Genomic DNA, 57,671 nt, shown 5'->3' with positions numbered 1-57,671 from the left:
ACTGGAGCCTGTGCTACGTCCTGTGGGAGCTGGCCCGGCACGAGGAGGCGCTGGAGCACAGCGCCCGCGCCGACGAGCTGTTCGCGCGGGCCGGAGAGCCCGTGGAGCGGGCGGGCGCGGTGCTCGGGCTCGCCGCGTCGCACCGCGAGCGGGGCGCCCTGGAGCAGGCCGTCCGCGACGCCGAACGGGCCCTGGCCCTCTACCGCGAGGGCACGCAGCCCGCCGGGGAGGCCTGGGCCCTGTTCCTGCTCGGCCGCGCCCGGCTCGACCAGGGGCACCTGGAGGCGGCCCACCGGCACTTCGACGAGGCCGGGGCGTGCGCCGAGGCCTCCGGGGACCAGCACACCGTGATGCTGTCGCTGTGGGGCCGCGCGACCGTGCAGCACGCGCTCGGCGCTCTGGAGGAGGCCCAGCGCCTGCTCACCCGGGCGCTCGCGGTGGACGGCAGACTCCTGGCCACGTATGCGGCGGAGGGGTCCCTCAACGCCCTCGCGGTGGTCTGCCGCGACCTCGGCGACCCGCGGCTCGCGCTCAAGTACGCCGTCGACGCGCTCGGCGTCACCCACCGCACCCGCCGCCGCCTGATCGAGCCGGACGCCCTCAACACGATCGGCACGGTGCTGCTGCGCCTCGACGACGTGCCCGGCGCCCTCGACCACCACCGGCGCGCCCTGGACGCGGCCCGCGCGGCGTGCTGCCGCGGCGCCGAGGCCGCGGCGTGCCTCGGTCTCGCCGCCGTGCACCGGCAGCTGGACGAGGGCCGCGAGGCCCTGGCGTGCACCAGGCGGGCCCTGAGCACGGCCCGGCAGGCGGGGCTCACGCTCGCCGAGGGCGCGGCCCTGACCGAGCTGGCACGTGTCCACCTGGCCCTCGGCCAGCCCGCGAAGGCGGCCCGTGCCGTGGAGCGGTCCGTGCGCCTGCACCGGGCCACCGGCCACCGGCCGGGCCTCGACGCGGCCCTGGAGGTCGCGGCGGCCGTGGAGCGCGCCGGGGCCGCGGCGGCCGCGCGCCCGGAGGCCGGTGCCGGCTGAGCGCGGCGGCCCCCGGTCACGGCGGGCGTCAGCCGAGCGCGCGTACGCCCGCCGTGACCGCCGCGGCCACCAGGACGACGAGCGGTACGGGGGCCTTGAGCCGCCAGGCCACCAGGGCCCCGGCGAAGCCGGCGAGGCGCGCGTCGAAGGTCATGCCGTGCGCGCCCGCCGAGCCCACGAGCTGGGTGACGACCAGGACGGCGAGCAGCGCGGGCGTCAGGTACTCCACGAACCGCGGGAACCAGCCGGGCAGTTCGCGGTCGCCCATCACCAGGGACCCGGCTCCCTTGATGAGGAACGTGGTCACCACCAGGGCGCCGACGACGATCCACGGGTCGTTGCTCATGGTTTCCTCCCGGCCCACCAGGTCCAGGCGACGGCGACGGCGCAGGCCACGGCGATGGCGGAGTCGGGCACCGCGACGGCGGTGAGGACGGCGGCGGCCACCGCCGACGTCGCGGCCGCCGACCGCTTGCGGGCGGTGCCCAGATGCGGGGCGAGCAGCAGGAAGAACAGCACCGGGGACACCGCGTCCAGGCCGTAGTTGAGGATGTCCACCGCCCGGAAGGGTCCGACGGCCCCGGCCAGGGTGCCGAGCACCCAGCCGAGCCAGAGCACCACGCCGGAGGAGAGCAGCCGCACCCGGTCGAACCGCCCGTCGGCGTCGCTCGCGATGGCCCAGGACTCCTCGATCACCAGCTGCGACTCGACGGCGCGGCGCGCCCGGCCGCCGCGCAGGGCGGGCAGGATGGCGAAGCCCATCACCAGGTAGCGCAGGTTCAGGAGCGTCCCCGCGACGGCGGCGGCCGCCCAGCCGCCGCCGTTGACGATCACGGAGACCGCGGCGAACTGCGAGGAGCCCACGAAGACCAGGCCGGACATCGAGGTCGCGGCGAGCGCGGTGAAGCCCGCGCCCTTGGCGAGGACGCCGAAGGACACGCCGAAGGCGAAGATCGCGACGGTGAAGGGCACCGCCGCCCGCGCCCCCTCGGCCCAGGCGGCCCGCTGCCCGCCGGCCGGGGCGGGGCGGGGGCCGGTCCCGCGAGACCCGGACGCCCCGGAAGACCCGGTCGGCCCGGTCGGCCCGGTCGGCCCGGAGGCCCCGGTACCGGTCATCCGGTGTCGCTCGCCGCGGCCGCCGGGGCCGGATGACCCGACGGGGCCGCGCCCCCGGCCCGTACGGCGTGCGCGTACGCCTCCGCGAGGGCCGCGCCGACCTCACCGAGCGGGAAGCTCCTGCCGTCGACGCCGGTGACCGGCTGGACCTCGTACGCCGTGCCGGTCAGGAACACCTCGGTGGCGCGGTCGAGTTCGGCCGGGGCGAGGTGGCGCTCGACGACCGGGAGGCCGAGGCCCCGCGCGAGGCCGATGACGGTGCGCCGGGTGATCCCGTCCAGGACGCACTCGGGCGGCGGGGTGTGCAGCTCCCCGCCGATCACCAGGAAGAGGTTGGCGCCCGTGGCCTCGGCTAGGCGGCCCCGGTGGTCCAGGAGCAGCGCGTCGTCGAAGCCCGCCTCCTCGGCCTCCTGCCCGGCGAGGGCGCCGATGGCGTACAGGGCGGCCGCCTTGGCGCGGATCGGGGCGGTGTCGGGCGCGGGGCGCCGCCAGCGCGAGGTGCGAAGGCGGATGCCGCGCGGCCCGTCGGTGAAGATCCGCGGCCAGGGCCAGGCGGCGACGGCGAGGTGGACGCGGCTCTCGGGTGCCACCAGGCGCAGGGTGTCGCCGCCCCGCCAGGCGACGGGGCGCACATAGCCGTCGGAGAGGCCCGCAGCGGCGACGACGTCGCGCGTGACGGCGTCGAGCTCGTCGGCCGTCCACGGCAGCGCGTAGCCCATGTGGCGGGCCGAGGCGACGAGCCGCGCGCTGTGCTCATGGAGCGCGAAGACCCGTCCTTCGTAGACCCGTTCGCCCTCGAAGACGCTGCCGCCGTAGTGCAGGCCGTGGCTGAGGACGTGGAGGCGGGCCGTGCGCCAGGGCACGAAGGAGCCGTCGACCCAGATGACGCCGTCCCGGTCGTCGAGCGGGGGCACGGGCGGGGCGGCGCCGGTCATGTGGCGAACCCCCGGTCGGCGTAGGGGAACCCTTCCAGTTCGTTCGCGGCGCGGGTGTCGTCGCGCTGGGAGGCGTAGTAGATGCGGACCTCGTCGATCAGGCCCGCGTCGTCGAAGCGGTAGACCTCCGCGCCGCGCAGGACCTTGCCGAGGCGGGGTTTGAAGGCGGTCCACTCGCAGACGGCGGTGCGGGTGTGCTCGTCGGTGTAGACGGCGTCGACGGCCCAGTGGGAGTCGTTGGCCCGCACGTCGGCGCCCCAGCGCCGGACGATCGGGTCGATGCCGTGCACGGGCCCGGACATGCCGTGGGCCAGGTAGTGCACGACGTCTTCGGACACGCACGCGGCGAACAGGTCGCGGTCGACCTTGTTGCACGCCTCGAAGTACTGCCGCACCGCGGCCTCCATCGCGGCCCGGTCCAGGTTCCCCATGGCTGTACGCCCTTTCGTGGCTCGGCTCGTCCCGTTCACAGCTCGGCCGGTGCGAAGCTCAGCGGCGGCATCGCGGCGAGCCGCTCCCGCGCCCGGACGAGCGCCCGCTGGTCGTCGGTGAAGGCGTACCGGTCGCCCTCGGCGCCCTCGCGCAGCTGGGTCCGTACGAGCGCCTTGGCGGCCGCGCGGTACTCCGCGGGAGTGCTGACGGCCGCTTCCATACCCTCGATGGCGGCGACCAACTCCCGCAGCCCGTCGATCACCCGGTCGGGGTCGAGGCGCAGCAGCCCGGCCCGGTCGGTGGCGAGGGCGCGGCGCTCGCGCAGCCAGGAGTAGAGGAACACGCCGGTGCCCGCGTCGAAGTTGCGCACGGCGTGGGCGTCCAGCGGGTACCGGAACATCCGCTCCAGGAGGATCATGGCGATCTGCTCGTCGGCGTACGGCACCGCGGGGTCGAGGTGGCAGGCGAGCGCGGTCCTGGCGTCGACCTTCAGCTCCTCCAGGAGGCCGATGAACCAGTTCATCTTGAGCTTGATGTGCCGGTCGAGCGGCCACCGCCCCTGGTGGTGGAAGTAGTCGTGCAGATATCCCCAGACGGCGCGGGCCTGGTAGCAGACTTCCGGGTCCATTCCGGTGGAGGCGCGGGGCACGGACCCGGGGGTGAGGACGGCGCGCGCGGACGGCACCGCGTACGTTTCGTGGATCCGGCGGAATTTGCTGAAGAAGAAGATCGCGTAGGCCTGTTCGGCGACCTTGTCGTGGGCGGCGACGTTCTCCGGGAAGAAGACGATGCAGTTGCCGTCGGCCAGTCCGTCGCTGCCCGCGATGAGGACGGTGGCCTGGCAGTTGTTCTTCGGATGCGGATAGTGCTCGGCGAGGGCGGGCAGCGCGTCGGGCTCTTTGCGGCGGACGAGGAAGAACTCCAGGCGCTTGCCGACGGGCGGCACGCTGTTGGTGGTCTGGACGGGGGCGAGGAACGCCGCCCAGTCGCCGTCGGCCGGGGCGGTCAGCGCGTCGCGGCTGCGGGCGAAGTGCGGCGGCGTGTCGAGTCCCGCGGCCAGCCAGCCCTCGACGTCGGCGGCCAGCGCGTCGGCCTGCGCGGCCCTGCCGTGCCCGGCGAACCAGCGGGTGGCCTCGTCCTTGACGGCGAGCAGGGCGCGGCGGTCGGCGTCGTCCGGGGCGGGCACGGTGCCGTCGTCGCGCTGGCGGCCGCGGAAGGCGTTGACGCGCGGCAGGAGGCCTCGGCCGAGCCGCTCGGCCTCGTCGAGCAGGTCGTCGTGGAGGCGGTGGGTGCCGCTCGCCGGGCCGAGGACGCCGCCTGCCGTGCCGCTCACCGGGCGGTCTCCCGCATCTGGTGGACGGTGTAGACCATCGGGACCTCGCCGAAGCTGCGGACGATCCGCAGGCCCTGGGCCCGTGCCGCGACGACGGTGGTGACGCAGCCCTCGGCCTTGCCGTCGGCGCAGTCGATGGCCGCCTGCGCGTTGCTGGTCACCAACTGCCGTGCGCTGGTGGGCGCCACGAGCCCGGCCGGGGCGGGGTGGGTGGCCACGGTGCGCGGCTCCCCGGGCGTGCCGGGCGCGGCGGCGAGCACCATTTCGTAGGTGGGCCACAGGAAGCAGTCGACCATGCGGCAGGTGAGGAGGTTGCCGAAGACGAGCGTGTGCAGCTCGGGATAGACCGCGCAGGCCACCAGGGCGTGGGCGCCGGTCCTCGGCACGCTCGCCATGGCGTCCTCCAGGGACGTGTGCAGGACGACGTGGCCCTCGTCCTCAAGTCCGCGCCGCTGGAACCAGAGATGGGCCGCCGACTCCAGATTGGTGCCGGTCGGGCCGAGGGTGTGCAGATAGCGAATGTCGCCTGTCGACGCTGCCGAAAGCGTGTCGACGCATGTTTGTTCCCCCGTCATCATTCCACTCTCCAGAGTTTCCTGAATTCCCCTGTGCAGGCCGGTGAATTCCCCTGCGCAGGCCGGTCGCGCATACCGGTCGCGCATATGTGTGGCGTCGCCATTCCCCGATGACGCCCGGCGCGGCACGCGGTGCGCGTGCCGCGCCACTGGGCCCGCGTCGGCGATCCTAGGCAGCCCCGGCCCGCGGCGGCCAGCACGTCAATGACGCACCGACGGGATTTCCACACCCTGGCTGTTTCAGCTCGTTCAGCTTTCCGGAAATCCGGCGACAAACAGCGCTGTTGGGGGTGACACGTGCCCCGCTTTCATCGACGCGGCGGCGTTCCGGCGCATGCATCGCGTCATGCGGGAGCACGTCGGCGGCCCGGTGGCCGCCCGGCCGCTCCCCCGGTCGCGCCGAGTCTCCGCGCCGTCCGCGATGAGTTTCGCCGGGCCCGGCGGTCTGATGGGTGAGAACGGCCGCGCCGGCCGAAGAGACCCGAGGAGACACCATGACCACGAAGCTCGACACCCACACCCTGGACACGTCCGGTGCCACGCTCACGTACGACGTCCGGGGCGAGGCGGGGACCGCGGGCGCGGACCACCCCGTGCTGCTGCTGATCGGTTCGCCGATGGACGCCGTCGGATTCACGACGCTCGCCTCGCACTTCACCGACCGGGTCGTCGTCACCTACGACCCGCGCGGCACCGGGCGCAGCGTCCGGACCGACGGCAAGGGCGAGTTGACGCCGGAGGTGCACGCCGATGACCTGCGGCAGCTGATCGAGGCGCTCGGCGTCGGGGCGGTGGACGTGTTCGCCAGCAGCGGCGGGGCGGTGAACGGCCTCGCGCTCGTCGCGCGCCACCCCGGCCTGGTGCGCACGCTCGTCGCGCACGAGCCGCCCGCGGTGCGGACCGTGCCGGACCACGAGCAGGCGTGGGCGGCCGTCGAGGACATCCACCGGACGTACCGGCGCGACGGCATGGGGCCCGCGATGGCCAAGTTCATCGCGCTGACGATGCAGAAGGGCCCGCTGCCGGACGGTTACGCGGACGCGCCGGCGCCCGACCCGGTCGCCTTCGGCCTTCCGGCCGAGGACGACGGCTCCCGCGACGACGCGCTGCTCGGGCAGAACCTCCGCGGCTGCTGCGGCTACCGGCCCGACTTCGACGCCCTGGCCGCCGCGCCGACGCGGATCGTCGTCGCGGTGGGCACGGAGTCGGAGGGCGAGCTGGCGGCCCGCGCGGGCGTCGCGGTCGCCGAACGCCTCGGCCTCTCGCCCGAGGTCTTCCCCAGCCATCACGGGGGCTTCCTGGGCGGCGAGTACGGCCAGCACGGCGAACCGGAACCCTTCGCGGCCAAGCTGCGCGAGGTACTCGCCACCACCTGAGGCCGAGCCGTCAGCGCAACCATCAAGCCCGCCCGGCACTTGAAGACGAACGCGCAGCACAACCATCAAGCCCGCCCGGCACTTGAAGACGAACGCGCAGCACAAGGATCAAGCCCGTCCGGCGCTTGAGGACGAGCGCGCAGCGCGATCATCAAGCCCGTCCGGCGCTTGAGGACGAGGCCGAAGGCCGATCGCCCGCACCCCCACCGTGGCGGACCCGCGGTGGCTCGAAGCCGACCGTGGTCCGCGAGCCGTCCGTCCAGCGCACCAGCACCTCGTCCGCGGACAGGACGGCCTCGCGGACCGCTCCGGCGAGCGGCGCGCCCGGCCCGGCCGCCCCCAGTGCGGCCAGCGCCACGTACACCCCGGTGCCCTCGGCTGCGGCCGAGAGCCGGGGCAGCCGCACCCACGGTTCGTACGCCGTGCCCTCGGGGGCCCGCACCTCGTCCGGCTGGTCCCAGCCGTACAGGCCGACGAGCTCCGAGCGGAGCGCCCGCGTGGCCCAGCCGGTGAGGGTCACCCGCGCGCCGGGCGGGGCGCCCACGACGCGGTGGACCCGCAGCTCGTAGGGGCCGCGCGCGACGGTGACGCTCTCGACGCGCAGTCCCGGCACCATCGGCGGCCCGGAGCCGAACACCGGCCGGTGCCAGGAGGCGGCCCAGCCCCAGCCGTCGCCGTGCCCCGCGCCGAGGGGGCGGATGCGGCGCCGGACGCTCGCGACGCCTTCGACCACCACCGCCAGGTGGTTGTCCGCGGCGTTGGCGAGCGAGGTGGGGCCGGTGTGCGTGGAGTAGGCGAGCCGTCCGTAGTGCGGGTCGTCCTGGGCGGCGGACTCGCCCTCGTGCGGCCGGACGTGGTCGCTGCCGTGGTTGTGAAGCCGTACGATCCCGTCCGCCTGGGTCGCCTGGACGAGAAGGCCGGGCGCGGGCAGCGCGAGCACCCGGTCCCCCGTCTCGCTCGGCGCGGACTCCCACCGCCGTCCACAGCGGGTCGGTCGCGGGGGCCAGCAGCGCCACGAAGGCCTTCGCCGCCCAGTAGGGGGACGCCGGGCCCGAGTAGGACTGGAGCGTGGCGGCGTGCGGCCCGTGCCAGCCGAGGCTCAGCAGCCCGTCGGCGGTGAGCGCGCCGCGGTCGAGGAAGTGGCGCAGAGCCCCGCTGGCGATGCGGCGCGAGGCGCCGGGCGGCAGCGGGGTGTGGCCGGTGACCGCTCCTGCGCCGACGGCCGCGGTGGCCGCGAAGCGGTAGGTGAGCGAGCGCCCGAAGTGGACCGGCGCGCCGTCCCCGCCGAAGAACAGCGCGTAGCCCTCCAGGTGGGCGCGCAGCCGCGGCCCGAGCCGGGCCGCGAGGGCCGCGTCGCCCGTGAGGTGCGCGTGCAGCAGCGGATACAGGTGCAGGGCCCAGCCGTTGTAGTGGTCGAAGGCCCGCCCGTCGCCGTCGGCGTACCAGCCGTCGCCCCGGTACCAGGTGTCCAGGAGGGCGAGCGCGCGCTCCATGGCGCGTGCCGTCGCCGCGTCGCCGCGGCCGACGGACTCCAGGAAGGACGCCACCATGAAGGGGAACAGGTACCAGTTGTTGGGTGCGGGGACGTGGGTGAGCGCGCCGCGCAGCCAGCTCTCCGCGCGGTCCCGCACGGCGTCGTCGAGGCGGTCCCACAGCCACGGCCGGGTCAGCGCGAGGCCGAGCGCGACGGACGCCGACTCGACCATCGGCTGGCCCTGTACGTGGTGGTCGAGGATCAGCGGCCACGACTCGGTGTCGTCGCGGCCGGGCGCGCGGGTGCCCGCCGCGAGGCCGCGCGCGTACCGCTCCAGCCAGCCGTGCGGGTCGGCGCCGCCCGCGCCCGCGACGCGGAAGCCCGCCGCGAGGAACGTACGGGCGTAGCCTTCGAGCCCGTCCGAGCGGACCCCGGACGCGGAGGGGCGGCCGGGCAGGTCGAGCAGGGCGCACCCGGGGGTGGACCAGCGCCACGCGGCGCCGAGCAGGCCGTCGGCGACGGCTTCCCAGTGCGCGCGGGTGTATCCGGTGTGCGGGCTCAGGTCCCGGTCCGCCGCGGGCAGCTCGAAGGGGAGGGTCATGCCAGGTACGCCAGCCTTTCGCGTCGTACGGGATGGGCGAGGCCCTCGCCCGCGGCCCAGCGGGCCACCTCGCCGACGGCCGTGTCGGCGAGGCGCTGCCACTCGCTGCCCTGGGAGCCCGCGAGGTGCGGGGTGATCAGGGCGTTCGGGCAGTCCCACAACGGGTGGCCTGCGGGCAGGACTTCGGGGTCCGTCACGTCGAGCACCGCCCTGATCCGGCCCGCGCGCACCACGTCGGTGAGGGCGTCCTGGTCGACGACGGCGCCGCGCGAGGTGTTGATCAGGGTGGCTCCGGGCCGCATGGAGGCGAGCAGGTCCCGGCCGACCAGGCCGCGGGTCGCGGGCAGCAGCGGCGTGTGCACGCTCACCAGGTCGCCGCGCGTGAAGAGGCCGGGCAGGCTCACCCGCTCCGCGCCGAGTGCGGCGGCCTCGGCCGCGCCGACGTACGGGTCGTGAAGGAGCACCTCGAAGTCGAAGGGGCGCAGCAGCTCGATGACCCGGCGGCCGATGAGCGAGGCGGAGAGGATGCCCACGGTGCGGCGGTAGTTGCCGACCTCGTGGGGGGTGCGCAGCCAGTCGTCGCGCTCGCGGGCGCGCCGGTAGTCGCGGGCCCGCTCCAGGACGTGCTTGCCGTGCAGCAGGATCATCGCGAGGGTGTACTCGGCGACGGGGAGCGCGTTGGCCGCGGCGGCCGACGACACCGCGATGCCCCGCTCCCAGCAGGCGTCGGTGACGTGTCCGCGCACCGATCCTGCCGCGTGCACCACGGCCCGGAGGCGGGGCGCCGCCGCGAGCACGCCGACGTCGAGCGGCGGGCAGCCCCAGCCCGTCACGAGGACCTCGACGTCGGCGAGCACTTCCTTGGCGCGGCCGGTCGTCAGGTCGTCGAGCGCGGGCGGCGGCGCCAGGTCGCACACCTCGGCGAGCGCGGCGAGCGAGCGCGGCGCGAAGACGGCTGCCGCGGCCCGCGGCGACATGGCGAGCGCGGCGCGGGGCGGGGTCACTTGACCGCTCCCGCCGTGAGGCCCGAGCGCCAGAACCGCTGCAGGAGGACGAAGGCGAGTATCAGCGGGACGACCGCGAGCAGCGAGCCGGTGATGACCACCGGGTAGTACTCGGGCGAGACCGTCGCCTGGCTGTTCCACTGGTACAGGCCGAGGCTCACCGGGTACAGGTCCTGGTCCGACAGCATCACCATCGGCAGGAAGAAGTTGTTCCAGATCGCGGTGAGCTGGAAGAGGAACACCGTGATCAGACCGGGGCCGAGCATGCGCAGGGAGACGCGGACGTACGTCGTGAGCTCGCCCGCGCCGTCGACGCGGGCGGCCTCCAGGACCTCGTCGGGCACGTAGCCCTGGCTGAAGATCCGGCCCAGGTAGACGCCGAAGGGGTTGAAGAGGACCGGGACGAAGACCGCCCAGAAGGTGTTCACCAGACCGGCTTCGGAGGCCAGCAGGTACAGCGGAAGGGCGAGGACCGTCTGGGGCACCATGACCGCGGCGAGCACCAGGCCGAACAGCTTCTCCTTGTGCCGGAAGCGGTACTTGTCGAAGGCGTAGCCGCAGGCGACGCTGATCAGCGCGCCGAGGGCCGCGCCCAGGACGGCGTAGAGCAGGCTGTTGCCGTACCAGCGGCCGTACAGGCCGCCGTCCATGGCGAACACGTCCTTGACGTTCTGGACCAGGGAGAAGTCGCCGAAGGACAGCAGGCTGCTGCTGAACAGGGCGTCGCGGGTCTTCGTCGCGGCGAGCACCAGCCAGAGGACCGGAAGCAGCGTGTAGAGGACGAAGAGCGCGACGACGGCGTTGACCGTGGCCCGGCCGAGCAGGCGCGGGCGCGTCGGAGTGGAGTCGTGCGCGTTCATCGGGCGGCCTCCACGGTCCGGTCGGCGCGGCCGGTCCAGCGGGTGACGGCGTAGGACACGGCGACGGTGAGGGCGAGGAGGATCACCGAGGCGGCGGCGGCCAGCGAGTAGTTGTTGCGGGTGAAGGCGGCGTCGTAGATGTACATGCTGGGCGAGAACCGGGAGTTGATCATCTGTGAGGACTGGCTGAGCAGCATCGGTTCGGTGAACAGCTGGAGCGCCCAGATCAGGGTGAACATGGCGACCACCACGATCGAGGAGCGCACGAGCGGCGTCTTCACCTGGAGCGCGGTGCGCACGGGCCCCGCCCCGTCCACGACCGCCGCCTCGACGACCTCGCGCGGGACCGCCTGGAGGGCGGCGTAGAAGACGACCATGTTGTAGCCGAGGTTGCTCCACAGGGCGATGTTCACGATCGACGGCAGCGTGGTGTGCAGGCCGAGGAAGTCCACCGTGACGTCGGCCTTGTTGAGGGCGTCGATGACCGGGCTGATGCCGGGTGTGTAGAGGTAGAGCCAGATCAGGGCGGCGATGATGCCGGGCACCGCGTGCGGCAGGAACAGGCCCAGCTGGGCCCAGGCGCGCAGCCGTACGACGCCGGAGTCGAGGAGCAGCGCGAGGGCGAGGGAGCCGAGCACCATCAGGGGGATGTAGAGCAGGCAGTACAGCGCGACCGTGCCGAGCCCGGACAGGAACGTGGGGTCGGTGAGCACGGCGGCGTAGGAGCGCACGCCCACGAAGACGGTGCGCTCGGGGCCGAAGCCGAGGCCCGGCTGGTCGTCGCTGAAGAGGCTCAGCCACACGGCAGTCCCGACGGGGACGAGGAAGACGACGGTGAGGAGGAGGAAGAACGGGGCCATCAGGACGCCCGCCGCGGTGCGTCTGCGGCGCTCGGCCACGCGCTTGGCCTTGCGCCCGGGCACGTCGGCGGCCCGCTGCGGGGCGGGGGCCGCGGGGGCGTGGGCTGTCGCGGTCATGGGGGGGGCACCTGCCTTTCGGGGTGCGGGCGTTCACGTGGTGTGCTGGGTGGTGGCCAGGCCGAGCGCCTTGAGGTCGGGCATCGTGCCGTCCTGCGCGGCGCGCACGGCGGACAGGACGGTGCCGGAGCCGCCTCCGGCGCGGGCGAAGGCGTCCTGCATGACCTTGCTGGTGGCGGTCATCCGGGGGCCCCACATCCAGCCGTCGCGGATCTTGCGGGCCTCGTCGTCGAAGAGCGCGTAGACGTCCTGGCCGCCGTAGTAGTCGCGGTCGAAGGCCGCCCGGCCGACCGCCACGAGTGCGGACGCGGCCGGGTACTGGCTGCTCGCGCCGCTGGAGAGGCGGGCCTTGAGGGCGTCGGGGTGGGAGACCTGCCACTCGATGAACTCCATGGCGGCCTCCGGGTGCCTGCTGTCCTTGGTCACGGCGAAGGTGGAGCCGCCGTGCGTGCCGACGACGGGCCGGTCCGGGTCCCACTGGGGCAGCGGCGCGATCCGCCACCGGCCCTTCTGGCCGGGCCGCGCGTTCATCTGCGCGCCCGCCTCCCAGGCGCCGCTGAACCGGGTCAGGACCAGGCCGTTCCCGATCTGGGCGTCGAACAGACGGCTCTCGACGGCGTTGACGTGGACGAGGTCCTCGTCGATCAGTCGCTGCCAGTACGCCGCCACGCGCCGGGTCGGAGCGTCCGCGAGGGACACGTTCCAGGCGCCGCCGGAGGTGTCGAACCACTGGGCGCCCGCCTGCCAGGCCCAGGCGGCGAAGTGCATCGCGCCGTCCGTGGGGAAGACCGCCGCCCTGCGGCCCTCACCGCGGCCCGGCACCTTCCGGGCGAGCTCGGCGAACTCGTCCCACGTGGCGGGGACCTCGAAGCCGTACGTCTCGAAGAGGTCCGCGCGGTAGTGCAGCACCATCGGCTCGACGTCGAGCGGCACGCTGTAGGTGCGCTTCTCGAACGTGGTCAGGCCGAGCGCCTGAGGCAGCAGCTTGGCCCGCAGCCCGTCGCCGAGCAGCGGCGTGAGGTCACGGGCCACGCCGTCTATCGCGAAGCCCGGCACCTGGGGGTACTCGATCGTGGCGACGTCGGGGGCGTTGCCCGCGCGCGCCGCGTTGCTCAGCTTCGCGTAGCCGCCGTGGTTGCCGGACGGCACCTGCTCGAAGTCGACCTGGATGTGGTCGTGCGTCCGGTTGAAGGCGTCCACGACCTCCCGGCTGCCGCGCAGCGCGGACCAGAAGGTGAGGGTGGTGACGCCGTTGGCACGTCTGCCGCCCGCGGCGGACGCGCCGCCGCCCCCGCCGCAGGCGCCGAGGGCGCCCGTGAGCGGCAGGGCGGTGAGCGCGGCGAGCACTCCCCGGCGGCTGGGGCGGCTGTGTCGAGCAGGCATGGGCGCCTCCCGCGGCTCCTGCGTGTCCGAGTCACGGGAATACTGATCGCCTGAGCGAACCTGGTCAATAGACCGATCAGAAGAAGATGAACCGATCAAACGCTCATCGTGGCACGGAAGTTGCGCCCGCGGCGCCCCGGCCCTGCCCCTCGGCCTCCGCCCCGCTCTGCCCCTCGTCCTCCGCCCCGCTCTGCCCCTGGGCCTCCGCCCCGCGCGGAGCCGACGTCGAGCCGCGGACCTTCAGCTCGGGCAGCAACTCCACGCGCCGCACCGGCTCCGCCGCGCCGCCGTCCGCCACCCGCCCGAGACGGCGCAGGAGCAGCTCGGCCGCCGCCCTGCCGATGTCCGCCTTGGGCGGGGACACGGCCGTCAGGGGGGTGCTGCCGAGCGCCGCGACCACGTCGTCGTACGCGATCACGGAGCAGTCCTCGGGGACCCGGATCCCGGCGTCGCGCAACGCCTGCACCAGCATCAGCGCGTCCACGTCACCGTGCAGGACGGCGGCCGTCGCACCCGATTCGCCGAGCAGCGAGGGCAGATCGACCGGCTGCTCGGCGGTCGGCGCCGCCGGGTCCGGGACCGCTCCGGGAGAGCTGAGGGCGACCGCCCACGCGTCGACGTGGGGGTGGTCCGCCGCGATCTCGGCGAACGCCGCGCGCAGGGTGCGCGCCGTCGGGCTGTCGTCGCGCGCGGCGAGCACGACGCGCCGGTGCCCGAGGCCCGTGAGGTGCTCGACGGCGAGGTGGACGCCGTACCAGTGGTCCGTGCACACCGCGTCGACGGCGTGCAGCGCGCTGCCGCGCCGGGGCCTGCGCTCCATCACGACCGTGGGCACCCCGACGCGCGCCAGCCAGGCGTAGTCGGCCTCCTCGGTGGCCCGGCTGCGCCAGCGCGGCGCGATCAGCAGGCCCCGCGCACCGTCCGCCAACGCCCGCTCCACCAGCGGCTGTTCGGCGCCGGGTGCGGCCGGGGCGATGTGCAGCGCGATGCGCACGCCCGCCTCCTCGAAGGCGGAGCGGGCGCCGTGCAGCGTCTCGTACAGATAGGAGTGGCGCTCGGGCACCACGACCGCGACGGGGCCTTCGTCCGCCGTGGGGTCGGGAGCGGGGGCCGTCCGCCGCCCGGGCTCGGGCAGGACCGGCCGGGCCACCCCGTGGCCGCGGCGCAGCTTGCCCTCGCGGGCGAGCTCCTCCACGTCGCGCCTGAGGGTCACCACCGACACCGCGAGCTCCGCCGCGAGGTCGCTGACCCGGGTCGCGCCGCGCGACCGCACCACGGCGAGGATCCGCTGCCGCCTGAGGTCCACCGGTTCGCGCATGCTGCTGCCCCCTCGCCCACCGCTGTTCGTTTGAGCGCTTCCCTGAGCGCTTCGCACGGCGGCAGCATAGCCAGCGGTCGCGGAACGACCGAGGGGCCGTTTCAGATCTCTCTGAAACGGCCCCTCGACTCGCGACTTCGCAAAGTCGGGACGACAGGATTTGAACCTGCGACCCCTTGACCCCCAGTCAAGTGCGCTACCAAGCTGCGCCACGTCCCGGTGCGTTCCTCGCGGTGTGTGTTCCGCGTGATCACGCAGGTAGAACTCTACCCCACGTGCGGGGGTGGTCCCGGCCGTCCCCTTCGCAGGTCACCGCCCGGAGGCGGGGTGCGGGGCGGGGGCGGGAGAATCGCCGCATGACGAGCGCACTTGGACCAGGCGACCGGGACCGGGACACGGCGGGCCGGGCGCGCAGCGCGCGACCGCGCGACGGCCTCGGGCGGCCGCTGCCGTACGGGGCCGAAGGCGTCGAGCGGCAGCCGGAGGGCGTGCCCCGCACCCCGGCGGAGACCCTCGCCGAGGCGCAGGCGCTCCTCGACGCCGGGCGGCCCTTCCACGCGCACGAGGTCTTCGAGGACGCCTGGAAGGCGGGTCCTGACGAGGAGCGCGGCCTGTGGCAGGGGCTCGCGCAGCTCGCCGTGGGCCTGACGCACGCGGCGCGCGGCAACGCGAAGGGCGGGGCGCGGCTGCTGCTCAGGGGCGCGGGCGCCGTCGCGGCGTGGAGCGCGGCGGAGCCGGGCCGGGAGCGGCCGTACGGGATCGGCGTACCGGAACTGCTCGCGTGGGCGCGGGGGTTGGCGGCGCGGGTGGAGCGGGGCGAGGTGCCCATCGACGCGGCGGCGGCCGCGCCGACGCTGGCCCCCGGCGCGGCGCGCGGGGACGGGTGACACACTCCTGACGTGCGAAGGATTCATGTCATCGGGATCGGCGCGGGCGACCCGGACCAGCTGACCCTGCAGGCGGTCAAGGCGATGAGGGACACCGACGTGTTCTTCGTCCTCGACAAGGGCGAGGAGAAGGCGGACCTCGTCGCGCTGCGCCGGGGGATGCTCGACGCCCACCGCCCGGACGGGGCGTACCGCGTCGTCGAGGCCCGCGACCCGCGGCGCGACCAGGAGGCGGACCGGGTCGCCTACGCCGGCGCGGTCGACGACTGGCGCGGCCGCCGCGCCGACATCTACGAGCGGCTGATCGCCGACGAGCTGGGCCCGGAGGGCACCGGTGCCTTCCTGGTGTGGGGCGACCCGGCGCTTTACGACAGCACGATCGCGATCCTGGAGGACGTCGTCGGGCGCGGCGCCGTCGCCTTCGCGTACGACGTCGTGCCCGGGGTCAGCAGCGTGTCCGCGCTCGCCGCCCGGCACCGGGTGGGCCTGAACCGCGTCGGGCGCCCCTTCCAGGTCACCACCGGGCGCCGGCTGAGCGACGAGGGCTTCCCCGAGGGCGTGGACGACGTGGTGGTGATGCTGGACGCGCGGCAGGCCTTCCAGCGGTACGCCGACCGGGACGACCTCGACATCTACTGGGGCGCCTACATCGGCACGCCCGACGAGATCCTCGTCTCCGGGGCGCTGCCCGAGGCGGCCGGGCGCATCGGGCGGCTGCGGGCCGAGGCCCGGGAGCGCAAGGGCTGGATCATGGACACGTATCTGCTGCGGCGGCGCCCGCGGGACTGAGCCGGGGGCCGGGCCCGCCCGTCACCGGACCGGACGGCCCGGCATGCACACGCCCGGTACCGGTGTGAGGGTGTGCCTGTGACCGTCACCGAGCACGCCGAGGCCGCGCGGGCGCCGGAGCAGGGCCCGCCGGTCCTGGACCGGCGCCGCCGCAATGTCGTCTTCGTCACGATCATGCTGGGCGTCCTGCTCGCCGCGCTCGACCAGACGATCGTCGGCACCGCCCTGCCGACGATCGTGTCGGACCTGGGCGGCGCCGCGCACATGTCGTGGGTGGTGACGTCGTACCTGCTCGCGGAGACCGTCGCGACGGTCCTCGTCGGCAAGTTCGGTGACCTGTTCGGCCGCAAGGTCGTCTTCCAGGTGTCGGCGGTCGTCTTCATCACCGGCTCGTTCCTGTGCGGCCTGGCCACGAACATGTCGCTGCTGATCGCCTGGCGGGCGATGCAGGGCATCGGCGCGGGCGGTCTGATGGTCACGTCGATGGCGCTGATCGCCGATGTGATCCCGCTGCGGGAGCGCGGCAAGTACCAGGGCGCGATCGGCGCCGTCTTCGGCGTGTCCACGGTCATCGGACCGCTGCTCGGCGGCCTGTTCACCGACCATCTGAGCTGGCGCTGGGCGTTCTACGTCAACGTGCCCATCGCGATCCTGGTCGTCGTGGCCGCCGCCCGCACCATCCCGTCGGTGAAGTCGGCGGCGCGGCCCGTCATCGACTACCTGGGCATCGCGCTCGTCGCGATCGGCTCCAGCGCGCTGATCCTGGCGACGAGCTGGGGCGGCAACGAGTACGCGTGGGGCTCGGGCGTCATCATCGCCCTGTTCGCGGGCGGGCTCGCCGCGCTCGCGGGCTTCTGCTGGGCGGAGACGCGCGCGGCGGAGCCGATGCTGCCCATGCGCCTGTTCGCGAACCCCGTGTTCACGGTGTGCTCGGTCCTCAGCTTCATCGTGGGCTTCGCGATGCTCGGCGCGATGACGTTCCTGCCGACGTACCTCCAGTACGTCGACGGGGACTCGGCGACGATCTCCGGGGTGCGCACCCTGCCGATGGTCGTCGGCCTGCTCATCGCGTCGATCTTCAGCGGCAACGTGGTCAGCAGGACGGGCACGTACCGGATCTTCCCGATCGTGGGCGCCCTGGTGATGGCGGTCGGTCTCTATCTGATGTCCCTGATGGGCAGCGCGACCAGCGCGTGGCTGGAGTCGCTGTACATGTTCGTGCTCGGCGTCGGCATCGGCCTGTGCATGCAGGTCCTCACGATCGCCGTGCAGAACACCGTCGCGTACGCGGACCTGGGCACCGCGACGTCCGGCGTCACGTTCTTCCGCACCCTCGGCAGCTCCTTCGGCACGGCCGTGTTCGGCACGATCTACGCCAACACGCTGGCCCCGAACCTGCGGGACGGGGTCGCCGACGCGGCGCGGACGGGCACCGCGCCCGAGGACGCGATCGCGAAGGCCTCGCAGAGCCCGGAGGGCCTGCACGAGCTGCCGGACGCGGCGGCGGCGCCGCTCGTCGAGGCGTACGCGGACACGCTCCAGACGGTGTTCCTGTGGACGGTGCCGGTGGCCCTGGTGGGGTTCGTGGTGGCGCTGTTCCTCAAGCAGGTGGAGCTGCGCGACAGCGCGCGGATGAGCTCCAGCGACATGGGCGAGGGCTTCGCCTCGCCGTCGTCGGCGGGCGACTCGGCCCGGCTCCTGGAGCTGGCCGTCGGCAACATCCTGCGCCGCAAGGGCCCCGGCACCGCGCGCAGCGTGATCCACCGGTCCGACACGCGCCTGGACCCGGCGGGCGCCTGGGCGGTGATGCAGGTGGCGCTCTTCACCCGCCTGGTCGGCCACGCCAACCTGAACCTCATCGCGGCCCGGCGGCAGCTGCCGCCGGAGGTCCTGGTGCCGGTGTTCGACCGCATGGTCGAGGAGGGCTACCTCAGCCGCAGCGGCACCCTGTTCCAGCACACCGCGGCGGGCGAGCGGGAGGCCGAGGTCATCGGCAAGGAGTGGGCGCGCTGGCTCAGCGAGGAGCTGGCGAAGGACGGCCGGCCCGAGGGCGGGACCGTCCAGGACGACGCCGCGCTGACGGCGGCGGTCGACACGATCGCCAAGCGGCTGCTCGCGGAGGACCTGAGCACCCCGTAGGGGCCGCGGACGACCGAAGAACCCTCCCCGCGCGTCGGTCGTGCCAAACGTTTCCGTGCGCCGGGTCCGCCGTATCCGTGGAACTCGGGCGGGCAGGTTGACCCCGCCGTGGCCCGGCCGCGGGCCGGGGCGTTGGGTGGGCATGGAGACCGACGGCGCAATCCACCAGGTACACGCCCGGCTCGTCGGGGCGTACTGGCTCGACTCCCCCTACCTCAAGCACCCGGGGTGCTGCTGTTGCGCACCGGCCAGGCCCGCCCGGCCGTGGGGCGTGACAGCGGTGGGGCTCGCCTGTCTGGCCCTGGCGCTCGCCGTGGCCGTCACGCTCACCTAGCCGGGCGCGCGGCCGGGCGTCAGTCGCGCTCGACGAGCAGGGCGCTGCCCTGCCCCACGCCGACGCACATCGTGGCGAGGCCGCGGCCGGCACCGGTGCGCCGCATGCGGTGCAGGAGCGTGGTGAGGATCCGGGCGCCGGAGCAGCCCAGGGGGTGGCCCAGGGCGATGGCGCCGCCGTCCGGGTTGACCAGGTCGGGGTCGATGCCGAGCGTGTCCACGCAGGCGATCGCCTGGGCCGCGAAGGCCTCGTTGAACTCGGCCTCCTGCACGTCCGCGACGGACCAGCCGACCCGGGCGAGGGCCTTGCGCGTCGCGGGCACGGGCCCGATGCCCATCACGTCCGGGTGGACGCCCGCGCTGGCCCCTGCCACGTACCGGCCGAGGGACACCAGGCCGAACTCGCGCAGCGCCTCCTCGCTGACGAGCAGCAGGCCCGCGGCGCCGTCGTTCATCGGCGACGCGTTGCCCGCGGTGACGCTGCCGCCGTCGCGGAAGACCGGGCGCAGCTTGCTGAGCTTCTCGTACGAGGTGTCCTCGCGGATGGCCTCGTCGGCGTCGACGACCGTGCCGTCCGGGGTGCTGACGGGCAGCAGCTCGGCGTCGAAGTGGCCGTTCTTGCGGGCGGCGGCGGCGCGCTGGTGGCTGCGCAGCGCGAAGGCGTCCTGGCGCTCGCGGGAGACGCCGTGGCGCTCGGCCACCTCCTCCGCGGTCTGCCCCATGGACAGGAGCCCGTGCAGTTCCTTCATCCGCGGGTTGACCAGGCGCCAGCCGAGGCGGGTGTCGGCGGTCTCCATGCGGTGCGGCAGCGCCTCGTCGGGGCGCGGCAGCACGAAGGGCGCGCGGCTCATGGACTCCGAGCCGCCCGCGACGACGACGTCGGCCTCGCCGGAGGCGATGGCGCGGGCCGCCGTGGTGACGGCCTCAAGGCCTGAGGCGCACAGCCGGTTCACGGTGGCTCCGGGCACGGACTCCGGCAGGCCGGCGAGCAGCGCGGCCATGCGGGCCACGTTGCGGTTGTCCTCGCCCGCCTGGTTGGCGGCGCCCCAGTAGACGTCGTCGACGCGGGCCGGGTCGAGGTCCGGCGCGCCGTCGAGCAGCCCGCGCACGACGGTGGCGGCGAGGTCGTCGGGGCGGACGGAGGACAGGGCCCCGCGGAGCCGCCCGATGGGGGTGCGGCGGGCGGCGGCGAAGTGAACGGTGCGCACGGCGACTCCGGAGCGTGAACGGCCGACAAGCGGTTAATTAGCGCTGCTAGTTTCGGAGTGTACGTGGCGCCCGGGTCCGGGGGGAAGCACGAAGGTCGTCCCGGCCCGGCCGCTCCCCCGGGGCCGCCCGCGCGCGGCCCCGGGAAGCCGGCCCGGCCCGGCGGCCTCAGGAGGGCGTCCAGCCGCGGAAGATGCCGACGCACCCCCGCACGGTCAGGTCGTGGCGGTCGAAGTGCTGGTCGAGCTGCGCGCGCAGGTCCTCCAGGTGGTCGTCGTCGTTGTGGAAGGCGCCCCGCTTGTTCAGCATCCGCAGGGCCCGGCGGGCGGAGCGGGACACCGGGACGCCGCCCGTGAGGACCGTGGTGCCGAAGACGACGCCGCCGGGGCGGACGACGGCCGCGGCGTGCGCGAGCGCGACGCCCTTCTCGCGCAGGCTCCCGGGGACGCAGTGCAGCAGGTAGCTCATGCCGACCGAGTCGTGCGACTCCTTCGGCACGGGCAGGGGCTCCAGGATGTTGGCGCGGACCGTGGCGACCTCGTAGCGCCGCAGCCGGTGGGCCGTGTGCGCCAGGGAGTTGGGGTTGAGGTCGACCAGGGTGATCCGGGGGTCGGACACGGGGAACCGGGCGTGGTGCAGCAGATAGCCGCTGCCCACGCCGATGTCCATGTGGCGCGCGCCGACCTCGTTGTCGTACAGCGTCCGGGAGACGGCGGGCGGGCACCCCCACAGGAGGGGGGCGGTGCCGCGGTAGACGGTGAGGTCGTAGAGGTTGAGGAACGGCTTCGAGTACCCCGACTGCCCGTCGATGACGGCCTGGTCGAGGTGGCCGACGGGCTTGCTGCCGCTGGTGCCGTTGGACGTCATCATGCTCCTAGGGTGGTCGGGTGCCGTGGCCTCAGTGCAGACCGCCGAGCCAGTCCCGCACCGCGCGCAGGGCGGGCTCGCTGTGCTCGCGGACGATCGAGAAGTGGGTGCCCGCCGTGTCGACGGCGGTGTGCGGCAGGTGCCAGCGCGGCCGCCAGTCGTCGGGTGCCCCGCCGGAGTCCGGTTCACCTGTGGCCGGTTCGCCTATGGCCGGTTCGCCCGTGGCCGGTTCGTCGAAGGCCGGTTCCGCGGCGCGGACGAGCAGGGTGGGCGCGCCGATGGCGTGCGGGCGCCACGTCTCGAACAGCTGTGAGTAGTGCGCGAGGGCGGTGAGGTACGCGTCGTCCCCGGCCTCCTCCGTCCACAGCACGTCCGGCGAACCGGCGGCGCGGGCCCGTTCGATCCGGGCGTGCAGCCGCGGGATCGTCGCGCTGCCGGGCCAGTGGCTGTCCAGGAGGACCACGGCGGCGGGGCCCGCCCCGCGCTCTTCGAGTACGGCCGCGGTGGCGTGGGCGATCCAGCCGCCCGCCGAGTAGCCGAGCAGCACGGCGGGTCCGGCGTCGGCGCGGGTCTCGACCCCGTCGGCCAGGAGGCGCGCGAGCGCGTCCACGGACGCGGGCAGCGGCTCCTGCCAGCTGAACCCCGGGACGGGCTGGGCCCACACGTCGTGCTCGCCGTCGGCCGCGGCGGCCAGGCGCGCGTACTGGGGCGCGCCCGCGCCGACGGCGAACGTCGGGAAGCAGACCAGGTCGGGGCCCGCGCCCGCGGAGCCGCGCGCGAGACGGACGCGCGGCGGGCGCAGCCGCTCGTCGGGCGCGTCGAAGGTGGGGCGGAACCGGGCGACGCCGCGGACCAGTTCGTGGAACTCCTCGGTGCGCCCGAGCTCGCCCGCGCGGGCGAGCAGCGGCCCCAGGGTGAACCGCTCCCCCGGCTCGGGCGCCGCGTCGGCCGTGCCCTCGGGGCCCGAGGTCTCCCACCGGTCCGCGAGGAACCGGGCCACGTCGGTGACGGTCGGGTGCTGGAAGACGAGGGCCGGCGGCAGGCGGAGTCCGGTGGCCGCGCCGAGCCGGTTGCGCAGGTCCACCGCGGTCAGCGAGTCGAACCCCAGCTCCGGCAGGTTCCTGTCATCGGCGACCGCGGCCGCGTCGGCCAGCTTGAGCACGGCCGCGACCTCGGCGCGGACGAGGGCGGTGACGAGCTCACGCCGCTCGTCCGGTCCGGCCGCGGCGGCCAGACGGGCGCGGAACTCCCGCCCCCGCTCGGCGCGCGCGGAGCCGCCTCCGCTCCCGGCCCGTGAGCCGCCGAGCGGCGAGCCGGTCGCCTCGGGCCAGTAGCGTTCGCGCTGGAACGCGTACGTGGGCAGCTCCACCAGGCGGGCGCCGGCGTCGGCGAGCGGCGTGTCCCAGTCCACGGCCGCGCCGCCGACGTGCAGGCGGGCCAGGGCGGTCAGGAGGGCGCGGACCGTGGCGCCGTCGCGGTCCGGATCCAGGTGCTCGTGCGCCCCTTGGCCGTCGGGCCACCGCGGCGCCTCGTCGGGCGTGCCGGTCTCGCGGGCGAGGCGGGACCAGTGCTCCGGGGCGGAGAGTTCCTCGTACGACACCGGGCCGCCGGTCCGGCCGGAGACGAGGGGGATCACCGGCGGGCGGAACGTCAGCTCCTTGGCGGCGCGGTGGACGCCGTCGGCCTCGCCGTCGAGGGCGGAGGCGAGCGCCACCGCGTCCGCCAGGGACAGGGCGCCCGCGCAGTGCGCCGCCGTCACCTCACCGACGCCGTGGCCGACGAGGTGGTCGGGGGTGACGCCCCAGTGCTCCAGGAGCCGGAACAGCGCGACGTCCGCGGCGAACCGGGCCAGGGCGCCGGTCACGACGGGCTCGTCCGGATGCGCGGCGCACGCGGCGGCGACCTCCTCCAGGGCGGCCGCGTGGACCTGGAGCCGCGCGTACGCCGGGTCGGTGCGGGCGGCGGGGTCCCCGCCGGTGAGGCGGAGCGCCACCCTGCCGCGTGCGCGGGCCGCGCCCCGCAGGACGTGCGGGGCGCTGCTCCCCTGCCCGCCCTGTCCGTCCTGCCCGCCCTGCCTGCTCTCTCCGCCCTCTCCGCCTTCTCCGTCCTCTCCGCCCTCCGCGATCAGTGCGAGGCCCGCGAGGAGCGTCTCCCGGTCCTCGCCGATGACGACGGCCCGGTGCTCGAGGGCGGCCCGGGTGCCCGCCAGCGACCGCGCGACGTCGGCCGGGGCGAGGTCGGGGCGCTCCGCGGCGAACTGCCGCAGGCGCGCGGCCTGTTGGCGTACGGCCTGCTCGGTCTTGCCGGAGAGCGGCCAGGGCACGGCGGGCAGCGGCGACCGCTCGGGGGGCTCGCTCGGCTGCGGCTCGGCTGCGGGATCGAGGGGCTCGGCGGGCGCCTGCTCCAGGATCACGTGCGCGTTCGTGCCGCTGATCCCGAACGACGAGACGCCCGCACGCCGCGCCCGGCCGGTGTCCGGCCACGGCCTGGCCTCGGTCAGCAGCTCCACGGCGCCCGACGACCAGTCCACGTGCCGGGTGGGGTCGTCCACGTGCAGGGTGGGCGGCAGGACGCCCTGCCGCAGCGCGAGCACCGTCTTGATGACGCCGCCCACGCCGGCCGCGCCCGCCGTGTGGCCGATGTTGGACTTCAGGGACCCCAGCCACAGGGGCGACCGGGCGGGCCTCCCCTGGCCGTACGTGGCCAGGAGCGCCTCCGCCTCGATGGGGTCGCCGAGGGTGGTGCCGGTCCCGTGCGCCTCGACGGCGTCGACGTCCCGGGGGTCGAGTCCGGCGTGGGCCAGGGCCTGCCGGATCACCCGCTGCTGGGCGAGGCCGTTGGGCGCGGACAGGCCGTTGCTGGCCCCGTCCTGGTTGATCGCGGAGCCGCGGATCACGGCGAGGACCTCGTGGCCCTCGCGCCGGGCCTTCGACAGCGGCTCCACCAGGAGCACGCCGACGCCCTCGCCCCAGCCGGTGCCGTCGGCCGCCGCGGCGAACGCCTTGCACCGGCCGTCGGGGGCCAGGGCGCCCTGCGCGCTGAACTCCACGAAGGCGCCCGGCGTCGACAGGACCGTGACGCCCGCCACCAGGGCGGCCGTGCAGTCGCCCTGCCGCAGGGCCTGCACCGCGAGGTGGAGGGCGACCAGGGACGACGAGCAGGCGGTGTCCACGGTCACGGCGGGGCCTTCGAGGCCGAAGGCGTAGGCGAGCCGCCCCGAGGCGACGCTCGTCGACGTGCCGGTCATCAGATGCCCGGCGCTCTCGTCGGGGTCCGCGGTGAGCAGCGGCAGGTAGTCCTGGCCGCTGAGGCCGACGAACACGCCGGTGCTGCTGCCGCGCACCGCGTCGGGCGCCAGCTTCGCCCGCTCGAACGTCTCCCACGCCACCTCCAGGAGGAGGCGCTGCTGCGGGTCCATGGCCAGGGCCTCGCGGGGGCTGATGCCGAACAGGAGCGGGTCGAACCGGTCGGCGTCGTGCAGGAATCCGCCGCGGCGGACGTAGGTGCGCCCCGGGGTGCCCGGCGTCGGGTCGTACAGGTCCGTGACGTCCCAGCCGCGGTTGGCGGGGAACGACGAGGTCGCGTCGCGGCCCGACGCCACCAGGTCCCACAGCTGCTCCGGCGACGCCACGTCGCCGGGGAACCGGCAGCCCATCGCGACGATCGCGACCGGCTCGTCGGCGACGGACGCCGTCACCACCGGTGCGGCGGCCACTTCTTGACTGCCCGTCAGGAGGGTGCGGAGGTGGGCGGCGAGGCGCTCGGCCGTGGGGTGGTCGAAGACGGCAGCGGGGGAGACGCGGACGCCGGTCGTGGTGGCGAGCCGGTTGCGCAGCTCCATCGCCGTCATCGAGACGAAGCCGAGGTCGGTGAAGGCCTGGGTGGCGTCGAGGTCGGCGGGATCGCGGTGGAGCACGGCGGCGGCGTGCTCGCACACCGTCTCCAGGACCAGGCGCTCCCCCGCGCTCTCGGGCAGTTCCGCGAGGCGCTGGCGGAACCGGGCGGCCGCGCTGTCGTCGCCCTCCCGGGCCTGCACGGCGGCCAGGGCTCCGTCCGGCCAGTAGCGGCGGCGCTGGAAGGCGTGGGTCGGCAGGTCCACCAGACGGGCCCGCGGCCCGATGCGGCCCGACCAGTCCACGCGTACGCCCTGGACGTGCGCCTCCGCGAGGGAGGTGGCCACGCGCCGGGCGTCGCCCTCGCCGCGCCGCAGCGAGGTGAGGACGGTGCCTTCGGCGGCGGCGCCGTCGAGGATCTCGTGCACGGACACCGCGAGCACCGGGTGCGGGCTCACCTCGACGTACGTGCGGTGCCCCGCGGTGAGCAGGGCACGCACGGTGGGGTCGAAGCGGACCGTCCGGCGCAGGTTGCGGTACCAGTAGGCGGCGTCGAGCCCCTCGGTGTCGAGGAGGCCGCCGGTGACCGTCGAGTGGAACGGGATCTCGGCCGGGCGGGGTGCGATGTCGGCGAGCACGGCGAGGAGTTCGGCCTCAAGGGGCTCGACCTGGGCCGAGTGCGAGGCGTAGTCCACGGCGACGCGTATCGCCCGGACGCCTTCCCGCTCGGCGGCCGCGAGGAGTTCGTCGAGGGCCTCGGCGTCGCCGGACACCACGACGGAGGAGGGGCTGTTGGCCGCGGCCACGGACAGGCGCGCACCCCACTCGGCGAGCCGCTCGCCCGCTTGGTCGAGCGGCAGCGCGAGGAACGCCATGCCCCCGCTGCCCGCCAGTCGTTCGGCGACGAGGCGGGAGCGCAGCGCGACGATCCGGGCCCCGTCCTGGAGGGACAGCGCGCCCGCCACGCACGCGGCGGCGATCTCGCCCTGCGAGTGGCCGACCACGGCGCCCGGTTCGACGCCGTACGAGCGCCACAGCTCGGCGAGGGAGACCATCATGGCCCACAGCGCGGGCTGCACCACGTCGACGCGGTCGAGCGAGGCCGCGCCCTCGGCCCCGCACACGACGTCGACGAGCGAGAAGTCGACGTGGGGTGCGACGGCGGCGGCGCACGCGCGCAGCCGGTCGCGGAAGACCGCGGAGTCGCGGTACAGGTCCGCGGCCATGCCCGCCCACTGGGCGCCCTGGCCGGGGAACACGAACACCGGCTTCCCCGGCTCCCGGGCGACGCCCTCCACCACATCCGCCGCGGTCCTGCCCTCGGCCACGGCGTCGAGCCCCGCGAGGTAGCCGTCGTGGTCGTCGGCCAGCACGATCGCGCGGTGGTCGAAGGCGGTGCGCGAGGCCAGGAGGGCGTGGCCGACGTCGGCCGGGGACAGCTCGGGGCGGTCCCGCACGTGGTCGCGCAGCCGGGCCGCCTGCTCCCGTAGGCCGCCGTCGCTGCGCGCGCTGACCAGCCAGGGCACGGGGGCGGCTGCGGAGTCCTTCTCAGCTTCGGTCGTGCCGTCGAGGGTCGCCGGATCCGCGGGTTCCGGGGCCGGGAAGCCGTCGTGGTCCGTCTGCTCCAGGATCACGTGGGCGTTGGTGCCGCTGATGCCGAAGGAGGAGACGCCCGCGCGGCGCGGGCGCCCGGTCTCGGGCCAGGTGCGGCCCTCGGTGAGGACGCGTACCGTGCCCGGGGACCAGTCGACGTGCGGGGTCGGCTCGTCGACGTGCAGAGTGGGCGGCAGGACGCCCCGGCGCAGCGCCATCACCGTCTTGATGCCGCACCACGGCGAGCACCGGATGCCCGTTGCGCCGCGCGTCGGAGAGCCGCTCAAGGAGGACGAGCCCGACGCCCTCGCCCCAGCCGGTCCCGTCCGCAGCCGCCGCGAACGCCTTGCACCGGCCGTCCGGAGCGAGCCCCCGCTGCCTGCTGAACTCCACGAACATGCTCGGCGTCGGCATCACCGACGCGCCGCCCACCAGGGCCGTGGCGCACTCGCGCTGGCGCAGCGACTGCACCGCCAGGTGCAGGGCCACCAGCGAGGCCGAACACCCGGTGTCCACGGTGATCGCCGGGCCTTCGAGGCCGAACGTGTAGGCGAGGCGGCCCGAGAGGACGCTGGCGAGGAACCCCGTCGAGTAGCCCTCGAAGTTCTCCCGGGCGCCCTGGAGCAGCATCGCGTACTCCTGGCTGCTGGTGCCGACGAAGACGCCGGTCCTGCTGCCCCGCAGCGCGGCCGGGGGGATGCCCGCGCGCTCGAAGGTCTCCCAGGCCACCTCCAGGAGGAGGCGCTGCTGGGGGTCGAGGGTCAGCGCCTCGCGCGGGGTCACGCCGAACAGGCCCGCGTCGAAGGACGCCACGTCGTCGAGGAAGCCGCCCTCGCGCGCGACGCTCGTACCGAAGCGGTCCGGGTCCGGGTCGTAGAGCCCCTCGACGTCCCAGCCGCGGTCGTCGGGGAACGGCGCGACCGCGTCGCGCCCTGAGGCGACCAGGTCCCACAGGTCCTCGGGGGAGCGGACGCCGCCCGGGTAGCGGCAGCCCATCGCGACCACCGCGACCGGCTCCCCCGCCGCCTCCTCGACGTCGCGCAGGCGCTCCCGCGTCTCGTGCAGGTCGGCGGTCACCCGCTTGAGGAAATAGCGAATCTTGTCTTCCGTCACCATCTGAAATCCACCTCGTCGAGACGTCACCGATGTCCGCTCGCGCACGGGACGCGACGCGGTGTCAGCCAGGCCGCGCCCGCCGTCAGGAGATGCCGAGCTCGTTGCTGATGAAGTCGATGACTTCGTCGTCGCTCGCCAGGTCCAGGTCGGCCGCGACGGCCGGGCGCCCGGTCTCCTCGGCCCTGCCGCGCGCTCCCTCCCCCCACCGCTGGGCGAGCGCCCGCAGCCGGGCCGCCACCCGCTCCCGCTCGTCCTCGTCGAGCCCGTCGCCGTCGAGCGACGCCGCCCAGTCGTCGAGCCGGGACAGGAGGGAGTCGACCCGCGAGCCGAGGCCCGGGAGGAGCTCGGTCCCGATGTGCTCGCTCAGGGCGGCCGGGGTCGGATGGTCGAAGACGAGCGTGGTGGGCAGGGCGAGTCCGGTCGCGGCGCCCAGGCGGTTGCGCAGCTCCACGGCGGTCAGCGAGTCGAACCCGAGGTCCTGGAAGGGGCGCTGCGGATCCACGCTCTCGGGCGTCAGATGCCCCAGGACCAGGGCGATCTGGCCGCGCACCAGGTCGAGCACGGCCGCGCCGCGCTCCTCGGGCGCGAGCGGTCCGAGGAGCTCCCGCAGCGCGTCCCCCGCGCCCGCCCCCGGCACCGCGGCGGTGGCCCTGACCAGGCCGCGCAGCGGCGCGGGCAGGTCTCCGTCCGCGGCGACCGCGCCCAGGGCCGCCGTGTCGAGCCGCACCGGGACGAGGCCCGCCGTGCCGGCGGCGAGCGCCAGGTCGAGCAGGGCGAGGCCGTCCTCGGTGGACAGCACGCCGACGCCGGAGCGGCCCATGCGGTCCCGGTCCGCCTGCCCGAGGGACGCGGCCATGCCGCCGCTCCACGGGCCCCAGGCCAGGGACGTGCCGGGCAGTCCGGTGTCGTGGCGGTGCCGGGCGAGGGCGTCGAGGAAGGCGTTGGCCGCGGCGTAGTTGGCCTGGCCGCGGGCGCCGATGGTGGCCGTCGCGGAGGAGAAGACGACGAACGCGGCCAGGTCGTCGTCCCGGGTGAGCTCGTGCAGGTGCCAGGCGCCGTCGGCCTTGGGCGCGAACACCGTGCCCAGCCGCTCGGGCGTCAGCGACTCCAGGACGCCGTCGTCCACCACCCCCGCGGCGTGCACCACGGCGGTCAGCGGATGCTCGTGCGGCACCGCCGCGAGCAGCTCCGCGACCGCGTCCCGGCCGGCCACGTCGCACGCGACGGCCCGCACGGTCGTCGCGCCCGCCGCCGCGAGGCCGGTCAGCTCGGCCACGAGGTCCGCCATGCCGTCCGCGTCCGCGCCCCTGCGGCTGGCGAGCAGGAGGTGCCGTACGCCGTGGGCGCGGACCAGGTGGCGGGCCACCTCGCCGCCGAGCGCGCCGGACGCGCCGGTGACCAGGACGGTGCCCTCGGGGTCCCACGCGGCCGGCAGGGTGAGGACGATCTTGCCCACGTGCCGGGCCTGGGCGAGGAAGCGGAAGGCCGCGGGCGCCTTCCGCACGTCCCAGGTGGTCACCGGCAGGTGCCGCAGGCCGCCGGCCTCGAACAGCGCCACGATCTCGGCGAGCATCGCGCCGACGCGCTCCACCCCCGCGTCCATCAGGTCGAACGCGCGGTAGGCGACGCCCTCGTGACGGCCCGCGACCTCGGCGGGGTCGCGGACGTCGGTCTTGCCCATCTCGACGAACCGGCCGCCGGGCCGCACCAGGCGCAGCGACGCGTCCAGCAGGTCGCGGGCCAGGGAGTTCAGGACGACGTCCACGCCGCCGCCGCTCGTCGCGGCGAAGCGCGCCTCGAACTCGTCGGTGCGGGAGGAGGCGAGGTGCGCGTCGTCGACGCCGAGGGCCCGCACGGCGTCCCACTTGGCGGGGCTGGCCGTCGCGTACACCTCGGCGCCGAGGTGCCGGGCGAGCTGCACGGCGGCCATGCCGACGCCGCCCGCCGCCGCGTGCACGAGCACCTTCTCGCCCGGCCGCACACCGGCCAGGTCCACCAGGCCCTCGTACGCGGTGAGGAACGCGACGGGGACGGACGCGGCCTCGGTGAAGGACCAGCCGCGGGGCGTCCGGGCGATCAGGCGGTGGTCGACGACCGCCACGGGGCCGAGGCATCCGGCGGCGAGGCCGAACACCGGGTCGCCGGGGGCGAAGCCGGTGACGCCGGGGCCCACTTCGCTGACGACGCCCGCGATCTCGCCGCCGAGGGCCCGCTGGTCGGCGACCATGCCCAGGGCCATGACGACGTCGCGGAAGTTCAGGCCCGCCGCGCGCACCGCGACCCGGACCTGGCCGGGCGCGAGCGGCGCGGCGGCCGCCGGGCTCGGGGCGAGGGCCAGGTCGTCGGCCGCGCCCCCGTCGGTGAGGTCGACGCGCCACTCCCGTACGCCCGCCGGGGGCACGAGGGTGCCCGCCGGTACGCCGCGCGCGAGGCGCGGCACCAGCGTGCGGCCCGCCCGGAGCGCGAAGTGGGGTTCGTCCCCGGCGAGCGCGGTGCGCAGCGCCGCGACCGACGCGGAGGCTCCGTCGGACGTGTCCACATCGGCCAGGACGAACCGCCCCGGGTGCTCCGACTGCGCGGAGCACACCAGGCCCCAGAGCGCGGCGGCTGCCAGGTCGGTGATCCGCTCGTCGGCCGCGGTCGCCACGGCGCCGCGGGTCACGACGGCGAGGCGGACGGCCGTGAGCCGGGGGTCGGTCAGCCAGGTGTGGAGCACGGCGAGCACGGACGCGGCGAGGGCACGGGCGGCGCCCGCCGGGTCGGCGTCCCCGCAGTCCTCGGGGGCGGCGCTCTCGCCGTGGCTCGGCAGGAGCACCAGGTCCGGGACCTCCGTGCCGGAGTCGAGCGCGGCCAGGAGCGCGTCGGCGTCGGCGTGGGCGGGCACGCCCAGCTCGGCGGCGAGCCGGTCGTCGCCCAGGACGACGCAGTGCGGGGCCGGTTCGGCCGTGGCCGCGGGCGCCTGGAGCCAGCCGACGTGGAAGAGCGTGTCGTGAGTGCGGGTCGCGCGCAGCTGCTCGGCGGAGACGGTCCGGGTGACCAGCGCGCCGACCGACGCCACCGGGGTGCCCCGCTCGTCCCACAGGGCCAGGCTCACCGCGTCCGGGCCCGCCGGGGCCAGGCGCGCCCGCAGGGTCGGGGCGCCCGTGCCGTGGAAGGTCACCTCCTGCCAGGAGAACGGCACCCGGACGCGGCCCTTGTGCCCCGCCGCGTCGTCGTTGAGGAGGGCCGCGTGGAGCGCGGCGTCGAGCTGGGCCGGGTGGAGGCCGTAGCCGCCCGCGGCGGACCGGGCGGTGGGGAGCGCGATCTCCGCGTACAGCTCGTCGCCCTTGCGCCAGGCGCGCGTGAGGCCGCGGAAGGCGGGGCCGTACGCGAAGCCCGCGTCGGCAAGGCCGTCGTAGAAGCCCTCAAGGGCGACGGGTTCGGCGTCGGCGGGCGGCCAGGCGCCGGGGCCCGGCGGCGCGGGGGCGGCGTCGGGGGCGAGGTCGCCGCGCGCGTGGCAGGCCCAGGGTTCGTCCGGCGCGGCGTCCTCGGGCCGCGAGTACACGCCGAGGGTGCGGCGGCCCTGCTCGCCTTCGGGCCCGACGCGCACCTGGAGATGGACGGCGCCCCGCTCGGGCAGGACCAGCGGGGCCTCCTGCGTCAGTTCCAGCAGGCGGCGGCAGCCGACCTCGGCGCCGGCGCGGACCGCGAGCTCGACGACGGCGCTGCCGGGGACCAGCACGGAGCCCAGCATGACGTGGTCCGCGAGCCAGGCCTCCGTCCGCCGGGACAGCGTGCCGGTCAGGACGCGGCCCTGGGCGTCGGCGAGCTCCAAGGAGGCGCTGAGCAGCGGGTGTTCGAGACCGGCGAGCCCGGCGGCGGTCACGTCGGCGACGGCGCCGGACCCGGTCCAGGGGAAGCTCCGGCGCTGGAAGGGGTAGGTCGGCAGGTCCACCGGGCGGGCCCCGGCGAGGAACCGGGTCCAGTCGGCCGGTACGCCGTGGACGAAGGCCGTGGAGAGCGCCGTGAGCGCGGTGTCGGGCTCGGGGCGTCCGGAGCGCGCCACGGGGATCACCACGGCGCCGGTGCCCGCCGGTTCCCCGGCGAGGCAGTCCTGGGCCATGGCGGTGAGCGTCCCGGAGGGGCCCACCTCCACGAAGGCGCGGGCGCCCGCCGACACGAGGCGGCGCACCCCGTCGTGGAAGCGCACGGTCGCCCGCGCGTGGCGCACCCAGTACGCGGGCGAGCAGAGCTCCTCCGCGCCCGCGATGTCGCCGGTGACGTCCGAGACGATCGGGATGCCCGGCGGATGGAAGGTGAGCTTCTGCGCGACCTGCCCGAACGCGTCGAGCATCGCGTCCATCTGGGGCGAGTGGAAGGCGTGGCTGACGCGCAGCCGGCGCGTGCGGCGGCCCTCGCCCTTGAAGTGCCCGGCGATGGCGAGCACGGCGTCCTCGGCGCCGGACACGACCACGGACGAGGGGCCGTTGACGGCGGCGAGGGCCACGTCGTGCGCGTGGTCGGCGAGCCACGGCCGGATCTCCTCCTCGGTGGCCTGCACCGCGGCCATCGCGCCGGTGCCGGGCACGTCCTGCATCAGCCTGCCGCGCGCGGCGACGAGGGTGCACGCGTCCTCCAGGGAGAGGACCCCGGCGACGTGCGCGGCGGCCAGCTCGCCGACCGAGTGGCCGAGCAGCAGACCGGGGGCGAGCCCCCAGTGCGTGAGCAGCCGGTACAGCGCCACCTCGTAGGCGAACAGCGCGGGCTGGGTGTACGCGGTCTGTTCGAGGAGCGCGGCCGTCGGCGTGCCCTCGGCGGCGAACAGGACGTCGCGCAGCGGCCGTTCGAGGTGCGGGTCCAGGTGCTCAACCGCGGCGTCGAGGGCTTCGGCGAACTCCGGGAACGCGGCGGCCAGTTCGCGCCCCATGCCGGGGCGCTGGCTGCCCTGTCCGGAGAAGAGGAACGCGAGGCCGCCGTCGGCGGCCGTGCCCCGCACCAGGCCAGGCGCGGGCCGGTCCGCGGCCAGGGCGGCGAGTCCGGTGAGCAGGTCGTCGCGGTCGGCGGCCCACACCACGGCCCGCTGGTCGAGGGCGGCGCGGGAAGTCGCGAGGGACAGGCCGAGGTCGGCGGGCCGGGTGTCGGGCCGGGCGCGGACGTGCGCGGCGAGGCGCTCGGCCTGGTCCCGCAGGGCCTGTTCGCCCCGGGCCGAGACCACGAGGGGGACACGGCCGCCGGGGGCCGCGGCGCGTGCGGCGGGCTCCGGGGCGCCGGTCCTCGCGGGCTCCGGTCCGGCGTCCTGAGGCGCCTGTTCGAGGATCACGTGGGCGTTGGTGCCGCTGATGCCGAAGGAGGAGACGCCCGCGCGGCGCGGGCGCCCGGTCTCGGGCCAGGCGCGGTTCTCGGTGAGCAGCCGTACGGTGCCCGACGACCAGTCGACGTGCGGGGTCGGCTCGTCGACGTGCAGGGTCCTGGGCAGCACGCCGTGCCGCAGCGCCATCACCATCTTGATCAGCCCGGCGATGCCCGCCGCGCCCTGGGTGTGGCCCAGGTTCGACTTGACGGAGCCCAGCCACAGGGGCTGTCCGGCGGCGCGCTCCTGCCCGTACGTGGCGATGAGCGACTGCCGCACCACGGCGAGCACCGGATGCCCGTTGCGCCGCGCGTCGGAGAGCCGCTCAAGGAGGACGAGCCCGACGCCCTCGCCCCAGCCGGTCCCGTCCGCGGCCGCCGCGAACGCCTTGCACCGGCCGTCCGGAGCAAGACCCCGCTGCCTGCTGAACTCCACGAAGATGCCCGGCGTCGCCATCACGGCGGCGCCCCCGGCCAGGGCCAGGTCGCACTCGCGCTGGCGCAGCGACTGCGCGGCCAGGTGGACGGCCGCGAGCGAGGCCGAGCACGCGGTGTCCACGGTCATCGCCGGGCCTTCGAGGCCGAACGCGTAGGCCAGGCGGCCCGAGAGGACGCTGGCGGCGCCGCCCGTGACCTGGTGGCCCTCGCTGCCCTCGGTCGCGGGGACGCCGTTGCCGACGGTCATGAGGACCGAGCCGATGAACGTGCCGACGGGCTCGCCGCGCAGCGCGCCGGGGTTCACGCCCGCCCGCTCGAAGGTCTCCCACGCGGTCTCCAGGAGCAGCCGCTGCTGGGGGTCCATGGCGGCGGCCTCGCGCGGGCTGATGCCGAACAGGTCCGCGTCGAAGTCCCCGGCGCCGTCGACGAAGCCGCCTTCGACGGCGTACGTCCGGCCAGGCCGGTCGGGGTCGGGGTCGTACAGCGCGTCGGTGTCCCAGCCCCGGTCCGCGGGGAAGGGCGACATCGCGTCGGTGCCGGACTCCACCAGGCGCCACAGGTCCTCCGGGGACCGCACGCCACCGGGGTAGCGGCAGCCCATCGCCACGACGGCGATCGGCTCCCGGGCCGCGGCGGTCAGTTCCCGGTTCCGGGCGCGCAGCGTCTCGACCTCCTTGAGGGAGGCCCTCAGCGCCTCGACGAACCTCTCGTCACCAGCGGGCATCGTGGTCCTCCGTGTTCGCGTGCGCTCCGTTGTCCAGGGCCATGGCGAGCAGCCCCTCCGAGTCCAGCTGGTCGATCGAGGCGGGCTCGCCCTCGTCCCGCGGCGGTGGCTCGTGGCCCGCCGGGCTCCCCGCGAGCTCCAGGAGGGCGTCGAGCAGGCCCGCGTCCCGCAGCCGGGGCAGCGGGATCGCGGCCAGGGCCGCGCGCACCGCGGCCTCGGTGGCCTGCCGGGCGTCGTCCGCCTCGTCCCGCGGGGCCAGTTCGGCGGCGAGGCGCTCGGCGAGCGCGGCGGGCGTGGGGTGGTCGAAGACCAGGGTCGCGGGCAGTCTGAGGCCGGTCGCGGCGGTGAGCCGGTTGCGCAGCTCCACGGCGGTCAGCGAGTCGAACCCGAGGTCCTTGAAGGCCCGGTCGCGCCCCACGGCCTCCGGCGACGGGTGGCCGAGCACGGTGGCGGTCTCGGCCCGCACCAGGTCGATCAGGTGCAGGTCGCGCTCCGCGGGGGTGAGCGCGGCAAGGCGGCGGCGCAGCGCCGCAGCCCCGGCCGCCCGGGTCGCGCCGTGCCGGCCTTGGACCCGGACGAGGCCGCGGAGGACCGGCGGCAGGGCGTCGCCGCGCGCTCGCAGCGCGGCCGTGTCGAGCCGCACGGGCAGCAGCAGCGGCTCGGCGGACCCCATGGCCGCGTCGAGGAGGGCGAGGCCCTCGTCGGTGGCGAGTTCCTTCAGGCCCGAGCGCGCCGTCCGGGACCGGTCGAGCCCGGCCGTCATGGCGCTGGTGTCGGCCCACAGGCCCCAGCCCAACGACAGGGCGGGCAGGCCTTGTTGGCGGCGGCGGCGGACGAGCGCGTCCAGGAAGGTGTTGGCCGCCGCGTAGTTGCCCTGGCCCGCGCTGCCCAGGGTGGCGGCGGCCGAGGAGAACACGACGAACGCCGCGGGCCGTGCCGCCCGGGTCAGCTCGTCGAGGTGGAGCGCGGCGTCCGCCTTGGGCCGGAACACCCGGTCGACGCGGTCCGGGGTCAGCGCCGGGATCACACCGTCGTCCAGGACTCCGGCCGCGTGCACGACGGCGCTCAGGGGGTGCGCCGCGGGCACCGCGCCGAGCACCGCGGCGAGCGCGGCCCGGTCGGCGGCGTCGCAGGCCGCCCAGGTCACCCGCGCGCCGTGGTCGGCGAGGTCGGCGCCGAGCCGCGCGGCCTCGTCGCTCTCGCCGCCGCGGCGGCTCACCAGGAGCAGGTGCCGCACGCCGTGCGCGGCGACGAGGTGCCGGGCGACGGCGCGGCCCAGGGTTCCGGAGGCGCCGGTGACGAGCACGGTGCCGTCGGCGTCCCAGGGCGTGTCGCCGCCGTCCGCGACGGGGGCGCGTTCGACGCGGGGGACGAGGATCCGGCCCGCGCGGAGGGCGAGTTGGGGCTCGTGGGTGGCCAGGGCCGCGGCGAGCGCGGCGGTGGAGTCGGGGTGGTCGTCCAGGTCGACGAGCACGAACCGGCCGGGGTTCTCGGCCTGGGCCGAGCGGACCAGGCCCCAGACGGCCGCGGCGGCGGGGTCGACGGGCTGCTCGTCGTCGGGCGCGGCCGGGGCGCCGCGCGTGACGAGGACGAGGCGTGGCGTGAGGGCCCCTTCCGCCGGGCGGGGCTCGGTCCGCCCGTCGGCCGCGTCCTCGGCCAGCCAGTCCTGGAGCAGTTCCAGGGTCCGGCAGGTCAGGGCCCGCGCCCGGGCGGCGTCGTCCGGCTCCTGCCCCGCGCGCAGCGGCGCGAGCACCACGTCGGGAACGGCCGTACCGGACCCGATCGCCGTGCGGTACGCGGGCAGGTCAGTGAACTGCCCAGCCGTGGCGGGCAGTTCCGCGGTGTCGTCCCCGAGCACCGCCCACGCGCCGGGCTCCGCGGGCTCCGTGGCGGGCGCGCTCACCCAGGCGAGGCGGTACAGGGAGTCGCCCGCGCCGCCCGCGGCTCGCAGCTGCTCGGGCGAGACCGGGCGCGCGGCCAGGGAGCGCACGGTCACCGCCGGGGCGCCGTCGGCGTCCGTCACCAGGACGGACACGTCCCGGTCCGCGCCGGGCGAGACCCGTACCCGCACGGCCGGGCCGCACGGCCCGTGGAAGTCCACGTCGTTCCAGGCGAAGGGCATGGCCGCGCCGTCTGCGTCGGGGGTGCGCAGCAGACAGGAGTGCAGGCCCGCGTCGAGCAGCGCCGGGTGGGCGCGGTAGCGGTCCGCGCCCGCGTGGTCCTCGGCGGGCAGCGCCGCCTCGGCGAGGATCTCGTCGCCCAGGCGCCAGGCGGTGTGCAGGCCGCGGAACGCGGGCCCGTACGAGAGGCCGATGTCCTCCATCCGGTCGTAGAACTCCGTGAGGTCGACGGGCACGGCCCCCGGTGGCGGCCAGGCGCCGTCGAGGGCGGGCGGCGCCTCGGCCGCCTCCTCGGTGAGCAGGCCGCGGGCGTGGCACGTCCAGGGGTCCTCCGGGGGCGCGTCCTCGCGGCGCGCGTGCACGCCGAGCGCCCGCGTGCCGTCGTCGCCGGGTGCCGCGACGCGGACCTGGATCCGTACGGCGCCGCGGGCGCCGAGGACCAGCGGTGCTTCCTGGAGGAGTTCCCCGATGCGCGGGCAGCCGGTCGCGGCCCCGGCCAGGGCGGCCAGTTCGAGGAAGGCGGTGCCCGGCACGACCACGGTGTCGCCCACGGCGTGGTCGGCGAGCCACGGGTGCGTGTCCAGGGACCAGCGCGCGGTGAGGACGGTCTCCGGCGAGCCCGCGAGCTCGACGCGGGCGCCGAGCAGCGGGTGGTCGGCGCTGTGCAGGCCCGCCGCGGTGACGTCGCCGGAGCCCGCGGGCGCGTCCAGCCAGTACCGGCGCCGCTGGAACGCGTACGTCGGCAGGTCCACGACGTGGGGCGCGCGGCCCGCCCAGGCCGCCGCCCAGTCGACGGCGACTCCGCGCGCGTACGCCTCGGCGACCGAGGCCGAGAAGCGGTCGAGGCCGCCTTGTTCGCGCCGCAGGGACGCCACGGCCACGCCGGTCCGCTCGGGGTGCTCCGCCAGGGTCTCGGCGACGCCCACGGTGAGCATGGGGTGGGGGCTGGTCTCGACGAAGGCGCCGTGGCCGCGCGCGAACAGCTCCCGCACGGCGGGCTCGAACCGCACCGGTTCGCGCAGGTTGCGGTACCAGTAGGCGCCGTCGAGCCCGGCGGTGTCCTGGAAGGCGCCCGTCACCGTGGAGAAGAAGGCGACGTCGCCGGTGCGCGGGGCAAGCTCCGCCAGGTCGCGGCGGATCCGCTCGCGCACCGCCTCGACGTGCGGCGAGTGCGAGGCGTAGTCCACGGGGATCCGGCGCGCCCAGGCGCCGGTGTCCGCGCAGCGGTCGAGGAGTTCGTCCACGGCGGCCGTGTCGCCCGAGACCACCACCGACGCGGGGCCGTTGACCGCCGCGAGCGAGAGGCGCCCGTCCCAGGCCGCCACCAGCTTCTCGGCCTCGGCGGCGGACAGGGCGAGGGAGACCATGCCGCCGCGCCCGGCGATCGCGGTCAGGGCCCGGCTGCGCAGGGCGACCACGCGCGCGCCGTCGTCGAGGGAGAGGCCGCCCGCGACGCAGGCCGCGGCGATCTCGCCCTGCGAGTGGCCGACCACGGCGGCGGGTTCGACGCCGTAGGAGCGCCACAGCTCGGCGAGGGACACCATGACCGCCCACAGCGCGGGCTGGACGACGTCGACCCGGTCCGGGTCGACACCGGCCGGGGCGCCCCGTACGACGTCCACCAACGACCAGTCGACGTACGGGGCGAGGGCGTCGGCGCACTCGGTCAGGCGCTCGCGGAAGACCGGCGCGGTCTCCCACAGCTCCCCGGCCATGCCCGCCCACTGGGCGCCCTGGCCGGGGAACACGAACACCGTCCTGCCGGGGTCGCCGGCGAGTCCTTCGACGGCGCCGGGCGTCTCCCGGCCGTCCGCCACGGCGGCGAGCCCCGCGAGCAGGGCGTCCCGGTCGCCGCCCAGGACCACGGCCCGGTGGGCGAGCGCGGCCCGCGTCGTCAGCAGCGAGTGCGCGACGTCGACGGCGTCGAGGGCGGGCTCCGCGGCGAGGCGCTCCCGCAGCCGGGCCGCCTGGGCGCGCAGCGCCGTTCCGCTCCGGGCGGACAGCGTCAGGGGGACGGGGCCCGCGGGGGCCTGGGGCGTGCCGTCGTCGCCGGGCGTCGGCGCGGGCGCGGGCGCCTGCTCCAGTACGACGTGCGCGTTGGTGCCGCTGATGCCGAACGAGGAGACCGCGGCCCGGCGCGGGCGGCCCGCGTCGGGCCAGGGGCGGGCCTCGGCGAGCAGTTCCACCGCGCCGGACGCCCAGTCGACGTGCGGCGACGGCGCGTCCACGTGCAGGGTGCGGGGCAGTACGCCCGCGCGCAGCGCCATGACCATCTTGATGACCCCGGCGACGCCCGCGGCCGCCTGCGGGTGCCCGAGGTTCGACTTGACGGAGCCCAGCCACAACGGCCGGTCGCCGGGCCGCTCCTGGCCGTACGTCGCGAGGAGCGCCTGGGCCTCGATCGGGTCGCCGAGGGTGGTGCCGGTGCCGTGCGCCTCGACGGCGTCCACGTCGGCCGCGGCGAGCCGGGCGGCGGCGAGGGCCTGCCGGATCACGCGTTCCTGGGAGGGGCCGTTCGGGGCGGTCAGGCCGTTGCTGGCGCCGTCCTGGTTGACGGCGGAGCCGCGGACGACGGCGAGGACGCGGCGGCCCGCGCGGACCGCGTCCGACAGGCGCTCGACGAGGAGGACGCCCGCGCCCTCGCCCCACACGGTGCCGTCGGCGGCGGCCGCGAACGGCTTGCAGCGGCCGTCGGCGGCGAGCGCGCCCTGCCTGCTGAACTCGGTGAAGGCGTGCGGCGTGCACATCACGGTGACGCCGCCCGCGAGGGCCCGGTCGCAGTCGCCGCCGCGCACCGCCTGCACCGCCAGGTGCAGCGCCACGAGCGACGACGAGCAGGCGGTGTCCACCGTGACGGCCGGGCCCTCGAAGCCGAAGGTGTACGCGATCCGGCCGGTGGCGACGCTGCCGGAGCCGCCCGTGCCGAGGTAGCCGCCGCCCGCGTCGTCGGGGACGCCCGCGTGCCGCGTCGTGTAGTCGTGGTACATCAGGCCCGCGAACACTCCGGTGCGGCTGCCCCTGAGGGTGGTGGGGTCCAGGCCCGCGCGTTCGAGGGCCTCCCAGGAGACTTCGAGCAGGAGCCGCTGCTGCGGGTCCATCGCCACCGCCTCGCGCGGGCTGATGCCGAAGAACTCGGGGTCGAAGGCCGCGGCGTCGCGCAGGAAGCCGCCCTCCGCGGCGTGCGTGGCGGAGCCGGGGTCCCAGCCGCGGTCGGTGGGGAAGGCGGAGACGGCGTCGCCGCCCTCGTCCAGCAGGCGCCACAGGTCCTCGGGCGAGCCGACGCCGCCCGGGAACCGGCAGGCCATGCCGACGATGGCGATCGGCTCGTCGGCCGGGCCCGTGGCCCGGCCGCGCACCGGCGCCCGCACCGGCGCGCTCCGCCCGGCGAGGCGGTCGAGGAGGTGCTCGGCGAGGGCCCGCGGGGTGGGCCGGTCGAAGACGAGCGTGGCGGGCAGGCGCAGGCCCGTCACGCGGGTGAGGCGGTTGCGCAGCTCGACGGCGGTGAGCGAGTCGAAGCCCAAGTCCTTGAAGGCGAGCCCCGGTTCGACGGCGGCGGGCCCCGCGTAGCCGAGGACGGCCGCGACCTGGGCGCGGACCACGTCGAGGACCTTCGCGGCCCGGTCCCCCGGCGCGAGCGCGGCGAGGTCGCGGGTCAGGGCTGAGCTGTCGGCGGCGGCATCGGTGCCCGCGGCGGCGCGCCGGGCCGGTGGCCGCACCAGGCCGCGCAGCAGCGCGGGCACGCCGTCGGCGGCGGCCCGGGCGCGCACGGCGGACAGGTCGATCCGGGTGGGGACGACGACGGGGAGCCCGGCGGTGAGGCCCGCGTCGAGCAGGGCGACGCCGTCCCGCGCGGTCAGGCCCGTGACGCCGGAGCGGCGCAGCCGGTCCCGGTCGGTGTCCGACATCCGGGCCGTCATCGCGCTGGTCCGCTCCCACAGGCCCCAGGCCAGGGACAGGGCGGGCAGGCCGCGGGCCCGCCGGGCGCGGGCGAAGGCGTCGAGGAAGGCGTTGGCGGCCGCGTAGCCGCCCTGGCCCGCGGTGCCGAACGTGCCGGCCGCCGACGAGAACACGACGAACGCCGAGAGGTCCGCGGCCGCGGTCAGTTCGTGCAGGTGGACCACCGCGTCGACCTTCGGCCGGAACACGGTGTCGAGCCGCGGTCCCGTCAGGGCCGACACCACGCCGTCGTCGAGGACGCCACCGGCGTGGACCACGCCGCGCAGCGGGCGGTCGTCCGGCACGTCGGCGAGGACGGCCGCGAGGGCTTCGCGGTCGGCGAGGTCGCAGGCCGCCCAGCGCACGGCGGCGCCCGACTCCGTGAGCCGCACGGTCAGTTCGGCGGCCTCGGGCGCGGCCGCGCCGCGGCGGCTCACCAGGAGCAGGTGCCGCACGCCGTGCGCCGCGACCAGGTGCTGCGCCACGACCCGGCCGAGCACACCGGACGCGCCGGTCACCAGGACCGTGCCATCGCCGTCGAAGCCGGACGGCGCCTCGGCGGCGGCGTCCGCGGACACCCTCCGGAGCCGGGGGACGTACGTCTCCCCGGCGCGCAGGGCCAGCTGCGGTTCGTCGCCGGACAGGGCGGCGGGCAGCGCGTCGGCCGACGGCTCCTGTCCGTCCCAGTCGACGAGTACGAGCCGGTCCGGGTGCTCCGCCTGTGCCGAGCGCACCAGGCCCCAGGCCGCCGCGAGGGCGGGGTCCGCGCTCTCGGCGTCGGCCGCCGCGACCGCGCCGCGGCTCAGCAGGACGAGCCGGGCGGCGGCGAACCGGTCGTCGCCGAGCCACTCCTGAAGGAGCGTCAGGGTCGCGCCGACGGTCTCCCGGGTGGCCGTGGGCAGGTCGCCGGGGCAGGGCCGCAGCGGGGCGAGCACCACGTCCGGGACGTCCCCGGGCGCTGCCACGGCCGCGAGGTCCCGCTCCCGGCGCACGGCGGCGCCGGTGGCCTCCAGGGCGGGGGCGAGCGCGTCGAGGCCGTCGAGGACCGCCCAGGAGGCGGGCGGCGCGGCGGCGCCGGTCTGCGCCGGGGCCCAGTCCACGGCGAACAGCGCGTGCGTCGGCTGCCGCGCGGCCGGGTCCAGCTGGTCCAGGGGCACGGGCCGGACGGCCAGCGACTCCACGGACACGACGGGGGCGCCGGTCGCGTCGGCCGCCTCCAGGGCGACGGCGTCCGGTCCGGTGCGGGTGATCCGCACGCGCAGCCGGGTGGCGGCGACCGCGTGGACCGCGACGCCGGACCAGGAGAACGGCAGGCGCGGTCCCGCGTCCGCGGCCGCCCCGCGGACGCCGACGCCTTCGTCGAGGGCCACCGCGTGCAGCGCGGCGTCGAACAGGGCCGGGTGGACCGCGAAGCCCTCCGGCTCGGTGCCGTCGGCGAGCGCGACCTCGGCGAACAGCTCGTCCCCGAGGCGCCAGGCGGCCCGCAGCCCCTGGAACGCGGGGCCGTACCGCAGGGACAGCTCCGCGAGGTCCGCGTACGCCCGCTCCACCGCGACGGGTTCGGCGCCCGGCGGCGGCCATGCCTCCAGGGCCTCCGGGCCGTGGCCGCCGCTCGGGACGGCCACGGCGAGGGAGCCGACGGCCTGGGTGGTCCACGGCGTGTCGGGGGCGGCCTCGTCGCGTGCGTGCAGGGTGAGCGCGCGGGTGCCGTGGGCGTCGGCGGGGCCGACGACGGCGCGCAGCTGGATGCCGCCGCGCGGCGGGAGCAACAGCGGGGCTTGCAGGGTCAGTTCCGCCACGCGGTCGCAGCCGACCTGCTCGGCGGCCCGGACGGCCAGTTCCAGGAACGCCGTGCCGGGCAGCAGCACGGCTTCGCCCACGGCGTGGTCGCCGAGCCAGGCCTGGGTGTCGCGGGACACGCGCCCGGTGATCAAGGTGCCGCCGGAGTCGGGCAGTTCGGTGACCGCGCCCCACCAGGGGTGGTCGAGCGGGCTCAGGCCGACGGCCGTGACGTCCCCGGCGGCGGGGGCGGCGTCGAGCCAGTAGCGCTGCCGCTCGAAGGCGTACGTGGGCAGCTCCACGCGGCGGGCGCCGGTGCCCGCGAAGAGGTGCTCCCAGTCGGGCGAGCGCCCACCCGCGTGGACCGCGCCGAGGGAGCGCAGGAAGCGGTCGAGGCCGCCGTCGTCCCGCTGGAGCGTGCCCGTGACCAGGGCGTCACGGCCGAGGTCGCCGAGGGTCTCGGTGAGGCCGAGGGCGAGGACGGGGTGGGGGCTGCACTCGATGAACGCCCCGTGCCCGGTGGCGGCGAGCCGCTCGACGGCGTCGGAGAGCCGTACCGTGCGCCGCAGGTTGCGGAACCAGTGGTCGGCGGTCAGCTCGTCGCCCGCCAGGACGTCGCCGGTGACCGTGGAGTACAGGGGGATCTTCCCGGCGCGCGGGCGCAGCGTGGCGAGTTCGGCGAGCAGGTCCGCGCGCAACCGCTCGACCTGCGGGGAGTGGGACGCGTAGTCCACCGCGACGCGCCGGGTGCGGACGCCGTCGCGTTCGCAGTCGGCCATCAGCTCGTCGAGGGCCGCCGGGTCGCCGGAGACGACCACGGACGAGGGGCCGTTGACGGCGGCGAGGGCGACGCGGTCGCCCCAGCGCTCCAGGCGGGCGCGGGCGGCGCCGGCCGACGCCGCCACCGAGACCATGCCGCCCGCCCCTGCGAGCTTCCGGGCGATCAGGCGGGAGCGCAGGGCCACGACGCGGGCGCCGTCGTCGAGCGAGAGCGCGCCCGCCACGCAGGCCGCGGCGATCTCGCCCTGCGAGTGGCCGACCACGGCGGCGGGCTCCACGCCGTAGGAGCGCCACAGCTCGGCGAGCGACACGAGGACCGCCCACAGGACCGGCTGGACCACGTCGACGCGGGCGGCGATCCCGGCGTCGGCCGTGCCGAACACCACGTCGCGCAGCGACCAGTCGACGTACGGGTCGAGCGCGGTCGCGCAGGCGAGCATCCGCTCGCGGAAGACGGGGGACGCGTCCCACAGCTCCACGGCCATGCCCGCCCACTGCGAGCCCTGGCCGGGGAAGACGAAGACGGCCTTGCCCAGGTCGCGCGCCGCCGACTCGACCAGGTCCGCGCCGGGCTCCCCCGCGGCCAGGGCGGCGACGCCGCGCAGCAGTTCGTCGGTGCGGCGGCCCACGACGACGGCCCGGTGGGCGAGGGGCGCGCGCGTGGTGGCCAGCGAGTAGGCGATGTCGGCCGGGCGCAGGTCCGGACGGTCCGTCACGTGGTCGCGCAGCCGGGCCGCCTGGGCACGCAGCGCCTCGGGGGTCCGGGCGGAGAGCACCCAGGGGACGGGCGGCGGGGCGCCCTCGGTGGCGGTGGGCTCGATGGTGGCGGCGGGGTCGGTGGCCCCGGCGGGATCCGTGGCCGCGGCGGGCTCGGCGGTGGCGGCGGGCTCGTCCGCCGCCTCTTCGACGATGACGTGCGCGTTCGTGCCGCTGATGCCGAACGACGACACGCCCGCCCGCCGGGTCCTCTCGCCCTTGGGCCACGGCCTGGCCTCGGTCAGGAGCCGTACGGCACCCAGGGACCAGTCCACGTGCGGGCTGGGCTCGTCGGCGTGCAGGGTCCGGGGCAGCGACTCCTCGCGCAGCGCCATGACCATCTTCATGACGCCCGCGACCCCCGCGGCGGCCTGCGTGTGGCCGATGTTCGACTTCAGCGACCCCAGCCACAACGGCCGGTCCTGGTCGCGCTGTTGACCGTACGTGGCGAGCAGGGCCTGGGCCTCGATGGGGTCGCCGAGCGAGGTGCCCGTGCCGTGCGCCTCCACCGCGTCGACGTCGGCCCCGGTGAGTCCGGCGCCCGCGAGGGCGGCGCGGATCACCCGCTGCTGGGAGGGGCCGTTGGGCGCGGTGAGCCCGTTCGACGCACCGTCCTGGTTGACGGCGCTGCCGGTGACGACGGCGAGCACGGGATGGCCGTGCCGCCGCGCGTCCGACAGGCGCTCCACCAGGAGGATGCCGATGCCCTCGGCGAGCCCGGTGCCGTCGGCGCCGGTGGCGAACGCCTTGCACCGGCCGTCGGGGGCGAGCACGCGCTGGCGGCTGAACTCCAGGAGCGTGGCCGGGCTCGACATCACCGTGACGCCGCCCGCGAGGGCGAGGTCGCACTCGTCGTTCCGCAGCGCCCGCACGGCCAGGTGCAGGGCCACGAGCGAGGAGGAGCAGGCCGTGTCCAGGGTGACGGCCGGGCCTTCGAGGCCGAAGGTGTAGGCGACGCGGCCGGAGGCCACGCTCGCCGCGCGCCCGGTCTCCAGCTGCCCCTCGTACTCGGCGAGCGAGCCGTCCTTGCGGTCCGTGTAGTCCTGGCCCATCATCCCGGCGAAGACCCCGGTGCGGCTGCCGCGCAGCGCGTCGGGCGTGAGCCCGGCGCGTTCGAAGGCCTCCCAGGAGACTTCGAGCAGCAGCCGCTGCTGCGGATCCATCAGCAGGGCCTCGCGCGGGCTGATCCCGAACAGGCCCGCGTCGAAGGACGTGACGTCGGCGAGGAAGCCGCCCTCGCGCGCGTAGGTGGTGCCCGGCCGCTCCGGGTCGGGGTCGTAGAGCCCCTCGGTGTCCCAGCCGCGGTCGGTGGGGAGCGCGGAGATCCCGTCCGTGCCCGAGCCGACGAGGCGCCACAGCTCCTCGGGGGACGTCACGCCGCCGGGGAAGCGGCAGGCCATCGACACCACGGCGATCGGCTCGCGGCCCGCGGCCCGGACGGCCCGCAGCCGCTCCCGGGTCTGGCCCAGCTCGGCGGTGAGGCGCTTGAGGTAGTCGAGCGTCCTGTCGTCATCGGTCATGTCGAACGTGCTGCCCTTCCCGGAACGATGTCGGACCTCACGGGCCCCAAGGGGCGCGGGGCTGTGTCACTGTGCGGCGCCGAAGCGCAGCGGCAGCGCGTCGGGCCCGGAGACGCCGGTCGAGGGCCGCCAAGTGATCGGCCCGGTGACCTGGGGGGCGTCGAGGCGGGCCGTCAACGCCACGAGCGCTTCGGCCATTTCGAGGCGGGCGAGGGCCGCGCCCAGGCAGAAGTGCGTGCCGCCGCCGAAGGCCAGGGTGCCCGGCTTGCGCTCGACGGTGATGTCGAAGCGGTCGCCGTCCTCGAAGACCAGGGGGTCGCGCTGCGCGGAGTGCGCGCACAGCCACACCGGGGTCCCGGCCGGGATGAGCAGGTCGTTGTAGGTGAAGGTCTCGGCCGCCGCCTTGGTGGCGACCACGGTCGTGGTCGGGCACCAGCGCAGCACCTCCTCGACCGCCTGGGGCGCGAGTTCGGGCCGCTCGCGCAGCAGCGCCCACTGCTCGGGGTGCTCGGAGAACGCCACCATGGCGTGGCCGATCTGGTGGCTCGTGGTCTGGTACCCGGCGACCAGGAGGGTCGCTATCAGAGTGCGCAGCTCGCGGTCGTCCAGCGCGTCGTCGTCCCGCTGGGCGCGCAGGATGTCGGAGAACAGGTCGTCGCCGGGGTTCTCCTTGAGCTTCTGCACGACCTTCTCGAAGTAGCCGTACATGCCCGCGAGGCCCTCCTCGACCTCGGAGACGCGGCTCTGGTCGGGGCCGAGCGCGAGGACCAGGTTGGTGTTCTTGCACCAGCGGCCGACGACGGCGTGGTCCTCCGGCGGGAAGCCGAGCATCTCGCAGACCACGGCGGCGGGCAGCGGGTCGGCGTAGGCGGACACGAACTCGCACTCGCCCCCGGTCGCCGCGAGTTCGTCGGCGAGGCGCTCGGCGGTGGCGCGGATGAAGGGCTTCAGGGCGTTGATGCGCCGGGAGGTGAAGCCGTGCGTGACCAGGCCGCGCAGCCGGCGGTGGTCGGGCCCTTCCAGGCTCTGCATGAAGTCGCGCATGAACTCGCGCACCAGGCCTTCGGAGGGCCCGACGAGGTCGACGACCTCGCGGAAGCCGGAGACCAGGCGCGGGTCGCGGGACAGGCTGTGCGCCTCGGCGTAGCGGAGCACCAGCAGGCCGAGGGGGGTGCCCGCGATCCAGGAGCGCTCCCTGGCCTCGGCGACCTCGGCGGAGTCCCAGACGAACGCCGGATCGGTGATGTCCAGGAACGGCAGGTTCTCCCAGGCTGTCTCGGTCTCTTCGACGGTCGTCATGCTCGGTCCTCTTCTCGCGGTTCGGGAGGCGGGTGCTTCGGAGGGCGGGAGGGCTTCGCGGGGCGTGGTGCTGCTCGGGGCGGGGCGCTGCTCGGGGCGGGGTGCGCTGCCGCACCGCATTCTGCGCAGGGGCTCTTGGCGCCTTCTTGAAGTCGGCTTGGATCTTGAAGGGGGCGCTCGTTAGAGGGGTTCCGCGGGTACGTCGGCGTACCGGTCGGTGAGCGTGGCGGTCAGGGCGGTGACGTCCGGGTCCGGGGCGAAGAGCACCTCGTCGACGGAGGCGACGGGCCGCACCCCGAAGGCCGCGTTGGTCGCGAACGCGGCCCGCAGCGAGCCGAGTCCGCCCCGGGTGAGGTGCGCGTCACCGACGGGCAGCCCGGCCCCCGCGGCCGCCTCCCGCAGCAGGCGCGCGGTCACGCCGGGCAGACAGCGGCCCCGGGGCCACAGCAGCCGGGTGCCGTCCCAGAAGCAGATGTTCCAGGTGGTGCCTTCCAGGACGTGGCCGTCGTGGTCGAGCAGCAGGGCGTCGTCGAAGCCGCGCCGCCGCACGTCCGCGCGCAGACGCAGCGTGCCGAACAGTCCGGTGTGCTTCACCTCCGGCAGCTCCCGTACGTACGTGGCGGTGGTCAGCCGCAGCGGTGGCGGCGCGGCGGCGGCCGCGGGCCGGGTGCTGAGCAGCGCGGTCGGGGCGGTCGTGCCGGGCCCTTCGAGGGTCGTGTCCTCGGCGCACACGGTCACCCGCACCGTCAGGGGCGCCTCGTGGGCGCGGGCGACGCGGCGCAGCGCGGCCCGGACCCCTTCGGTGAGGCGGCCGACGGTGTCCGGGTCCGTGCCGAAGAGCGTGCGGCAGTCGTCGGCGAGGCGCCGCAGGTGCAGGCCGAGCCCGCGCACGCGGCCCCGCTCGACGCGCAGGGTGGTGAAGTGGCCGTAGTTGTACAGGGCGAGGGCGGCCAGGTCGCCGGGGGTCGCGGGGCTGCCGTCGAGGCGGGTGACGGCCACGGAGGCCCGGGGCGCGGGCGCCGGGGTCGCTGCGGTGTCCGGGGCCGTCACGGCGTGCCCCGCTCCGGCTCGTCGACGGCGTCGAGCTGGGCGTGCGCCCGCACCAGGGCGTGGCCCTTGAGGAGCACCTCGTCGAATTCGTCGTCCGGGTCCGAGTCCAGGACGATCGCGCCGCCCGCGCCGATGACCGTGCCGGTGGCGGAGGTCACCGCCGTGCGGATCACGATGTTGAGGTCCGCGCCGCCGCAGAGCCCGAAGTAGCCGATGGTGCCCGAGTAGATGCCGCGGGCCTCCTGTTCGAGGCGGTCGATGATGGCCATCGTCCGCAGCTTCGGGGCGCCGGTCATCGAGCCGCCGGGGAAGCACGCCCGGACGCAGGCGACGGGGTCCACGTCGTGCCGCAGGCGGCCGCGGACCGTCGTGACGAGCTGGTGCACCGTGGCGTACGACTCGGTGACCATGTACGCGGGGACGCCGACGGAGCCCACCTCGCAGACCCGGCCGAGGTCGTTGCGGAGCAGGTCGACGATCATGAGGTTCTCGGCCCTGGTCTTCGCCGAAGCGGCCAGGGAGCGGCGCAGCGCCTCGTCGCTCACCGGGTCCGCGCCCCGGGGGGCCGTGCCCTTGATGGGCTTGCTCTCCACCGTGCCGTCGCGTTCGACGCGCAGGAACCGCTCCGGGGACGAGCAGACGACGCTGACGTCGCCGAGGCGCAGATAGGCGGCGTACGGCGCGGGGTTGAGGCCGCGGAGCTTCAGGTGGTAGGCGAGCGGGTCCTTCAGGGGTGGCAGGCGGACCCGGTTGGTCAGGCAGATCTCGTAGCTCTCGCCGCTGCGCAGCTGGTCGAGGCAGTCCTCGATGTCGTCGACGTACGCGGCCCGGTCGCGGCTGAGGACGGCCCGGTCCGACGGCGCCCCGGACACCGGTGCCGGGGCCGGGGCGGGGGCCGCGTCGGGCAGCGAGCGGACCTCGTGCGCCGTGTCCTTGACCCAGGCGCGGGCGCCGTCGAGGGCGTTCGCCGCGCGGGTGCTCAGGGCCAGGACGTAGGTCTTGTCCTCCAGGTGGTCCACGGCGACGAGGCGGTCGGCGAACATCCAGGCGGCGTCGGGGGTCTCGGCGCTGTGCGCGTTCGGGCTGCCGCACTCCCCCTTGAGTTCGTAGCCGAAGTAGCCGACGTAGCCGCCGTTGAGGTCGAAGGGCAGGTCCGGCGCGGTGAGGCCGCGGGTGCGCAGCCGGTCCTGGAGCACCTCGAATATGGTGCCGAGCTCGGCGCGTTCGCCGGTGGCGTCGCGGACCGTCACCGAGGTGTCGCCGGTGCGGTAGGTGAGGGTCTCGGCGAGCGGGCCCGCGGTGTCGCCGAGGAAGGAGAAGCGGGCCGGGCCGACGCCGGGCGCGCTGCTGTCGAGCCAGAAGGAGCAGGCGCTGTCGGCGTAGCGCGAGGTGAAGAGGGCCTCGGTGTCGACGGCCCGGTCGACGACCTCGACCACGGCCTCCAGGTGGGGGCTCGGGGTGCCGTCGAGGGGCGGGGACCAGCTGGCCCGCTCCGGCGGCGCGGCGGCGTAGTGGCCGCCTATGAGTTCCGCGAAGTTGCGCAGGAGCTGGGCGCCCCACTCGCTCGCGACGGACTCCGGGTGGAACTGGAGGCCCCAGCGCGGCAGGGTGCGGTGCCGCAGCGCCATCACGGTGCCGTCCTCCGCCCAGGCCGTGGCCCGCAGCGCGTCGGGCAGCGGCTCGACGACCCGCAGCGAGTGGTAGCGCACCGCGGTGAACTGCTGGGGCAGGCCGTCGAACAGGTCCTCGCCGCCGTGGCGGACCCGGGTCAGATGGCCGTGCCGGGGCGTGCCGGGCTCGACGCGGCCGCCGTAGTGGTGGGCGATCGCCTGGTGCCCCAGGCACACCCCGAGCACCGGCACGTCCTGCCAGCGCTCCAGGACCTCCTGGCAGAAGCCGAGGTCGGTGGGGCGCTGGGGGCGGCCGGGCCCGGGTGAGATCACGACGCAGTCGAACGCCGCCGGGTCGTGCTTGGCCCACGCCGGGTCGTCGTTGACGAGGACCGTCGGTTCCTTGCCGTACACCTGGGCGAGGAGCTGGAACAGGTTGTAGGTGTAGGAGTCGTAGTTGTCGATCAACAGCGCGCGCATCGAGCTTCCTTCTCGGTTCGAGCGGGACCGGATCGTGGCGGGGGCGAAGACGGAGGCGGTGGCGGGCGGGGCGCCCGGGGCCTACTCGGCGAGCATGTCGTCGATGAGGTCGAAGACCTCTTCCCGGGAGGCCGAACCGAGCCGGGCCAGGGCCGCCTCGTCCGCGCCGGGCCGCTCGCGCGTGGCGTCGGGCCGTGGCGGCGGCGCGTGTTCGTCCCCCGCGTCCGGTACGAGCAGGGCGCGCAGTTGCTGTCCGAGGGCGAGCGGCGTGGGGTAGTCGAAGACGAGCGTGGCCGAGAGGCGGAGTCCGGTGGCGCCGCCGAGCCGGTTGCGCAGTTGCAGGGCGCGCAGCGAGTCGAAGCCGATGTCGGTGAAGGGGCGCCGCTCGCCGACGGTCCTCGGGTCGTCGTAGCCGAGGACGGCGGCGACGTGGCCGCGGACCAGGTCCAGCAGGAGCTCGTCCTGCTCGGGCACGGACAGGCGCCCGAGCCGTTCGGCCAGGGAGTCCTCGCCGGGCGCCTCCGCGGTGTCGGCGGTGGTGCGTCGCACCGGGGTGCGGGCGAGGGTGCGGAGCAGGGGTGGCACGTCGTCGGTGGTGCTGTCGTGGAGGGTGGTGGCGTCCAGCGGCAGGGGGAGGACGACGGGTTCGCCGGTGGTGCGGGCGAGGTCGAACAGGGCGAGGCCCTGGTCACTGGAGAGGGGTTTGATGCCGGTGCGGGTGATGCGGCGTACGTCGGTGTCCGCGAGGTCGCCGGTGAGGCCGGAGCGTGCGCTCCACAGGCCCCAGCCGAGGGCGAGTCCGGGGGTGCCGGTGGCGTGGCGGCGGGTGACGAGGGCGTCCACGAACGCGTTCGCCGCCGCGTAGGCGGCCTGTCCGGCCGGGCCGAGGACGCTGGACACGGACGAGTAGGCCACCAGGGGCACGCCGGTTCGCGCGGTCAGTTCGTGCAGGTGCCAGGCCGCGTCCGCCTTGGGGCGCAGGACGCGGTCGACGCGCTCGGGTGTCTGCGCGGACAGGACGCCGTCGTCCAGGGTGCCCGCCAGGTGCACGACGGCGGTCAGCGGGCGGTCGGCGGGGATCGACGCCAGGGCACCGGCCAGGACGTCGCGGTCGCCCGCGTCGCCCGCCACCACGTGGAGTTCGGCGCCTTGGGCGCGCATCTCGCGCAGGAACTCGGCCGCGCCCGCTTCGCCGGAGCGCGCCACGACGGTCAGGCGGCGCAGTCCGTGCGTCGCCACCAGGTGCCGGACCAGGAGTCGGCCGAGGGTGCCGAGGCCGCCGGTGACCAGGACGGTGCCGTCGGTGCGCCAGGCCGGTGCGTCGCCGGGCCGGGCGGAGAGGCGGGTGAGGTGCGGGGTGAGCAGGGTTCCGTCGCGCACGGCGAGCTGGGAGTGGGCGCTGTCCACGGCGGCGGGCAGCGCGGCCCGGGAGGCGGCGGTGCCGTCCAGGTCCACCAGGGTGACGCGGCCGGGGTGTTCCGCCTGGCCCGAGCGGATCAGGCCCCAGACGGCGGCAAGGGCGGGGTCGGGTGCCGCGCCGGGGGCGGCGGCGACCGCGTCCTGGGTGAGCACGGTCAGGCGGGTGCGGGCGAGGCGGTCGTCGGCCGACCAGTCCTGCACGGCGGCCAGGGCCCGGTGCACGGCCAGGTGGGCGGCGGCGGCCCGGTCGGTGCCGTCGGGGGTGGCGGGTTCGGCGAGGACGACGACGTCGGGTGTGGCGGCGCCTGCGGCGAGCGCGGCGCACAGGGCGGCGACGTCGGAGTGCGTGGTGCGGGTGATGCCCCGTGCGGCAAAGGGGTCGTCGATGGCGTCGGTGTCGTCGGGGCCGATCCAGGCCCAGTGCGAGACCGCGGGCGCGGGCTGCGCGGGCGGCGGTGCGGGCCGCCATTGCAGGCGCAGCAGCGAGGCGTCGGACAGGGCCGCGGCCCGGCGCAGGGCCTGGGCGGTCACCGGGCGCATCCCCAGGGCGTCGACGGTGACGACCGGGCGGCCCGCGGGGTCGGTGGCGGTCAGCGTCAGGGTGTCGGGGCCGGTGCGGCGGATGCGGGCGCGCAGCCGGGCGGCGCCGGTGGCGTGCAGGGTGACGCCGGTCCAGGAGAACGGCAGCCGGGTCGCGCGGTCGTCGCCGGTGCCGGGCCCGCCGGGCAGGGCCGCGGCGTGCAGGGCGGCGTCGAACAGGGCGGGGTGCAGGCCGTAGCGGTCGGTGCCGCCCGCGGCCTGCGGGAGTTCGGCCTCCGCGTACAACTCGTCGTCCAGGCGCCAGCAGCGGCGCAGGCCTTGCAGGGCGGCGCCGTAGTGGAGCCCGTTCTTGGCCAGCTCGCGGTAGCAGTCGTCGAGTTCGACCTCTTCGGCCCCGGCGGGCGGCCAGTTGGCGGGCGGTGCGGCGGCCTGCTGGGCGGTCGGCGCCAGGGTGCCGCCGGCGTGCCGGGTCCACGGTTCGTCGGCGCCCGCGTCGTGCGCCCGCGAGGAGAAGGCGACCTCGCGCCGCCCGGCCCCGTCGGGTCCGGACAGGCTCAACTGGAGGCGCACGGCGCCTTGTTCGGGCAGGATCAGCGGGGCTTGGAGGACCAGCTCCTCCAGGGTGTCGCAGCCCGTCTGCGCCCCGGCGTGCAGGACGGCCTCCACGAGCGCGGTGCCCGGGACGACCAGGACGTCGGCGACGGCGTGGTCGGCGAGCCACGGGTGGGTGTGCGCGGACGCGCTCCCGGTGAACAGGGTGGCGCCGCTGCCGTCCGCCAGCGGCACGGCGGCGCCAAGGAGCGGGTGGTCGACGCCGTCGAGCCCGGCCGCCGCCACGTCCGCCACCGGCGGGGCGGCGTCCTCCAGCCAGTAGCGGCGCCGCTGGAAGGCGTACGTCGGTACGTCGGTCAGGCGCGGCGCGGTGTGCGCGAAGGCGGGCGTCCAGTCGACGGCGACCCCGTGGGCGTGGGCCTCGGCGACCGCGGTCAGGAACCGCTTGGTGCCGCCCTCGTTGCGCCGCAGCGACTCGACGGTCAGGGCGTCCTGGGCGGCGGCGTCATCGGCGGCCTCGGCGGTCTCCTGGATGCCGATGGTGAGCACCGGGTGCGGGCTCATCTCGATGTAGGTGGTGTGCCCCGTGGCGAGCAGCCTGCTGACGGTGCGGTGGAACTGGACGGTGTCGCGCAGGTTGTTCACCCAGTACGTGGGGTCAAGGGTGGTGGTGTCGATGGGTTCGCCGGTCACCGTCGAGTGGAACGGCACGGTGGCCGGGCGCGGCCGGATGCCGGACAGGGCCTCGACGAGGGTGTCGCGGATCTCCTCGACCTGCGCGGAGTGCGAGGCGTAGTCCACCGGGATGCGGCGCACGCGCACGCCGTCCCGCTCGAAGGCCGCCATGGCCGCGTCCAGGGCGGCGGACTCGCCGGAGACGACCACGGAGCGGGGCCCGTTGACGGCCGCGACGGACACGGCGCCGTCCCACGGCGCCAGGCCGCGCCGCACCTGGTCGACGGGGGCCACGACGGAGACCATGCCGCCGCGTCCCGACAGGACCCGCAGGGCGCGGCTGCGCACGGCCACGATGCGCGCGGCGTCCTGCAGCGAGAGCGCGCCCGCGACGTGGGCGGCGGCGATCTCCCCCTGGGAGTGGCCGACGACCGCGGCGGGTTCCACGCCGAAGGACCGCCACAGCGCCGCGAGCGAGACCATCACCGCGAACAGCGCGGGCTGGACGACGTCGACGCGCTCCAGGGTCGGCGCGCCGGACTCGCCGCGCAGCACCTTCGTCAGCGACCAGTCGACGTGCGGGGCCAGGGCGGCGGCGCAGGCCTCGATGGACTCCCCGAACACCGGCGAGGAGCTCATCAGTTCGGCCGCCATGCCCGGCCACTGGGAGCCCTGGCCGGGGAAGACGAACGTGACGCGGTCGCGCGCCGTGGCGGTGCCGAGCGCGGTGTGCTCGCCCTGCCCCTCGGGCCCGTCCTGTGCGATGGCGGCCAGGCGCGCGGCGGCCTCGGCACGGCCCGCGGCCACCACGACGGCCCGGTCCGCGAGCGCGGCCCGCGTCGTGGCCAGGGAGTACGCCAGGTCCGCGGCACCGGCCTCGGGGCCCGCGGCGAGGAACTCCGCAAGGCGCCGGGCCTGGGCCTTGAGGCCTGCCCGGCCGCTGCCCGACACCAGCCAGGGCAGCGGGCGGGCGGAGGTGTCCTCCCCGTCCACGGGGGGCAGGGCCGGGTCGTCGGGGGCCGGGGCCGCCTGCTCCACGATGACGTGGGCGTTGGTCCCGCCCACGCCGAAGGAGGAGACGCCCGCGCGGCGCGGGCGCCCCACGTCGGGCCAGGGCTCGGCCCCGGCGAGCAGCCGCACCGCGCCGGAGCCCCAGTCGACGTGCGGCGTCGGCTCGCTGATGTGCAGGCTGCGCGGCAGCACCCCGTGCCGGATCGCCATCACCATCTTGATGACGCCCGAGACCCCGGCGGCGGCCTGGGTGTGGCCGATGTTGGACTTCAACGAGCCCAGCCACAAAGGCTGTTCGGCAGGCCGCCCCTGGCCGTAGGTGGCAAGGAGTGCCTGTGCCTCGATCGGGTCGCCGAGCTGGGTCCCGGCGCCGTGGGCGTCCACGCAGTCCACGTCCGCCGTGGTGAGCCCGGCGTGGGCGAGCGCCTGGCGGATCACGCGCTGCTGGGCGGGGCCGTTGGGCGCCGTCAGGCCGTTGGACGCGCCGTCCTGGTTGACGGCCGAGCCGCGCACCACGGCGAGGACCCGGTGCCCGTTGCTCACCGCGTCCGACAGCCGTTCGAGGAGCAGTACGCCCACGCCCTCCGACCAGCTGCTGCCCGCCGCGTCGGCGGAGAACGAGCGGCACCGTCCGTCCGGTGCGAGGCCGCGCTGCCTGCTGAACTCCACGTACCCTCAGGGCGTCGCCATCACGGTGACACCGCCCGCGAGGGCCAGGCGGCACTCGCCCTTGCGCAGCGACTGGGCCGCCAGGTGCAGCGACACCAGCGACGACGAACAGGCGGTGTCGACCGTGACGGCGGGCCCTTCGAGACCGAGCGCGTACGCCAGGCGCCCGGAGGCCACACTGGGCATGCTGCCCACCACGCGGTAGCCCTCGGCGCTCGGCGGCACGTGCCGGATCCGGGCGCCGTACTCGCTGTACATGATGCCGACGAACACGCCGGTGCTGCTGCCGCGCAGCGAGGTCGGGTCGATCCTGGCGCGCTCCACGGCCTCCCACGCCGTCTCCATCAGGAGGCGGTGCTGGGGGTCGATCGTCACGGCCTCGCCGGGGCTGATCCCGAAGAAGTCGGCGTCGAAGTCGGCCGCGTCGTACAGGAACCCGGCGTGCCGGGTGACGGTGGTGCCCACGTGGTCGGGGTCCGGGTCGTGGGCCACGTTCCAGCCGCGGTCGCGGGGGAACTCCGAGATCGCGTCGGTCTCCGAGCGCACCAGCTGCCACAGATCGTCCGGCGAACGCACCTCGCCGGGCAGGCGGCAGCCCATCCCGACGATCGCGATCGGCTCGTCCACACCTCCGTCGCCAGGGGTGTCGTCGGTGGCGGCGGGCTCGCCAAGGACGCGTGAGCACAGGTGGGCGGCCAGCCCCTCCGGCGTCGGGTAGTCGAACAGGGCCGTCGCGGACAGGGCGACGCCCGTCGCCTCGCTCAGGCCCTCGCGCAACCGCGCCGCGGCCCGCCCGCGCACCCCCTGCGCGCCGAAGGCCCGGGCGGCGTCCAGCGGCGCCGCGTCCGCCCGCTCCAGAGCGGCCGCCGCATGCGTACGGATCAGATCCAGCAGCAACCGGTGGCGCTCCACGTCGCCCGCGTCCGCGAGCCGCCGGCGCAGCGCCCGGCCGCGTCCCTCGTTCATCTCCATCGCCGCCTCCCCGGTCATCGGCTCACCATCGCGTGGTCCGCGACCGGTTCCATCGGCTCCGCGCTGTCCAGGATCCGTCCGGTCCGCGCCACCAGGGCGCCGAACTCGTCCGGTGTGATCGCTTGTTCGGCGTCGCACAGCGCGGTGCGGCCCGCCTCGTCGACGTCGACCATCACGCCGTCGGCACCCGCGACGGCGGCGGCCGCGGCCAGCGGGGCGACCAGGTCCGCGTGCCCGCAGGCGTGGCTGGGGTCGACGATCACCGGCAGGTGGCTGAGCCGCTTCAGGAGCGGTACGGCGGTGATGTCCAGGGTGAAGCGGCTCGCGTTCTCGAAGGTGCGCACGCCGCGCTCGCACAGCAGCACGTTGCCGTTGCCCGCCGCGAGGAGGTACTCGGCGCTGTGCAGCCACTCCTGGACGGTGCAGCCGAAGCCGCGTTTGAGCAGGACGGGGCGGCCGGTCAGCGCCACCTCGCGCAGCAGCGGGAAGTTCTGGGCGTTGCGCGTGCCGATCTGGAGCACGTCGGCGACCTCGGCCACGGCCTCGACGTGGGCGGCGTCGACGACCTCCGTGACGACGCCGAGCCCGGCCGCCGCGGCCGCGTCGCGCAGCAGCGCGAGCCCGTCGGTGCCGAGCCCCTGGAAGGCGTAGGGGGACGTACGGGGTTTGAAGGCGCCGCCCCGCAGCAGGTGCGCGCCCCGGGCCCGTACGTCCCGCGCCACGGTCGTCAGCCGGTCCGCACTCTCCACGGCGCACGGCCCGGCTATCCAGGTGAAGGAGCCGCCGCCCACGCTCCAGTCGTCGGTCACGCGGACGGCGCTGTGCTCGCCCGTGGCCGCGAAGCTGCCCAGGGGCGGTGACTGCGCGCTGTCGACGACGGTCTCGACGGCGGCCGTGGCGCGCAGCAGGGCCGCGAACTCCTCGCCCGCGGGCGAGGCCGGGGCGAGGTCGGGGAAGGCGACGAGGGTGTGGCGGCCGGCCCGGCAGTGGAACGACCGGTGTCCGTCGTGCCGCCACGCGGAGGTCAGCCGACTCTGCTCGTCGATCAGCACATGGGGGCGGAGGCGGGCAACGATCATCAGGTCACCTTTCAGCGGCTGTCGGAGGTCGGCCGTGCGGGCGGCCGTTGACGGGCCGTGCGGGCCCTTCGGCGGTCCGGGAGGCACGGGCGCGGGCCGGGTGCGGGCCCGCCCGCGTCCCGGGGGCGACGCGGCGGCGTGCGGCCTCAGCGGGGCGTCGCCGCGCCGGGCGACCACGCGGGCCGCTCGGGGAAGTCGAAGTCGACCTCGCCGGCCAGGCCGAGGCGCTCGACCATCCGCTGCGCGCCGGAGAAGTCGCGGACGAGCCGCCGCCCGGAGGACTGCGCCCGCAGGTCGCCGACGATCTCGTCGGCGCCGCGGACGCCCGCGGTGGCCAGTTCGAGGCGCAGCGTGGACAGGTCCTGCGCGGCGAACGCCTCCAGGGCGAGCGGCAGGCAGCGCACCAGGGTGCGGCGCTGTGCCGCGTTCATCCGCTCGTACAGCTCCCTGACGACCTCGGTGACGATCGAGCCGTGCGCCGTCTCGTCCCGCAGGTGCAAGGTGGTGATCAGGGAGTGCATGGGCTGGATCGAGTCGTCCCGGGCGAGCAGGGCGAGCAGGGAGTTGATGCAGGTCTCGGCGACCGCGCCCCAGACGAGCACGGCGACGTGGCGCTCCCACTCCTCGGGCATCGTCGCGAGGACCTGGCACAGCCGCCGGTAGGTGACGAGTGGCGGCTGCTCCGGCCGGGTGCGCACGCCGCGCAGCTCCCGGGTGCGGTCGATGGCGAGCATGTGCATGTAGGTGTGGAAGCTCTCGTCCACGACGGCCTGCTGCACGCTCCGGCGCACGAGGGGCGCGTCGCTGCCGGGGAAGACGCCGCACATGATGAGGTCGAAAGCGGGCTCGGCGATGAGGTGTTCGGTGGCGATGACGCGCTCGTTGTAGCCGATCCACAGGCCGGTGAGGACCTGTCGCCGCTGGTCCGGGCTGGCCGCGAGGAAGCGCGGGTGCTCGGCGAACGGCACGATCTCCAGGGGGTAGTCGGGCACGGCCGGGTCGTGGCCCGCGCTCTCGTCCATGACCTCGGGCCTGGTCGTGACCGCTGCCCGGCGCGGCCAGGCCTGCACCAGGCGGCGCAGCGTGTCGCTGCCGACGCCGTTCTCCTCGGCCCACCCCCTGGCGGCCCAGGTGGTCAGCGCGCCCGGCACGTCCGTCACACCCGACTCCTCACGTCGCATCGGTCCTCCCCGCCTCGGCACCCGTGGCCCGTGGTGCCGCTGCATCGTCACCGGCCGCTCTTGGCGGTTTCTTGGAGGCGACTTGGCGACGGCCGACCGAGGCTTTCTGGATGCGGATCGGGGATGCCAGGATGAGGACGAGGCGCGGTGTCGCGGGCGTGTGGCCCCGTCGCGCGCACCGCCCGGAGTGAGCACCACCGCCGTCGCTTCCCGCGGCTCCGCCCGGTCCCCCGGGCGCCGCACCGCCCTTTCCGGTTTCCGCGCGCTCCCGTCCGGCCCGGCTCGCCCGCTGCTCCGCTGTCCGTCGTCTCCGGCACACCACTCGTCTCCGGCACACCACTGTTGTCTCCGGCACACCACTGTGAGGACGCATCATGCTCGTTCCGCTCACCACGGCCGACTTCCTCGACCGCGCCGAGGCGGCCGCCGCCGGGCGCACGGCGCTCGTCGACGAGCCGGGACAGCCGGCCGCCCCGGTGCCGACGACGACGTACGGCACGCTCCTCGCGCGCATACGGGCCTGGCAGGCCGGTCTGGACGCGCTGGGGGTCGGCGCGGGCGAGCGGGTCGCCGTC

28 protein-coding genes, 1 tRNA gene and 4 pseudogenes (2 of these 33 cut by a window edge) are annotated in these 57,671 nt (G+C 75.9%); 7 read left to right on the top strand and 26 right to left on the bottom strand.

Going from position 1 to position 57,671, the window contains the following annotated elements; translation table 11 throughout:
- A protein-coding gene (locus IG74_RS0124950) for an AfsR/SARP family transcriptional regulator (RefSeq protein ID WP_051855308.1) crosses the window boundary here: on the top strand, positions 1–1,031 show its 3' portion. Its footprint begins 2,257 nt before the window's first position; only the last 1,031 of its 3,288 coding nucleotides appear in the window; its start codon lies off the left edge, out of view; its stop codon occupies positions 1,029–1,031.
- 28 nt (positions 1,032–1,059) lie between these two features.
- On the opposite strand, the gene IG74_RS0124945 is transcribed toward IG74_RS0124950, so the two are convergent.
- The 6 genes from IG74_RS0124945 to IG74_RS0124920 all read right to left on the bottom strand — a co-directional run bounded on the left by IG74_RS0124945 (position 1,060) and on the right by IG74_RS0124920 (position 5,422).
- Positions 1,060–1,377: an AzlD domain-containing protein gene (locus tag IG74_RS0124945; RefSeq protein ID WP_030681519.1), complete on the bottom strand. Its 318-nt coding sequence runs from the start codon at positions 1,375–1,377 to the stop codon at positions 1,060–1,062.
- The gene (locus tag IG74_RS46185) at positions 1,374–2,003 is read right to left on the bottom strand and encodes an AzlC family ABC transporter permease (protein WP_051855304.1); all 630 of its coding nucleotides are present in this window, start codon (positions 2,001–2,003) and stop codon (positions 1,374–1,376) included. Before IG74_RS46185 ends, IG74_RS0124945 begins: the two co-directional genes overlap by 4 nt.
- Before the next feature lie 140 nt (positions 2,004–2,143).
- The gene (locus IG74_RS0124935; protein ID WP_037826002.1) at positions 2,144–3,082 is read right to left on the bottom strand and encodes a branched-chain amino acid transaminase; all 939 of its coding nucleotides are present in this window, start codon (positions 3,080–3,082) and stop codon (positions 2,144–2,146) included.
- Entirely contained in the window at positions 3,079–3,513 is a 435-nt protein-coding gene (locus IG74_RS0124930; RefSeq protein ID WP_030681508.1) for a nuclear transport factor 2 family protein, read from the bottom strand. The genes IG74_RS0124935 and IG74_RS0124930 overlap by 4 nt, the downstream gene beginning before the upstream one ends.
- Positions 3,514–3,548: 35 nt before the next feature.
- Complete coding sequence (locus tag IG74_RS0124925) at positions 3,549–4,847, bottom strand: DUF6421 family protein (RefSeq protein WP_107059013.1); 1,299 nt, start codon at positions 4,845–4,847, stop codon at positions 3,549–3,551.
- Positions 4,844–5,422, bottom strand: a complete 579-nt coding sequence (locus IG74_RS0124920) for a bacilysin biosynthesis protein BacA (RefSeq protein WP_199818883.1) — start codon at positions 5,420–5,422, stop codon at positions 4,844–4,846. Before IG74_RS0124920 ends, IG74_RS0124925 begins: the two co-directional genes overlap by 4 nt.
- Positions 5,423–5,916: 494 nt before the next feature.
- Between IG74_RS0124920 and IG74_RS0124915 the strand changes: the two genes are divergently transcribed.
- Positions 5,917–6,798 (top strand): alpha/beta fold hydrolase, encoded by an 882-nt coding sequence (locus tag IG74_RS0124915; protein ID WP_030681499.1) that lies wholly within the window; start codon positions 5,917–5,919, stop codon positions 6,796–6,798.
- Between the two features lie 151 nt (positions 6,799–6,949).
- Here the strand turns inward: IG74_RS0124915 and IG74_RS46180 are convergent.
- From IG74_RS46180 to IG74_RS0124880, 7 genes and pseudogenes are all read right to left on the bottom strand, one after another.
- A pseudogene (locus tag IG74_RS46180) lies at positions 6,950–8,873 on the bottom strand (DUF2264 domain-containing protein).
- Positions 8,870–9,850, bottom strand: coding sequence for a hydroxyacid dehydrogenase (locus tag IG74_RS0124905; protein WP_051855336.1), 981 nt, complete (start codon positions 9,848–9,850; stop codon positions 8,870–8,872). The pseudogene IG74_RS46180 and the gene IG74_RS0124905 overlap by 4 nt, the downstream one beginning before the upstream one ends.
- A 23-nt stretch (positions 9,851–9,873) precedes the next feature.
- Complete coding sequence (locus IG74_RS0124900; RefSeq protein WP_030681494.1) at positions 9,874–10,737, bottom strand: carbohydrate ABC transporter permease; 864 nt, start codon at positions 10,735–10,737, stop codon at positions 9,874–9,876.
- Positions 10,734–11,714 carry a carbohydrate ABC transporter permease gene (locus IG74_RS0124895; RefSeq protein WP_030681491.1) on the bottom strand — a complete coding sequence of 327 codons (981 nt, stop codon included), beginning with the start codon at positions 11,712–11,714 and terminating at the stop codon, positions 10,734–10,736. The genes IG74_RS0124900 and IG74_RS0124895 overlap by 4 nt, the downstream gene beginning before the upstream one ends.
- Positions 11,715–11,747: 33 nt before the next feature.
- Positions 11,748–13,097, bottom strand: coding sequence for an ABC transporter substrate-binding protein (locus IG74_RS0124890; protein ID WP_030681488.1), 1,350 nt, complete (start codon positions 13,095–13,097; stop codon positions 11,748–11,750).
- Positions 13,098–13,200: 103 nt separating this feature from the next.
- Positions 13,201–14,415 (bottom strand): substrate-binding domain-containing protein, encoded by a 1,215-nt coding sequence (locus tag IG74_RS0124885; protein ID WP_078869013.1) that lies wholly within the window; start codon positions 14,413–14,415, stop codon positions 13,201–13,203.
- Positions 14,416–14,560: 145 nt separating this feature from the next.
- Positions 14,561–14,634 (bottom strand) — tRNA-Pro (locus IG74_RS0124880).
- A gap of 137 nt (positions 14,635–14,771) precedes the next feature.
- On the opposite strand from IG74_RS0124880, the gene IG74_RS0124875 reads away from it, so the two are divergent.
- The 4 genes from IG74_RS0124875 (at position 14,772) to IG74_RS0124860 (ending at position 18,564) form a co-directional block, all read left to right on the top strand.
- Positions 14,772–15,302 (top strand): DUF309 domain-containing protein, encoded by a 531-nt coding sequence (locus tag IG74_RS0124875; RefSeq protein ID WP_030681483.1) that lies wholly within the window; start codon positions 14,772–14,774, stop codon positions 15,300–15,302.
- Between the two features lie 12 nt (positions 15,303–15,314).
- Positions 15,315–16,091, top strand: a complete 777-nt coding sequence (gene cobF, locus IG74_RS0124870) for a precorrin-6A synthase (deacetylating) (RefSeq protein ID WP_030681480.1) — start codon at positions 15,315–15,317, stop codon at positions 16,089–16,091.
- Between the two features lie 78 nt (positions 16,092–16,169).
- Positions 16,170–18,230 (top strand): MDR family MFS transporter, encoded by a 2,061-nt coding sequence (locus tag IG74_RS0124865; protein ID WP_051855303.1) that lies wholly within the window; start codon positions 16,170–16,172, stop codon positions 18,228–18,230.
- Between the two features lie 142 nt (positions 18,231–18,372).
- Positions 18,373–18,564: a hypothetical protein gene (locus IG74_RS0124860; protein ID WP_158857751.1), complete on the top strand. Its 192-nt coding sequence runs from the start codon at positions 18,373–18,375 to the stop codon at positions 18,562–18,564.
- 19 nt (positions 18,565–18,583) lie between these two features.
- On the opposite strand, the gene IG74_RS0124855 is transcribed toward IG74_RS0124860, so the two are convergent.
- The 13 genes and pseudogenes from IG74_RS0124855 to IG74_RS0124805 form a co-directional block, all read right to left on the bottom strand.
- Positions 18,584–19,771, bottom strand: a complete 1,188-nt coding sequence (locus IG74_RS0124855; protein ID WP_030681471.1) for a thiolase family protein — start codon at positions 19,769–19,771, stop codon at positions 18,584–18,586.
- A 166-nt stretch (positions 19,772–19,937) separates the two neighbouring features.
- Positions 19,938–20,639, bottom strand: a complete 702-nt coding sequence (locus tag IG74_RS0124850) for a class I SAM-dependent methyltransferase (RefSeq protein ID WP_234334446.1) — start codon at positions 20,637–20,639, stop codon at positions 19,938–19,940.
- Between the two features lie 28 nt (positions 20,640–20,667).
- Positions 20,668–26,280, bottom strand: coding sequence for a type I polyketide synthase (locus tag IG74_RS54740; RefSeq protein WP_051855300.1), 5,613 nt, complete (start codon positions 26,278–26,280; stop codon positions 20,668–20,670).
- A gap of 109 nt (positions 26,281–26,389) precedes the next feature.
- Positions 26,390–27,178, bottom strand: a pseudogene (locus tag IG74_RS54735) (beta-ketoacyl synthase N-terminal-like domain-containing protein); the annotation flags it as partial.
- An 82-nt stretch (positions 27,179–27,260) separates the two neighbouring features.
- On the bottom strand, positions 27,261–33,635 hold the full coding sequence (locus tag IG74_RS0124840) for a type I polyketide synthase (RefSeq protein WP_420709939.1): 6,375 nt from the start codon (positions 33,633–33,635) through the stop codon (positions 27,261–27,263).
- A 19-nt stretch (positions 33,636–33,654) separates the two neighbouring features.
- Positions 33,655–44,559, bottom strand: coding sequence for a type I polyketide synthase (locus IG74_RS0124835; RefSeq protein ID WP_051855297.1), 10,905 nt, complete (start codon positions 44,557–44,559; stop codon positions 33,655–33,657).
- Positions 44,560–44,625: 66 nt separating this feature from the next.
- Entirely contained in the window at positions 44,626–45,858 is a 1,233-nt protein-coding gene (locus IG74_RS0124830; protein ID WP_030681459.1) for a cytochrome P450, read from the bottom strand.
- Positions 45,859–46,038: 180 nt separating this feature from the next.
- Positions 46,039–46,908, bottom strand: coding sequence for an aminotransferase class IV (locus IG74_RS0124825; protein ID WP_051855295.1), 870 nt, complete (start codon positions 46,906–46,908; stop codon positions 46,039–46,041).
- Positions 46,905–48,998, bottom strand: a complete 2,094-nt coding sequence (gene pabB, locus IG74_RS0124820; protein ID WP_030681455.1) for an aminodeoxychorismate synthase component I — start codon at positions 48,996–48,998, stop codon at positions 46,905–46,907. The genes IG74_RS0124825 and pabB overlap by 4 nt, the downstream gene beginning before the upstream one ends.
- An 81-nt stretch (positions 48,999–49,079) precedes the next feature.
- A pseudogene (locus IG74_RS53505) lies at positions 49,080–50,729 on the bottom strand (type I polyketide synthase); the annotation flags it as partial.
- A gap of 12 nt (positions 50,730–50,741) precedes the next feature.
- Positions 50,742–54,605: pseudogene (locus IG74_RS52805) on the bottom strand (type I polyketide synthase); the annotation flags it as partial.
- A gap of 245 nt (positions 54,606–54,850) precedes the next feature.
- Positions 54,851–55,915 (bottom strand): 3-deoxy-7-phosphoheptulonate synthase, encoded by a 1,065-nt coding sequence (gene aroF, locus IG74_RS48110; RefSeq protein ID WP_078869021.1) that lies wholly within the window; start codon positions 55,913–55,915, stop codon positions 54,851–54,853.
- A gap of 146 nt (positions 55,916–56,061) precedes the next feature.
- Positions 56,062–57,096, bottom strand: a complete 1,035-nt coding sequence (locus IG74_RS0124805; protein ID WP_030681451.1) for a 4-aminobenzoate N-oxygenase — start codon at positions 57,094–57,096, stop codon at positions 56,062–56,064.
- Positions 57,097–57,470: 374 nt separating this feature from the next.
- Here IG74_RS0124805 and IG74_RS0124800 point away from each other — a divergent pair, with 374 nt between their 5' ends.
- Positions 57,471–57,671: the start of an AMP-binding protein gene (locus IG74_RS0124800; protein WP_030681449.1), read on the top strand. 1,317 nt of this gene lie beyond the right edge of the window; 201 of the gene's 1,518 nt are visible here — the first part of the coding sequence; the start codon lies at positions 57,471–57,473; its stop codon lies off the right edge, out of view.

The organism is Streptomyces sp. NRRL B-1347 (assembly GCF_000720325.1).
Taxonomy (GTDB): domain Bacteria; phylum Actinomycetota; class Actinomycetes; order Streptomycetales; family Streptomycetaceae; genus Streptomyces.
The sequence above is the reverse complement of the archived record's forward strand: the minus strand, read 5'-3'. Positions and strand labels throughout refer to the sequence as shown.

Excerpts from the sequence above, each read along its gene's own strand:
- IG74_RS0124945 (WP_030681519.1), bottom strand. The coding sequence starts at position 1,377 with ATGAGCAACGACCCGTGGATCGTCGTCGGCGCCCTGGTGGTGACCACG.
- IG74_RS0124935 (WP_037826002.1), bottom strand. The coding sequence starts at position 3,082 with ATGACCGGCGCCGCCCCGCCCGTGCCCCCGCTCGACGACCGGGACGGC.
- IG74_RS0124930 (WP_030681508.1), bottom strand. The coding sequence starts at position 3,513 with ATGGGGAACCTGGACCGGGCCGCGATGGAGGCCGCGGTGCGGCAGTAC.
- IG74_RS0124920 (WP_199818883.1), bottom strand. The coding sequence starts at position 5,422 with ATGACGGGGGAACAAACATGCGTCGACACGCTTTCGGCAGCGTCGACA.
- IG74_RS0124915 (WP_030681499.1), top strand. The coding sequence starts at position 5,917 with ATGACCACGAAGCTCGACACCCACACCCTGGACACGTCCGGTGCCACG.
- IG74_RS0124905 (WP_051855336.1), bottom strand. The coding sequence starts at position 9,850 with ATGTCGCCGCGGGCCGCGGCAGCCGTCTTCGCGCCGCGCTCGCTCGCC.
- IG74_RS0124900 (WP_030681494.1), bottom strand. The coding sequence starts at position 10,737 with ATGAACGCGCACGACTCCACTCCGACGCGCCCGCGCCTGCTCGGCCGG.
- IG74_RS0124895 (WP_030681491.1), bottom strand. The coding sequence starts at position 11,714 with ATGACCGCGACAGCCCACGCCCCCGCGGCCCCCGCCCCGCAGCGGGCC.
- IG74_RS0124890 (WP_030681488.1), bottom strand. The coding sequence starts at position 13,097 with ATGCCTGCTCGACACAGCCGCCCCAGCCGCCGGGGAGTGCTCGCCGCG.
- IG74_RS0124885 (WP_078869013.1), bottom strand. The coding sequence starts at position 14,415 with ATGCGCGAACCGGTGGACCTCAGGCGGCAGCGGATCCTCGCCGTGGTG.
- IG74_RS0124875 (WP_030681483.1), top strand. The coding sequence starts at position 14,772 with ATGACGAGCGCACTTGGACCAGGCGACCGGGACCGGGACACGGCGGGC.
- IG74_RS0124860 (WP_158857751.1), top strand. The coding sequence starts at position 18,373 with ATGGAGACCGACGGCGCAATCCACCAGGTACACGCCCGGCTCGTCGGG.
- IG74_RS0124850 (WP_234334446.1), bottom strand. The coding sequence starts at position 20,639 with ATGATGACGTCCAACGGCACCAGCGGCAGCAAGCCCGTCGGCCACCTC.
- IG74_RS54740 (WP_051855300.1), bottom strand. The coding sequence starts at position 26,280 with ATGGCGCTGCGCCGGGGCGTCCTGCCGCCCACTCTGCACGTCGACGAG.
- IG74_RS0124835 (WP_051855297.1), bottom strand. The coding sequence starts at position 44,559 with ATGACCGATGACGACAGGACGCTCGACTACCTCAAGCGCCTCACCGCC.
- IG74_RS0124830 (WP_030681459.1), bottom strand. The coding sequence starts at position 45,858 with ATGACGACCGTCGAAGAGACCGAGACAGCCTGGGAGAACCTGCCGTTC.
- pabB (WP_030681455.1), bottom strand. The coding sequence starts at position 48,998 with ATGCGCGCGCTGTTGATCGACAACTACGACTCCTACACCTACAACCTG.
- aroF (WP_078869021.1), bottom strand. The coding sequence starts at position 55,915 with ATGATCGTTGCCCGCCTCCGCCCCCATGTGCTGATCGACGAGCAGAGT.
- IG74_RS0124805 (WP_030681451.1), bottom strand. The coding sequence starts at position 57,096 with ATGCGACGTGAGGAGTCGGGTGTGACGGACGTGCCGGGCGCGCTGACC.